Origin of the sequence: Pseudothauera lacus (genome assembly GCF_003034845.1) — a bacterium.
Lineage (GTDB): Bacteria > Pseudomonadota > Gammaproteobacteria > Burkholderiales > Rhodocyclaceae > Pseudothauera > Pseudothauera lacus.
In genome coordinates this window covers 1-54,949 of record NZ_PZKC01000008.1, presented here as the reverse complement: position 1 = coordinate 54,949, position 54,949 = coordinate 1, and the positions used below count along the sequence as shown (strand labels likewise).

General features: G+C 66.7%; 56 protein-coding genes and 2 rRNA genes (1 of these 58 cut by a window edge). 30 read left to right on the top strand and 28 right to left on the bottom strand.

What is annotated here, in order from left to right:
* Together C8261_RS10845 and C8261_RS10840 are read right to left on the bottom strand one after the other, a co-directional pair.
* A protein-coding gene (locus C8261_RS10845) for a ribulose bisphosphate carboxylase small subunit (RefSeq protein WP_107493730.1) crosses the window boundary here: on the bottom strand, positions 1 to 105 show its start. 249 nt of this gene lie to the left of the window's left edge; the window shows 105 of its 354 coding nt (coding positions 1–105); it begins with the start codon at positions 103 to 105; its stop codon lies beyond the left edge, outside the window.
* Positions 106 to 143: 38 nt separating this feature from the next.
* Entirely contained in the window at positions 144 to 1,562 is a 1,419-nt protein-coding gene (locus C8261_RS10840; protein WP_107493729.1) for a form I ribulose bisphosphate carboxylase large subunit, read from the bottom strand.
* Positions 1,563 to 1,691: 129 nt separating this feature from the next.
* Between C8261_RS10840 and C8261_RS10835 the strand changes: the two genes are divergently transcribed.
* From C8261_RS10835 to C8261_RS10825, 3 genes are all read left to right on the top strand, one after another.
* Positions 1,692 to 2,651 carry a LysR family transcriptional regulator gene (locus C8261_RS10835; RefSeq protein WP_107493728.1) on the top strand — a complete coding sequence of 320 codons (960 nt, stop codon included), beginning with the start codon at positions 1,692 to 1,694 and terminating at the stop codon, positions 2,649 to 2,651.
* An 82-nt stretch (positions 2,652 to 2,733) separates the two neighbouring features.
* Positions 2,734 to 3,189, top strand: a complete 456-nt coding sequence (locus tag C8261_RS10830; protein WP_107493727.1) for a universal stress protein — start codon at positions 2,734 to 2,736, stop codon at positions 3,187 to 3,189.
* A gap of 31 nt (positions 3,190 to 3,220) precedes the next feature.
* A complete protein-coding gene (locus C8261_RS10825) occupies positions 3,221 to 4,444 on the top strand; it encodes a pyridoxal-phosphate-dependent aminotransferase family protein (protein ID WP_219905192.1) in 1,224 nt (407 codons plus the stop codon).
* Positions 4,445 to 4,477: 33 nt separating this feature from the next.
* On the opposite strand, the gene C8261_RS10820 is transcribed toward C8261_RS10825, so the two are convergent.
* The 3 genes from C8261_RS10820 to C8261_RS10810 form a co-directional block, all read right to left on the bottom strand.
* Complete coding sequence (locus C8261_RS10820; RefSeq protein ID WP_107493726.1) at positions 4,478 to 5,044, bottom strand: glutathione peroxidase; 567 nt, start codon at positions 5,042 to 5,044, stop codon at positions 4,478 to 4,480.
* 120 nt (positions 5,045 to 5,164) lie between these two features.
* Entirely contained in the window at positions 5,165 to 6,409 is a 1,245-nt protein-coding gene (gene icd / locus C8261_RS10815) for an NADP-dependent isocitrate dehydrogenase (protein ID WP_107493725.1), read from the bottom strand.
* A gap of 181 nt (positions 6,410 to 6,590) precedes the next feature.
* A complete protein-coding gene (locus C8261_RS10810) occupies positions 6,591 to 8,822 on the bottom strand; it encodes an NADP-dependent isocitrate dehydrogenase (RefSeq protein ID WP_107493843.1) in 2,232 nt (743 codons plus the stop codon).
* A gap of 396 nt (positions 8,823 to 9,218) precedes the next feature.
* Between C8261_RS10810 and aceK the strand changes: the two genes are divergently transcribed.
* Positions 9,219 to 10,988: a bifunctional isocitrate dehydrogenase kinase/phosphatase gene (aceK, locus tag C8261_RS10805; protein WP_107493724.1), complete on the top strand. Its 1,770-nt coding sequence runs from the start codon at positions 9,219 to 9,221 to the stop codon at positions 10,986 to 10,988.
* Between the two features lie 53 nt (positions 10,989 to 11,041).
* On the opposite strand, the gene C8261_RS10800 is transcribed toward aceK, so the two are convergent.
* The 9 genes from C8261_RS10800 to C8261_RS10760 all read right to left on the bottom strand — a co-directional run bounded on the left by C8261_RS10800 (position 11,042) and on the right by C8261_RS10760 (position 18,844).
* Positions 11,042 to 11,635, bottom strand: coding sequence for a rhodanese-like domain-containing protein (locus tag C8261_RS10800; RefSeq protein WP_107493723.1), 594 nt, complete (start codon positions 11,633 to 11,635; stop codon positions 11,042 to 11,044).
* A gap of 110 nt (positions 11,636 to 11,745) precedes the next feature.
* Entirely contained in the window at positions 11,746 to 13,461 is a 1,716-nt protein-coding gene (gene soxB / locus C8261_RS10795) for a thiosulfohydrolase SoxB (protein WP_235864899.1), read from the bottom strand.
* 103 nt (positions 13,462 to 13,564) lie between these two features.
* Entirely contained in the window at positions 13,565 to 14,233 is a 669-nt protein-coding gene (soxX, locus tag C8261_RS10790; protein WP_107493721.1) for a sulfur oxidation c-type cytochrome SoxX, read from the bottom strand.
* 13 nt (positions 14,234 to 14,246) lie between these two features.
* A complete protein-coding gene (gene soxA / locus C8261_RS10785) occupies positions 14,247 to 15,047 on the bottom strand; it encodes a sulfur oxidation c-type cytochrome SoxA (protein ID WP_107493720.1) in 801 nt (266 codons plus the stop codon).
* A gap of 123 nt (positions 15,048 to 15,170) precedes the next feature.
* Positions 15,171 to 15,482 (bottom strand): thiosulfate oxidation carrier complex protein SoxZ, encoded by a 312-nt coding sequence (soxZ, locus tag C8261_RS10780; RefSeq protein ID WP_181358930.1) that lies wholly within the window; start codon positions 15,480 to 15,482, stop codon positions 15,171 to 15,173.
* Between the two features lie 30 nt (positions 15,483 to 15,512).
* The gene (soxY, locus tag C8261_RS10775; protein ID WP_107493718.1) at positions 15,513 to 15,980 is read right to left on the bottom strand and encodes a thiosulfate oxidation carrier protein SoxY; all 468 of its coding nucleotides are present in this window, start codon (positions 15,978 to 15,980) and stop codon (positions 15,513 to 15,515) included.
* A gap of 29 nt (positions 15,981 to 16,009) precedes the next feature.
* The gene (locus tag C8261_RS10770) at positions 16,010 to 17,062 is read right to left on the bottom strand and encodes a c-type cytochrome (RefSeq protein ID WP_107493717.1); all 1,053 of its coding nucleotides are present in this window, start codon (positions 17,060 to 17,062) and stop codon (positions 16,010 to 16,012) included.
* On the bottom strand, positions 17,046 to 18,383 hold the full coding sequence (gene soxC / locus C8261_RS10765; RefSeq protein WP_107493716.1) for a sulfite dehydrogenase: 1,338 nt from the start codon (positions 18,381 to 18,383) through the stop codon (positions 17,046 to 17,048). Before soxC ends, C8261_RS10770 begins: the two co-directional genes overlap by 17 nt.
* A 104-nt stretch (positions 18,384 to 18,487) precedes the next feature.
* Entirely contained in the window at positions 18,488 to 18,844 is a 357-nt protein-coding gene (locus tag C8261_RS10760; protein WP_107493715.1) for an ArsR/SmtB family transcription factor, read from the bottom strand.
* A gap of 252 nt (positions 18,845 to 19,096) precedes the next feature.
* On the opposite strand from C8261_RS10760, the gene C8261_RS10755 reads away from it, so the two are divergent.
* Both C8261_RS10755 and C8261_RS10750 read left to right on the top strand, forming a co-directional pair.
* Positions 19,097 to 19,396, top strand: coding sequence for a c-type cytochrome (locus C8261_RS10755; RefSeq protein ID WP_107493714.1), 300 nt, complete (start codon positions 19,097 to 19,099; stop codon positions 19,394 to 19,396).
* Between the two features lie 18 nt (positions 19,397 to 19,414).
* Positions 19,415 to 20,695 carry an FCSD flavin-binding domain-containing protein gene (locus tag C8261_RS10750; protein ID WP_107493713.1) on the top strand — a complete coding sequence of 427 codons (1,281 nt, stop codon included), beginning with the start codon at positions 19,415 to 19,417 and terminating at the stop codon, positions 20,693 to 20,695.
* A gap of 86 nt (positions 20,696 to 20,781) precedes the next feature.
* On the opposite strand, the gene C8261_RS10745 is transcribed toward C8261_RS10750, so the two are convergent.
* The 4 genes from C8261_RS10745 to coaBC form a co-directional block, all read right to left on the bottom strand.
* Positions 20,782 to 21,399 (bottom strand): c-type cytochrome, encoded by a 618-nt coding sequence (locus C8261_RS10745; protein ID WP_107493712.1) that lies wholly within the window; start codon positions 21,397 to 21,399, stop codon positions 20,782 to 20,784.
* Between the two features lie 111 nt (positions 21,400 to 21,510).
* A complete protein-coding gene (locus C8261_RS10740) occupies positions 21,511 to 21,942 on the bottom strand; it encodes an NUDIX domain-containing protein (protein ID WP_268987183.1) in 432 nt (143 codons plus the stop codon).
* A gap of 2 nt (positions 21,943 to 21,944) precedes the next feature.
* Complete coding sequence (gene dut, locus C8261_RS10735) at positions 21,945 to 22,394, bottom strand: dUTP diphosphatase (RefSeq protein ID WP_107493711.1); 450 nt, start codon at positions 22,392 to 22,394, stop codon at positions 21,945 to 21,947.
* Positions 22,394 to 23,605: a bifunctional phosphopantothenoylcysteine decarboxylase/phosphopantothenate--cysteine ligase CoaBC gene (gene coaBC, locus C8261_RS10730; RefSeq protein ID WP_107493710.1), complete on the bottom strand. Its 1,212-nt coding sequence runs from the start codon at positions 23,603 to 23,605 to the stop codon at positions 22,394 to 22,396. The genes dut and coaBC overlap by 1 nt, the downstream gene beginning before the upstream one ends.
* A 48-nt stretch (positions 23,606 to 23,653) precedes the next feature.
* Between coaBC and radC the strand changes: the two genes are divergently transcribed.
* The 3 genes from radC to rpmG all read left to right on the top strand — a co-directional run bounded on the left by radC (position 23,654) and on the right by rpmG (position 24,861).
* The gene (radC, locus tag C8261_RS10725; RefSeq protein WP_107493709.1) at positions 23,654 to 24,331 is read left to right on the top strand and encodes a RadC family protein; all 678 of its coding nucleotides are present in this window, start codon (positions 23,654 to 23,656) and stop codon (positions 24,329 to 24,331) included.
* A 101-nt stretch (positions 24,332 to 24,432) separates the two neighbouring features.
* On the top strand, positions 24,433 to 24,669 hold the full coding sequence (gene rpmB / locus C8261_RS10720) for a 50S ribosomal protein L28 (protein ID WP_107493708.1): 237 nt from the start codon (positions 24,433 to 24,435) through the stop codon (positions 24,667 to 24,669).
* Between the two features lie 24 nt (positions 24,670 to 24,693).
* Positions 24,694 to 24,861, top strand: a complete 168-nt coding sequence (gene rpmG / locus C8261_RS10715) for a 50S ribosomal protein L33 (RefSeq protein WP_107493707.1) — start codon at positions 24,694 to 24,696, stop codon at positions 24,859 to 24,861.
* A 221-nt stretch (positions 24,862 to 25,082) separates the two neighbouring features.
* Here rpmG and C8261_RS10710 read toward each other — a convergent pair whose 3' ends face one another.
* Positions 25,083 to 25,286 carry a cold-shock protein gene (locus C8261_RS10710; RefSeq protein WP_107493706.1) on the bottom strand — a complete coding sequence of 68 codons (204 nt, stop codon included), beginning with the start codon at positions 25,284 to 25,286 and terminating at the stop codon, positions 25,083 to 25,085.
* A 406-nt stretch (positions 25,287 to 25,692) separates the two neighbouring features.
* On the opposite strand from C8261_RS10710, the gene clpS reads away from it, so the two are divergent.
* The 5 genes from clpS to C8261_RS10685 all read left to right on the top strand — a co-directional run bounded on the left by clpS (position 25,693) and on the right by C8261_RS10685 (position 30,966).
* A complete protein-coding gene (gene clpS / locus C8261_RS10705; protein ID WP_107493841.1) occupies positions 25,693 to 26,001 on the top strand; it encodes an ATP-dependent Clp protease adapter ClpS in 309 nt (102 codons plus the stop codon).
* A complete protein-coding gene (gene clpA / locus C8261_RS10700; RefSeq protein ID WP_107493705.1) occupies positions 26,002 to 28,275 on the top strand; it encodes an ATP-dependent Clp protease ATP-binding subunit ClpA in 2,274 nt (757 codons plus the stop codon). It begins immediately after the preceding gene.
* A gap of 178 nt (positions 28,276 to 28,453) precedes the next feature.
* A complete protein-coding gene (rraA, locus tag C8261_RS10695) occupies positions 28,454 to 28,933 on the top strand; it encodes a ribonuclease E activity regulator RraA (protein WP_107493704.1) in 480 nt (159 codons plus the stop codon).
* 282 nt (positions 28,934 to 29,215) lie between these two features.
* A complete protein-coding gene (gene aceA, locus C8261_RS10690; protein WP_107493703.1) occupies positions 29,216 to 30,529 on the top strand; it encodes an isocitrate lyase in 1,314 nt (437 codons plus the stop codon).
* An 89-nt stretch (positions 30,530 to 30,618) separates the two neighbouring features.
* A complete protein-coding gene (locus C8261_RS10685) occupies positions 30,619 to 30,966 on the top strand; it encodes an HAD family hydrolase (protein ID WP_107493702.1) in 348 nt (115 codons plus the stop codon).
* A gap of 61 nt (positions 30,967 to 31,027) precedes the next feature.
* On the opposite strand, the gene C8261_RS10680 is transcribed toward C8261_RS10685, so the two are convergent.
* A complete protein-coding gene (locus tag C8261_RS10680) occupies positions 31,028 to 31,576 on the bottom strand; it encodes a Spy/CpxP family protein refolding chaperone (protein ID WP_107493840.1) in 549 nt (182 codons plus the stop codon).
* 196 nt (positions 31,577 to 31,772) lie between these two features.
* On the opposite strand from C8261_RS10680, the gene C8261_RS10675 reads away from it, so the two are divergent.
* Both C8261_RS10675 and C8261_RS10670 read left to right on the top strand, forming a co-directional pair.
* Positions 31,773 to 32,534 carry a response regulator gene (locus C8261_RS10675; protein ID WP_107493701.1) on the top strand — a complete coding sequence of 254 codons (762 nt, stop codon included), beginning with the start codon at positions 31,773 to 31,775 and terminating at the stop codon, positions 32,532 to 32,534.
* Positions 32,531 to 33,892 (top strand): ATP-binding protein, encoded by a 1,362-nt coding sequence (locus tag C8261_RS10670; protein ID WP_107493700.1) that lies wholly within the window; start codon positions 32,531 to 32,533, stop codon positions 33,890 to 33,892. Before C8261_RS10675 ends, C8261_RS10670 begins: the two co-directional genes overlap by 4 nt.
* Here C8261_RS10670 and C8261_RS10665 read toward each other — a convergent pair.
* Both C8261_RS10665 and glpK read right to left on the bottom strand, forming a co-directional pair.
* Positions 33,877 to 35,418, bottom strand: coding sequence for a glycerol-3-phosphate dehydrogenase/oxidase (locus tag C8261_RS10665; protein ID WP_107493699.1), 1,542 nt, complete (start codon positions 35,416 to 35,418; stop codon positions 33,877 to 33,879). The genes C8261_RS10670 and C8261_RS10665 overlap by 16 nt on opposite strands.
* Positions 35,415 to 36,917 (bottom strand): glycerol kinase GlpK, encoded by a 1,503-nt coding sequence (glpK, locus tag C8261_RS10660; protein ID WP_107493698.1) that lies wholly within the window; start codon positions 36,915 to 36,917, stop codon positions 35,415 to 35,417. Before glpK ends, C8261_RS10665 begins: the two co-directional genes overlap by 4 nt.
* Positions 36,918 to 37,048: 131 nt before the next feature.
* Between glpK and C8261_RS10655 the strand changes: the two genes are divergently transcribed.
* The 3 genes from C8261_RS10655 to C8261_RS10645 all read left to right on the top strand — a co-directional run bounded on the left by C8261_RS10655 (position 37,049) and on the right by C8261_RS10645 (position 39,186).
* On the top strand, positions 37,049 to 37,891 hold the full coding sequence (locus C8261_RS10655; RefSeq protein ID WP_107493697.1) for a DMT family transporter: 843 nt from the start codon (positions 37,049 to 37,051) through the stop codon (positions 37,889 to 37,891).
* A gap of 84 nt (positions 37,892 to 37,975) precedes the next feature.
* Positions 37,976 to 38,338: a SpoIIAA family protein gene (locus tag C8261_RS10650; protein WP_107493696.1), complete on the top strand. Its 363-nt coding sequence runs from the start codon at positions 37,976 to 37,978 to the stop codon at positions 38,336 to 38,338.
* The gene (locus tag C8261_RS10645) at positions 38,335 to 39,186 is read left to right on the top strand and encodes a sulfurtransferase (protein WP_107493695.1); all 852 of its coding nucleotides are present in this window, start codon (positions 38,335 to 38,337) and stop codon (positions 39,184 to 39,186) included. Before C8261_RS10650 ends, C8261_RS10645 begins: the two co-directional genes overlap by 4 nt.
* Before the next feature lie 3 nt (positions 39,187 to 39,189).
* Here the strand turns inward: C8261_RS10645 and murI are convergent, their stop codons facing one another.
* Positions 39,190 to 39,993: a glutamate racemase gene (murI, locus tag C8261_RS10640; RefSeq protein WP_107493694.1), complete on the bottom strand. Its 804-nt coding sequence runs from the start codon at positions 39,991 to 39,993 to the stop codon at positions 39,190 to 39,192.
* Between the two features lie 217 nt (positions 39,994 to 40,210).
* Entirely contained in the window at positions 40,211 to 41,317 is a 1,107-nt protein-coding gene (gene queG / locus C8261_RS10635; RefSeq protein WP_235864898.1) for a tRNA epoxyqueuosine(34) reductase QueG, read from the bottom strand.
* On the opposite strand from queG, the gene tsaE reads away from it, so the two are divergent.
* The 7 genes from tsaE to ispH are packed head-to-tail and all read left to right on the top strand — an operon-like array spanning position 41,300 to position 48,807.
* Positions 41,300 to 41,821, top strand: a complete 522-nt coding sequence (tsaE, locus tag C8261_RS10630) for a tRNA (adenosine(37)-N6)-threonylcarbamoyltransferase complex ATPase subunit type 1 TsaE (RefSeq protein WP_107493839.1) — start codon at positions 41,300 to 41,302, stop codon at positions 41,819 to 41,821. The two genes, queG and tsaE, sit on opposite strands and share 18 nt — an antisense overlap.
* Entirely contained in the window at positions 41,770 to 43,089 is a 1,320-nt protein-coding gene (locus C8261_RS10625; protein WP_107493693.1) for an N-acetylmuramoyl-L-alanine amidase, read from the top strand. The genes tsaE and C8261_RS10625 overlap by 52 nt, the downstream gene beginning before the upstream one ends.
* Positions 43,090 to 43,142: 53 nt before the next feature.
* Entirely contained in the window at positions 43,143 to 44,096 is a 954-nt protein-coding gene (locus C8261_RS10620; protein WP_107493692.1) for a bifunctional riboflavin kinase/FAD synthetase, read from the top strand.
* Positions 44,097 to 44,108: 12 nt separating this feature from the next.
* Positions 44,109 to 46,910 carry an isoleucine--tRNA ligase gene (gene ileS / locus C8261_RS10615; protein ID WP_107493691.1) on the top strand — a complete coding sequence of 934 codons (2,802 nt, stop codon included), beginning with the start codon at positions 44,109 to 44,111 and terminating at the stop codon, positions 46,908 to 46,910.
* Positions 46,903 to 47,415, top strand: coding sequence for a signal peptidase II (gene lspA / locus C8261_RS10610; protein WP_107493690.1), 513 nt, complete (start codon positions 46,903 to 46,905; stop codon positions 47,413 to 47,415). The genes ileS and lspA overlap by 8 nt, the downstream gene beginning before the upstream one ends.
* Positions 47,412 to 47,840: an FKBP-type peptidyl-prolyl cis-trans isomerase gene (locus tag C8261_RS10605; protein WP_107493689.1), complete on the top strand. Its 429-nt coding sequence runs from the start codon at positions 47,412 to 47,414 to the stop codon at positions 47,838 to 47,840. Before lspA ends, C8261_RS10605 begins: the two co-directional genes overlap by 4 nt.
* A 28-nt stretch (positions 47,841 to 47,868) precedes the next feature.
* Positions 47,869 to 48,807 carry a 4-hydroxy-3-methylbut-2-enyl diphosphate reductase gene (ispH, locus tag C8261_RS10600; RefSeq protein ID WP_107493688.1) on the top strand — a complete coding sequence of 313 codons (939 nt, stop codon included), beginning with the start codon at positions 47,869 to 47,871 and terminating at the stop codon, positions 48,805 to 48,807.
* Between the two features lie 70 nt (positions 48,808 to 48,877).
* Here the strand turns inward: ispH and C8261_RS10595 are convergent, their stop codons facing one another.
* On the bottom strand, positions 48,878 to 49,978 hold the full coding sequence (locus C8261_RS10595; protein WP_107493687.1) for an aromatic ring-hydroxylating oxygenase subunit alpha: 1,101 nt from the start codon (positions 49,976 to 49,978) through the stop codon (positions 48,878 to 48,880).
* Between the two features lie 127 nt (positions 49,979 to 50,105).
* On the opposite strand from C8261_RS10595, the gene C8261_RS10590 reads away from it, so the two are divergent.
* The 4 genes from C8261_RS10590 (at position 50,106) to folE2 (ending at position 54,001) form a co-directional block, all read left to right on the top strand.
* Positions 50,106 to 50,336, top strand: coding sequence for an exodeoxyribonuclease VII small subunit (locus C8261_RS10590; protein WP_107493686.1), 231 nt, complete (start codon positions 50,106 to 50,108; stop codon positions 50,334 to 50,336).
* A complete protein-coding gene (locus tag C8261_RS10585) occupies positions 50,336 to 51,235 on the top strand; it encodes a polyprenyl synthetase family protein (protein WP_107493685.1) in 900 nt (299 codons plus the stop codon). The genes C8261_RS10590 and C8261_RS10585 overlap by 1 nt, the downstream gene beginning before the upstream one ends.
* 26 nt (positions 51,236 to 51,261) lie before the next feature.
* On the top strand, positions 51,262 to 53,124 hold the full coding sequence (gene dxs, locus C8261_RS10580; RefSeq protein ID WP_107493684.1) for a 1-deoxy-D-xylulose-5-phosphate synthase: 1,863 nt from the start codon (positions 51,262 to 51,264) through the stop codon (positions 53,122 to 53,124).
* Between the two features lie 67 nt (positions 53,125 to 53,191).
* A complete protein-coding gene (folE2, locus tag C8261_RS10575) occupies positions 53,192 to 54,001 on the top strand; it encodes a GTP cyclohydrolase FolE2 (RefSeq protein ID WP_107493683.1) in 810 nt (269 codons plus the stop codon).
* An 84-nt stretch (positions 54,002 to 54,085) separates the two neighbouring features.
* On the opposite strand, the gene C8261_RS10570 is transcribed toward folE2, so the two are convergent.
* The 3 genes from C8261_RS10570 to C8261_RS10560 all read right to left on the bottom strand — a co-directional run.
* A complete protein-coding gene (locus tag C8261_RS10570; RefSeq protein WP_107493682.1) occupies positions 54,086 to 54,535 on the bottom strand; it encodes a MaoC family dehydratase in 450 nt (149 codons plus the stop codon).
* 147 nt (positions 54,536 to 54,682) lie between these two features.
* A 5S ribosomal RNA gene (rrf, locus tag C8261_RS10565) occupies positions 54,683 to 54,795 on the bottom strand.
* A gap of 76 nt (positions 54,796 to 54,871) precedes the next feature.
* Positions 54,872 to 54,949 (bottom strand): 23S ribosomal RNA (locus C8261_RS10560); the annotation flags it as partial.

Sequence of the window (54,949 nt, the reverse complement as noted above, 5' to 3'; positions counted from 1 at the left end):
ACTGCGCAGCGCCTCCTCGCTCATCGGCGGGAGATAGGAAAAGGTTTCGAAACGGCGGCTGGCGGGGTCGCCGAGACGGGAGGGGTAATCCTGCACTTCGCTCATGGTCGGTCTCCTGAATGTTCGCGGTATCTGGCTGGGGGTCAGCGGTGGGCGACGTCGAGCTTGTCCACCGTGTCGAACTCGAACTTGATCTCCTTCCAGGTCTCCATGGCGATCTTCAGTTCGGGGCTGGATGCGGCGGCGTGGAGCAGCACCTCCTTGCCTTCCTTCTCCAGTTGGCGGCCCTCGTTGCGGGCCTGCACGCAGGCTTCCAGCGCCACCCGGTTGGCCGCCGCACCGGCGGCGTTGCCCCAGGGGTGGCCGAGCGTGCCGCCACCAAACTGCAGCACCGAGTCATCGCCGAAAATGGACACCAGCGCCGGCATGTGCCAGACGTGGATGCCGCCCGAGGCCACCGGCAGCACGCCGGGCATCTGCCCCCAGTCCTGGTCGAAGAAGATGCCGCGCGAGCGGTCTTCCCTGGTGTAGCGGTCGCGCATCATGTCGATCCAGCCGATGGTGGCCTCGCGGTCGCCCTCCAGCTTGCCGACCACGGTGCCCGAGTGCAGGTGGTCGCCGCCCATCAGGCGCAGCATCTTGGTAAGTACGCGGAAGTTGATGCCGTGGCGCGGGTTGCGATCGATCACCGCATGCATGGCGCGATGCACGTGCAGCAGCATGCCGTTGTCGCGACACCACTTCGACAGACTGGTGTGCGCTGCCCAGCCCACGGTGAGGTAGTCGCTCATGATGATCTTGGAGCCGATCTCCTTGGCGAACTCGGCGCGCTTGTAGATCTCCTCCATGGTCGCAGCGGTGACATTGAGGTAGTGGCCCTTGTGCTCGCCGGTCTCGGCCTCGGCCTTGTCGATGGCCTCCTGGCAGAAGGCGAAGCGGTCACGCCAGCGCATGAAGGGCTGGGAATTGACGTTCTCGTCGTCCTTGGTGAAGTCCAGCCCGCCGCGCAGGCATTCATAGACCGCGCGGCCGTAGTTCTTGGCGGACAGGCCCAGCTTGGGCTTGATGGTGCAGCCGAGCATCGGCCGGCCGTACTTGTTGAGCTTGTCGCGCTCGACCTGGATGCCGTGCGGGGGCCCCGGGCAGGTGGTGACGAACCACAGCGGAAAGCGCACGTCCTCCAGGCGCAGCGCGCGCACCGCCTTGAAGCCGAAGACGTTGCCAACCAGCGAGGTGAACACGTTGACCACCGAGCCTTCCTCGAACAGGCCCATCGGGTAGGCGATGAAGGCATAGAAGGCCTCGTCGTCGCCCGGCACGTCCTCGATCGCGTAGGCGCGCCCCTTGTAGTAGTAGAGGTCGGTGAGCAGATCGGTCCACACTGTGGTCCAGGTGGCGGTGGAGGATTCCGCGGCCACCGCGGCGGCGGCCTCCTCGCGCGGCACGCCGGCCTGCGGCACGATCTTGAACACCGCCAGCACGTCCGATTCCTTCGGCGTGTAGCCCGGCTCCCAGTACATCTCGCGGTATTCCTTGACGCCCGCCTGGTAAGTCTTGGACATGTCTCACTCCTGTGGTCTGTGGTTTGCCTTGCCACCGGCACAAGGGTGCGATGGCGATGGCTTGACTTTAGGGGCGCAGAGGAATAAACAACAGTTAATTGTTCATATGAAAACCATAAACAAGAGCTTATGATTCATCACTGGACACTCCAGCAACTACGGCTGTTCGAAGCCGTTGCCCGTCTGCGCAGCTTCACCCGTGCTGCCGCCGAGCTGCATCTCACCCAGCCGGCGGTCTCCATCCAGGTCAAGCGCCTGGAAGAGAGCATTGGCCTGGCGCTGTTCGAGCAGGTCGGCAAGCGCCTCTTCCTCACCCGCGCCGGCGAGGAGGTGTTCGCCGCCGCTGGCGACGTGGTCGCCCGCCTGCGTGGGCTGGCCGGCACCGTCGCCGACATGAAGGGCAAGGTGGCCGGTCCCCTGAAGGTGGCGGCGGTGTCCTCGACCACCTATTTCATTCCCGATCTCCTCGGCCGCTTCCTGCGCGCCTGGCCGCAGGTGCAGCCGCAGCTGACGGTCATCAACCGCGCCAGCGTGCTCGACCGCCTGCGCGCCAACGAGGACGACTTCGTCATCATGGGGCGGGTGCCCAAGAACCTCGCCGTCGACGTCCACCCCTGTCTCGACAACCCGCTGGTCCCCATCGCCCACCCCGCCCACCCGCTCGCCGGCGCGCATGCCATTCCCCTCGCACGCTTCGCCGCCGAGCGCTTCCTGATGCGCGAACAGGGCTCGGGCACGCGCGCCGCCATCGAACGCCTGTTCGCCGCCGAGGGGCTGGCGGCGCAGGTCTATATCGAACTCGGCTCCAGCGAGGCGATCAAGCACGGCGTGATGGCCGGGCTGGGAGTATCGGTGATGTCGCTCGCCAACCTCACCCTCGAACGCCAGACCGCGCGCATCGCCGTGCTCGACGTCGCCGGTTTTCCGCTGCGCCGCACCTGGCACGCGGTACATCTGTCGGGCAAGCGCCTCAGCCTCACCGCCACCACCTTCCTCGACTTCCTGCTGCGCACCGGCCGGGACGCGGACGCCACAGCGGTCTTACAGGAAAACGCCGATCCCGCCGCGCCGCCACCGGTGTTAGCCTGATGCGCAGTCCGGCCTTCCGCCCGCGCGGCGGCTGGCTTACCATCCCCGCAGCATCTCCCCCTGCCCATACAAAGGAGTAGCGATGTACAAGCACATCCTGGTTTCCATCGACGACAGCCAGACCTCGCAGAAGGCCCTCGACGAGGCCATCTCACTGGCCAAGCTGCACGGTGCGCAACTGGAGATCGCCCACGCCGTCGACGAATCCCTGCTGCAGACCTTCTCATCGCACGGCGTCGCCCTTGCCGACGCCCGCAAGATGCAGAGCGCACTGCTGCAAAGCGGCCAGAGCACGTTGGGCGAGGCCGTGCGCAAGGCCGAGGAAGCCGGCCTGCAGCCCATCCCGCGCTTTCTCGCTTCCGAAGACCTGCACGCCGCCGACCAGATCGCGCGCGCAGTCACCGAGTCCGGCGCCGACCTGCTGGTGGTCGGCTCCCACGGCCGCCGCGGCTTCCAGCGCCTGCTGCTGGGCAGCGTGGCGGAGAACCTGGTGCGCAAGGTCGGCATCTCCGTGCTGATCGTGCGCAGCGCGCACTGAACCCACGACACCAACAGAAAGGGAGACACCTTTGAGCGCCGTCACCGCCCCCGAGCACAGCATCGCCGCTTTCCATCCGCCCCGCCGCATCCTCCTCGGCCCCGGCCCCTCCGACCTCCATCCGCGGGTGATGGCGGCCCTCGGCCAGACCGTGGTGGGCTACATGGATCCGGTCTTCGTGAACATGATGGAAGAGCTCAAGACGCTGCTGCGCTACGCCTTCCAGACCGGCAACGCGCTCACCTTCCCGCTTTCCGGACCGGGTTCGGTAGGCATGGAGACCTGCTTCGTGAACCTCGTCGAGCCGGGTGACAAGGTCGTGGTGTGCCGCAATGGCGTGTTTGGCGGACGCATGATCGAGAACGTCCAGCGCAGCGGTGGCACGGCCATCGTCGTGGAGGAGGAATGGGGCCACGCCATCGATCCGCAGAAGCTCGAGGACACCCTCAAGGCCCACCCCGATGCCCGCCTGGTTGCCTTTGTCCATGCGGAAACGTCCACCGGCGCGCAGTCCGACGCCGCGGCGCTGTGCGCGGTGGCCCGCCAGCACGGCTGCCTGACCATCGTCGATACCGTCACCTCGCTGGGCGGCACACCGGTGCTGGTCGACGCCTGGGGCGCCGATGCGGTGTACTCCGGCAGCCAGAAGTGCCTCTCCTGCACCCCCGGGCTGTCGCCGGTGACCTTCAGCGCCGCGGCCATCGAGCGCGTCAAGGCGCGCAGAACCAAGGTGCAGAGCTGGTTCATGGATCTCACCCTGGTGCTCGACTACTGGGGTGCCACCCAGCGCACCTATCACCACACGGCCCCCGGCAACAGCCTCTACGGCCTGCACGAGGCCCTCCGCCTGCTCGCCGAGGAAGGCCTGGAGAACACCTGGGCACGCCACCGCCGCCACCATGCGGCGCTGAAGGCCGGCCTGGAGGCGCTGGGGTTGAGCTTCGTGGTTGCCGAAGCGGCCCGCCTGCCGCAGATGAACGCCGTGCGCGTGCCCGAAGGCGTCGATGACCTCACCGTGCGGCGCACCCTGCTGCAGGAACATGCGGTGGAGATCGGCGCCGGCCTCGGCCCGCTCGCCGGCAAGGTGTGGCGCTTCGGGTTGATGGGCTGGTCCTGCCGCGAGGACAATGTGATGGCGGCGCTGGCGGCACTCGAACAGGTGCTGCCCCAGGTCGGCCACGGCGTCGAAGCCGGCGCCGCAGTGGCCGCGGCGCACCGCGCCTACGCCGCCGAGCACCTGCGCGCCGCGGCGTGAACCGGCCCGCCGCCTGGCGGCGGGTCTTTCAGCTTACCTCGCCGGCGCGCCACCAAGCGCGGCTTCGATGGCCGCGCGCACAGCCGGCGCATCCGGTTTCACCCTGCTCGGAAAGGCTGCGACCACGCGACCGTTGCGATCGACGACGTACTTGTGAAAATTCCACCGCGGCGCCTCGCTCTGCCGCGCCAGCTCGCGGAACAAGGGGTGGGCAGCGTCGCCGCGCACCGCAACCGGGGCGTACATGTCGAAGGTGACGCCGAAGTTGACGAAGCATACCTGCGCGGTTTCGGCCTCGTCCCTGGCCTCCTGACGGAAGTCATCGGAGGGGAAGCCCGCCACCTTGAGGCCGCGCTCACGGTATTCCCGATACACCGCTTCCAGCTCGCCAAACTGCCCGGTATAGCCGCAATGGCTGGCGGTATTGACGATCAGCACCGGGTGGCCGGCGTAGCGGACGGCCAGGTCGACCACCTCGTCGGCATGCAGACGGCGCAACTGGTGGTCGAAGAGGCCGCCCGCGGCCGACTGCGCCGCTGCCGCCGGGACGACCGCAAAGGACAGCGCGCAGCACAGTGCGCGTGAAAGAGGGCTCAACATCCTGCCGACCTCCTGAGGGGAATGTCGGGTTGACCGCACCCGCCGCCACGGGTTCGCCCCACCACAAGGGCGCAAGGCTCCCGCAGGAGCCTTGCGCCGCAGCGGCTTGGCACGCAGCGCTCACATACGCGCGATCATCGCGTCGCCGAAGGCCGAGCACGACACCTCGGTGGCACCCTCCATCAGGCGCGCGAAGTCGTAGGTGACCTGCTTGTCGGCAATCGCCGCTTCCATCCCCTTGATCACCAGGTCGGCGGCCTCCTTCCAGCCCAGGTGGCGCAGCATCATCTCCGCGGAGAGGATCAGCGAGCCCGGGTTCACCTTGTCCAGCCCGGCGTACTTGGGCGCGGTGCCGTGGGTGGCCTCGAAGCAGGCGTACTGGTCGGAGATGTTGGCCCCCGGCGCGATGCCGATGCCGCCGACCTGCGCGGCCAGCGCATCGGAGATGTAGTCGCCGTTGAGGTTGAGCGTGGCGATCACGTCGTACTCGGCCGGGCGCAGCAGGATCTGCTGCAGGAAGGCATCGGCGATGGCGTCCTTGACGACGATCTCGCGGCCGGTGTTCGGATTCTTGAAGCTGCACCACGGGCCGCCGTCGATCGGCTGCGCGCCGAACTCCTCCTGCGCCAGCCTGTAGCCGGTGTCGCGGAACAGGCCCTCGGTGAACTTCATGATGTTGCCCTTGTGCACCAGGGTCACCGACTTGCGGTCGTTGTCGATCGCGTAGCGGATCGCGGCACGCACGATGCGGCTGGTGCCTTCGATGGACACCGGTTTGATGCCAAGGCCGGAGGTGTCCGGGAAGCGGATCTTGCGCACCCCCATCTCGTTCTGCAGAAAGCCGATGAGCTTCTTCGCCCCCTCGGACTGCGCCTGCCATTCGATGCCGGCGTAGATGTCCTCGGTGTTCTCGCGGAAGATCACCATGTCGGTCAGTTCGGGGTTCTTCAGCGGGCTGGGCACGCCCTTGAAGTAGCGCACCGGGCGCACGCACTGATAGAGGTCGAGTTCCTGGCGCAGGGCAACGTTGAGCGAACGGATGCCGCCACCCACCGGCGTGGTCATCGGACCCTTGATGGAGACCGAGAATTCCTTCAGGGCGTCGAAGGTTTCCTTCGGCAGCCATTCGTCGGGGCCGTAGATCTGCGTGGACTTCTCGCCCGCATAGACCTCCATCCAGTGGATCTTCCTGCTGCCGCCATAGGCCTTGGCCACCGCGGCATCGATGACCTTGATCATCACCGGAGTGATGTCCACGCCGATGCCGTCGCCTTCGATGAAGGGAATGATGGGATTGTCGGGGACCGGCTGGCCGGGAATGATCTTCTGGCCGCCTGCGGGTACCGTGATCTTCGATGCGCTCATACGTGCTCCCTCCTGGTTGGCATGGGTACGACAGACCGGCGCTGCGGTTCGTACTCTGCGAACCGTGGCGCAGCGGGTGGAGGGATTATCCACCAAAACCGCAGTGCCATCAGCGCATGCTGCGGGCGAAAAAAACGCCAGGACCTGCCTGGCGTTTTCCTCGTGCGCGCTACCGGTTGCTTCAGACGGCGGCGATCACCGCATTGAAGGTGGCGCTGGGGCGCATCACCGCAGCGCACTTGGCGGCATCCGGCAGGTAGTAGCCACCGATGTCGACCGCCTTGCCCTGCACCGCCTTGAGCTCGTCGATGATCTTCTGCTCGTTGTCGGCCAGGGCCTTGGCGAGCGACGCGAACCTGGCCGCCAGTTCGGCATCCTCGCCCTGTGCGGCCAGCGCCTGGGCCCAGTACAGCGAGAGGTAGAACTGGCTGCCGCGGTTGTCGAGCTCGCCGGTGCGGCGCGAGGGCGACTTGTTCTCGTCGAGCAGGCGACCGGTGGCCTCGTCGAGGGTCTTCGCCAGCAGCTTGGCGCGGGCGTTGTTCTCCTTGATGCCGAGGTCTTCCAGCGACACCGCCAGGGCGAGGAACTCACCGAGCGAATCCCAGCGCAGGTGGTTCTCTTCCACCAGCTGCTGCACATGCTTGGGCGCGGAGCCGCCGGCACCGGTCTCGTACATGCCGCCGCCGTTCATCAGCGGGACGATGGAGAGCATCTTGGCGCTGGTGCCCAGTTCCATGATGGGGAACAGGTCGGTGAGGTAGTCGCGCAGGATGTTGCCGGTCACCGAGATGGTGTCGAGGCCGCGGGCGACGCGCTCAAGGGTGAAGCGCATGGCGCGCACCTGGCTCATGATCTGGATGTCCAGACCGCTGGTGTCGTGATCCTTGAGGTAGGTCTTGACCTTCTTGATCAGCTCGTTTTCGTGCGGGCGATAGGGGTCCAGCCAGAACACCGCCGGCATGCCGGAGTTGCGCGCGCGGGTCACCGCCAGCTTGACCCAGTCGCGGATCGGCGCATCCTTGACCTGGCACATGCGCCAGATGTCGCCCTCTTCCACGTTCTGGCTGAGCAGCACCTCGCCGGTGGCGAGGTCGGTGATGTTGGCCACGCCCGCTTCGGGGATCTCGAAGGTCTTGTCGTGGGAGCCGTACTCCTCGGCCTTCTGCGCCATCAGCCCGACGTTGGGCACGGTGCCCATGGTGCGCGGGTCGAAGTTGCCGTGCCATTTGCAGAAGTTGATCATCTCCTGGTAGATGCGGGCGAAGGTCGATTCCGGCATCACCGCCTTGGCGTCGTAGGGCTTGCCGTCGGCGCCCCACATCTTGCCGCCGCCGCGGATCATCGCCGGCATGGAAGCGTCCACGATGACGTCGTTGGGCGAGTGGAAGTTGGTGATGCCCTTGGCGGAATCCACCATCGCCAGCTCGGGGCGGTGCTCCTGGCAGGCGTGGAGGTCGCGGATGACCTCGTCGCGGATGGACTCCGGCAGGGTCTTGATCTTGTCGTAGAGGTCGACCATGCCGTTATTGACGTTGATGCCCAGCTCGTCGAAGAGCTTGCCGTGCTTCTCGAAGGCGTCCTTGTAGTAGATCTTCACGCAGTGGCCGAAGACGATCGGGTGCGAGACCTTCATCATGGTGGCCTTGACGTGCAGCGAGAACAGGATGCCGGCCTGGCGGCAGTCTTCCAGCTCCTTCTCGTAGAACTCGCACAGCGCCTTCTTGCTCATGAACATCGAGTCGATGATCTCGCCGTCCTGCAGCGCGACCTTGGGCTTGAGCACGATGGTCTTGCCGGACTTGGTGATCAGCTCCATCTTGACGTCGCGCGCGCGGTCCAGCGTCATCGACTTCTCGCCATGGTAGAAGTCGCCGTGGTGCATGTGGGAGACGTGGGTCTGCGACCACTGCTTCCATTCGCCCATCGAATGCGGGTTCTTCTTGGCGTAGTTCTTCACCGCGGCGGGGGCGCGGCGGTCGGAGTTGCCTTCGCGCAGCACCGGGTTCACCGCCGAGCCCAGGCACTTGCCATAACGCACGCGGAGCGCCTTCTCTTCGTCGCTCTTGGGGTCTTCCGGATAGTCGGGGATCTTGTAGCCCTTCTCCTGCAGCTCCTTGATGCAGGCCTTGAGCTGGGCCACCGAGGCGCTGATGTTGGGCAGCTTGATGATGTTGGTGTCCGGCTCCAGGGTCAGGCGGCCGAGCTCACTCAGCGTGTCCTGCACCCGCTGCTCCTCACTGAGAAACTCGGGGAATTCGGCCAGCACGCGCGCCGCCACCGAGATGTCGGCCGCCTCGACGTTGATGCCGGCGGCGCTGGTAAAGCTGCGGATCACCGGCAGGAAGGCTGCGGTGGCCAGCATGGGCGCTTCATCGGTGATGGTGTAGATGATGGTCGGCTGCTTCGTTGGCATCAGGTCTTCTCCCTCTTTGTCTTGGTTGACCATCCGCGCTCATGCACGCGGGCGGAGTTCGGCACGAACAGGCAGGGCAGTGCCGGAGCGTTGAAAGACACTGGATCCGCGCCCCTGCGATCGGCCAGGTGCCCCCATGCACCCTGCCGGATCATTGCGCAAGCATCGCGGGCACGGCGCGGGCGGCGCACAGCCACGGCGAACGAAATCCAAGCGACTTTTCGAACGCCTCATTATAGCGCCACGGGACCGTTTCATCGATCTTCGTAAAAAGACGTCTCACATCATGAAACAAACAAAAGATAAAAGACAGCAGACTGCCCCGCGACGCCGCTGGCGGCAAGCCGCCGGCAGTGCCAAACTATCGCCCTGCGAAAAGCGTACGGAGGGCGGCGGATGGAGGCGATTCCTGGCGAGAACCCGGTGGCGCAGGCCATAGCCCAGGCGCTCATCGACGGCTTCAACAAGCACTACCGCATCTTCCGCAACACCAGCCGGCGTGCCAAGGAGAGCTTCGAGGCCGCCGACTGGCAGGGTCAGCTCGACGCCGTGCGCGACCGCGTGCAGTACTACGACGACCGTGTCACCGAGACGGTGCAGCGCCTGCACCAGGAGTACGACGCCGACTCGCTCGACGACAGCACCTGGCAACAGGTCAAGCTTCACTACATCGGCATGCTGATCCGCCACAAGCAACCCGAGCTGGCGGAGACCTTCTTCAACTCGGTGTGCTGCAAGATCCTCCACCGCACCTACTTCAACAACGACTACATCTTCGCCCGCCCGGCGATCTCCACCGAGTACATCGAGTCCTTCCCGCCGGTGTACAGCAGCTACTACCCGCAGGACGAAGGGCTGCGCGCCACGCTGCGGCGCATCATCGAGGATTTCGACTGGCAGCGCCCCTTCGAGGACCTCGACCGCGACGTCGACTACGTCCTGCGCGCCGGCGAACGCCACCTCGGCGCCTGGCCGGCGATGGAGGTGAATTGTCAGATCCAGGTGCTGTACTCGGCCTTCTACCGCAACAAGACCGCCTACATCATCGGCAAGGCGGTCAACGGCTACCAGGAATACCCCTTCGCGCTCGCCGTGCGCCACGGCGACAGCGGCCGGCTCTACGTGGACACCGTGCTTCTCGACCCCTGGCGCATCTCGGTGCTGTTCTCGCTGTCGCGGGCCTACTTCATGGTCGATATGGAAGTGCCCTCGGGCTACGTGCACTTCCTGCGCTCCATCCTGCCCAACAAGCCGCGCAGCGAGCTGTACACCATGCTGGGACTGGGCAAGCAGGGCAAGACCATGTTCTTCCGCGACCTCGTCGCCCACCTGCGCCACTCCAACGACCAGTTCATCGTTGCCCCGGGCATCCGCGGGCTGGTGATGCTGGTGTTCACGCTGCCCTCCTACCCTTACGTGTTCAAGATCATCAAGGACGTCTTCGGCAGCTCGAAGAACATGGATCGCGCCACGGTGAAGCGCAAGTACCTGATCGTCAAGCAGGTGGACCGGGTGGGCCGGATGGCCGACACCCTGGAGTTCTCCTACGCCGCGCTGCCGCTGGCGCGCTTCCACCCCGAACTGCTGGAGGAGCTGCGTACCCTGGCACCGTCGGCGTTCGAGATCGACGGCGACGCGGTGATCATCAAGCACCTCTATATCGAGCGCCGCATGACTCCGCTCAACATCCATCTCGAACGCGCCAGCGACGAAGAGGTTGAGGAGGCCGTGCGCGAGTACGGCAACGCCATCCGCGACATGGCCATCGCCAACATCTTCCCCGGCGACATGCTGTGGAAGAACTTCGGCGTCACGCGCTATGGCCGCGTGGTGTTCTACGACTACGACGAGATCGAGTTCATGACCGACATGAACTTCCGCCGCATCCCGCCCGCCCCCTACGAGGACATGGAGATGTCCGGCGAGCCGTGGTACTCGGCGGCGCCGATGGACGTCTTCCCGGAGGAGTTCGCCACCTTTCTGCTCGGTTCCCCGCGGGTGCGCAAGGCCTTCCTGAAGCACCACCGCGACCTCCTCGAACCGGGCTTCTGGCAGCAGGCGCAGCAGCGCATCCGCGACGGCCACGTGGAGGACTTCTTCCCCTACCCGCCGGAACTGCGCTTCTGCGCCCAGTTTGCCGCCGCCGCCGACCACAGCAGCGGCTGAATGCGACGAAGCCCGGCACTTGCCGGGCTTCGTCGCGCTACCGTGGCAGAACTTCAGCGCGGGAAGTACATGCGCGCCTTGTCGAGGTCGTAGGACCACGGCAGGCCGGCGTTCTTCCAGCCATTGACGACGCGCTGCCCCTTCTGCGCGCCGTCCCGCGCGCGGTCGCCCTCGAAACCCTCGGGCACGCTGTACACCCGGGTGTAGCCAGCCTGCTGCAGGCGGTTGGCCGCGCGCGAACTGCGGTCGCCGGAGCGACAGATAAGGATGATGGTGGCGTCCTTGCCCAGCCCCTTCTCCGCCAGCCGGCGCTCGACCTCGGGTACGAAGTCCTGCAACGGTTCGAGGCGGTACATCCTGCGCTGCTCATCCCAGTCGGTCATGATCTCCTGGTGCTCGACAAAGGGCACCAGCGCATCCACGGCGGTGGCCATGCCCACGTACATCGCCTCGGCACGGGTGCGCACATCCAGGAACAGCACCTGCTCGCCGCCGCCGAGCTTCATCTCCAGCGCCTCCTGCGGGCTCAGGTAGAGCTTCAGCTCGGTGCGCTTGATCTCCGGCAGCGCACTCCAGTCGGCAGCCGCCGCCATCCCCGACACCAGCCCGGCACTCAGGGCCGCAGCCACGATCAGCTTTCTCAACATCCTCTCATCCCCCGTGCATCGCCGACTCAACATCAGCATATTTCATATGAATTGACCGAACCCAAAAAAGAGGGCGGAAATCCGCCCTCTGCGCGGCCTGACGGAAACGCTCAGACCATCCCCGGATTGCCCTCCATGCCGACCAGTTGCGGCATGTTGGGGGTGATCTGGCGCACCACTTTCTGGCTGCGCAGATAGCCCGCCACCACGTCCCACACCGCCGGACCGGAGTCGCGCGCCTCTTCGGACACCGGCGCCCAGCCGGCGACCTTGTAGGTCTTGCCGGGCTCGATGCGCCTGCCCTTCAGGGTCATGTTATCCACCCGCTTGCCCATCGCGGCGTTGGGATCGAAGCTGTACTGCAGGCCGCCCACGCGCACCATGTCGCCGCCCTGCTGGTAGTAGGGATCGGGGTTGAAGAGGTTGTCGGCGACGTCTTCCAGCACGGTCTTGATCATCTCGCCGCTCATCTCGGTGAGCGTGGTCCACGGGTAGGTGATGGCAGTCTGGTCGAGCAGGTGCTCCATGGTGATGGTGTCGCCCGGCAGGATGGTGGTGCCCCAGCGGAAGCCGGGCGAGAAGGCGATCTCGGCATCCATCTCGGCGATCAGCGCATCGACGATGAGCTGGTCCCAGGAGCCGTTGAAGTTGCCGCGGCGGTACAGCAGGCCTTCGGACAGCGCCAGCGGTTCGGCGAGCTTCTCCAGGAAGGGCGCACGCACCTTGTCGATGAAGGCGCTCATCTCGGCGTCGGCCGGCAGCAGGTTGGCGAACACCGGCACCAGCTTGTAGCGGAAATCGACCACCTTGCCGTCCCTGACGTCGAAGTCCATCACGCCGAGGAACTTGCCGTTGGAGCCGGCGTTGGTCACCAGGGTCTTGCCGCCGGGGTTCTGCACCACGGTGGGCGCCGGCATGCCGTCATGGGTATGGCCGCCGAAGATGGCGTCGATGCCGGTGACCCGGCTGGCCATCTTGAGGTCCACGTCCATGCCGTTGTGCGACAGCACCACCACCACCTGGGCACCCTCGGCACGCGCGGCATCGACCGCCTGCTGCATCTCGTCGTCGCGGATGCCGAAGCTCCAGTCCGGGGTCTGCCAGCGCGGGTTGGCGATCGGCGTGTAGGGGAAGGCCTGGCCGACGATGGCCACCGGCACCCCGTTGATGTTCCTGATCACATAGGGCTTGAACACCGGGTCTTCGAAGTCGGTGGTCTTGACGTTCTGCGCGACGATGTCGATGTGGCCGGCAAAGTCGTTTTCCTCGACCTCCTTGACGCGCTCGGCGCCGTAGGTGGACTCCCAGTGCAGGGTCATCACATCGACACCGAGCAGCTTGCAGGCATCGACCATGTCCTGGGCGTTGGTCCACAGCGCCGTGCCGGAGCCCTGCCAGGTGTCGCCGCCATCGAGCAGCAGGGCGCCGGGGCGGCTCGCCTTCATCCTCTTCACCAGGGTGGCGAGGTGGGCGAAGCCGCCGACCTTGCCGTAGGTACGCGCCGCCGCAGAAAAATCGAGGTAGCTGAAGGCATGGGCTTCGATGCTGCCCGGCGCGATGCCGAAGTGCTTGAGCAGGAGCTCGCCGACCAGATGCGGGGCCTTGCCGAGCATGCTGCCGACACCGAGATTGACGTTCGGCTCGCGGAAGTAGATCGGCAGCAACTGGGCGTGGCAGTCGGTCATGTGCAGCAGGCTGACATTGCCGAACGGCGGCAGATCATAGAGCTTCTCCGCGCCCTGGGCGGCACGGGCGAAGTCGCTGTGCAGGGTCATGCCGCCGGCCGCGGCAACGGCCAGCACCTGGAGGAATTCACGACGGTTCATCGACATCGGGATGCCCTTCTGGAAAAAATGGATGCGGTGGCACTGCGCAACGGCGCGTGGCCGGCAAACGGCAGGGCGCCGCCGCCGGCCATGCGCCGCAGGCTTACTTGTTGACCGGCGAGGCGGGGTCGAACAGGTAGGCCATCAGGTGACGGATCTGCGTCTCGGTGAGGATCTTGCCGTAGCCATTGCGCGGCATGTTGCTGCAGGCGTTGTAGGCCTTGGCGTTCCACAGTTTGCCCCAGGTGTAGCGGACGATCTCTTCGGAGTTGCCGCGCAGCCTGGCGTAACCCACCAGGCTGGGGCCAATGGTGCCGGCAGAGACCTCACCCGGATCCATGGCATGGCAGTTGTAGCAGCCGCCGCCGTTGTTGTCGGGGCTGGCGTCGGTCCACGTCAGGCCGCGGCCACTGATGGCGATCCTGGCGCCTTCCTTCCAGTCACCGCCGGTAAAGTCGCCATTGCTCGGCCACTGGATGGTGGCCATCTGCCCTTCCTCAAGGCGCCGCATGGTTTCCGCGTCGGGTTGCACGGGGCTGGAGCAGGCCTTCTGCACCTCGTCACGCACCTGACGATCGAGTGAGGCAATGCCGGTAGCCTTGAACGAGGTCAGCATCATCTCCTCGACACGGGCTTCGAGCGCCTGATCGGCAGCACCCGCCGCCGGCGTTGCAGAAGCGCCGGGGGCGTAGTGACCATGCTTGACGCAGCCGGCGAGCAGCGCGGCGAGGACAACGGTGAGCGCCAGCGGCGCGATTGCTTTCTTGCTCATGATCGTCCCTCCCTCAGCGCTTGACGCCGGGCCACTGGGCCTCGTAGCCGTTGCTCTTGGCCGCCAGGAAAACCGACAGCGCGATGGTCACATCGGAAGCGAAAACCGGCTCCGCGGTGCGTTGCTGGCGGAAGCAGTCCCACAGGCGGTGCTGGAAGGTCCAGAACTGCGAGTTCGACACCCGGTAAGCAGGCCACGACGTCCACCCTTCCGCCGCCCCCTTGTTGGTGGTGATGTTGGGCAGATGGGTGGCACGGATGCGCTTGCCGTCCTCACCGTGACAGGAGGCGCAGGAGAAGTCCATCGCGCCGGTGCGATAGAAGAAGACCTTCTCTCCCATGGCGTACATGTCCTGCATCTTCGGATGACTGACATCGACCGCAATCGGCTTGCCCTTGGAGTGGGTGACCACGTAGGCCACCAGCGAGGCCAGCTTGCCGCGCTCGCCCTGGCGGAACTTGCCGCCGATGATCTCGCCCGAGGGAATGCCCTGCAGGGTCTCCATGCAGTGCATCAGGCGCGATTCGAGGTCCTGCACCTTGCCGGTGTCGGCAAAGTAGCGCGGCAACTGCGCCGCGGCACCCTCGACGACCCCTGGCCCGAGGCCGAGGTCGCATTGCTCAAGGGTGGCGTTCTTGGGGCCGCGGGCGGTGACCCACAGTTCCTCGCCTTCCATCTCGAACAGTTCGGCCGGGTTGCCATCGGCAAGCATCTGCCGGTAGGCGTCGAAATTGAGCTCTTCGCTGGTGAACGCCAGCGGCGCGGCGAACGCAGCCGTCACGCCGATGGCTGCCGCCATCAGTTTTCGCTTCATGGTCTCTCCTCCGGGAGCGGATCTTGGGTGCAACCCCCTGCCGTCCGCACCGGCGGCCGGGGCCATGCTTGTTGTTTTCTGCCGCTGTGGCGGTGCGACGGCCCGCAGGCCGCCGCGCACGCATCAGCTGATCTGCACTTCGTCGGTACGCGACTCGCCCTTGTTGTCCACCCAGGTGACAACCATCTTGTCGCCCTTGGCGCCACCGTTGAACTTGAACGCCAAGTAGGGGTTGGTGGACACCGAGGGGCCGAACTCGGCGCTGAGCACGACCTTGTCATTGTGCTTGGCGGTCAGTTCGGTGATGAAGTGGGCGGGGATCACTTCACCGGCAGCGTTCTTGCGCTGACCGGTCTCCATCGGGTGGGACATCAGCACTCGCACTTCGGTAACGCCGTCCTTGCTGGCGGCGCGAATACGCATCGGACTTGCCATCGTTGTTTCTCCTGTATCCGTTGGGTACGCTCAGCCGCCGCAGCCGCCGAGGGTGACCTTGACTTCCTTCTTGGCGACGTAGAACTTGCCGCCAGCCTTGACCACGGCGAAAACGTCGGAAGTCTGGCCCATCTTGACGCGCGTCTGCACGTCGGCAAGGGTGCCGGCCGGAATCGTGAACGAAGCCGCCAGCATTGCCGGGTTCTTCTCGATCATGATCGCGACGTACTCGGTGTTGGCGATGTTGCTGACCACGCCCACCGGCACCACGGCGCCGTTCTCGGCGATGTCCGGGGCGGTGATCTGCACGTCGGCGCTGTCGGCCGGCTTGCCGGCACCGATGGCAGCCAGGGCGGCATCCATGGTCTTGGCGTCGAAGGCGTCCTTGTTCCAGGCCGCGAAGGCCATCTCCGGCTTGATCAGGCCGGCCGCAGCCAGCAGACCGAACACGCCCAGACCGCCACCGGCCTTGAGGGCATCCCTGCGTTGGTTATCCATCCCGTCTCTCCTTGTGTTGAAGGGTTGTGTTACTGCGCTTTTGCGCCGGACAAAATCCACCGGACGAGCTGATCGATCTCCTCGTCCGCAAGGTGGCTCTGGGGAGGCATCGGAATCGCCCCCCAGGTTCCCTGACCACCGCCCTTGACCTTGCCGACCAGCAGCGCCTGGGCGCCGGCCTGGTCGCGGTAGCGGGCAGCGATCTCGTTGTAGCCCGGGCCGATGATCTTGCTGGCAACACCGTGGCAGGCCATGCAGCCCTTCTCGGTAGCCAGCGCCAGCAGCGGATCGGCGGGCGCCTGCTCGGCCGTCGACGGCCCGGTCTGCACGCCGCGCACGCCACCCACCGGGCGGTTCTGCTCGGCGAGGTTGCCGTGCGCGTCCTGGGCGTGCTCGGGCAGCGCCGAGGCCAGCACCACTTCACGCTTGCAGTCCTTCATGCACGCCGTGGCGCGCACGTCCGGACGACCGCCGTTGCCGATGCCGCCCTTGCTCGCCGGCGCTCCCGGCCACATGCCGTGGTCGGTGGTCATGCCGTTGCGGTTGGGCATGCGTTGCTGGACCTCGCGGATGCTGTCCTGGTTGAGTTCGAAGTCGTCCGGAATGACTTCCGCGAGGTTGAGCAGGAAGGCCACCAGCGAATACACCTCGTCGGCACTGAGCGACTTGGGCGCCGTCCACGGCATCGCACGGTTGATATAGTCCCACAGTGTGGACACCGTGGGCACCTTCATCATCGTCGTGCGTTGCGGGAAGCTGTCATTGATCAGCGCGGCAACCCGCCCGCTGTCGATGTCGGCTGGCGTGGTACCGCCCACCAGCGGCGTGAACACCTCGTTGGACTCGGCAAAGTAGCCGTGACAGGAGGCGCATTGTGCCTCCCAGATGTCCATGCCGCGGATGGCATCACCGCTGCCCTTGGGCAAGCCGGCGAAGTCCGGGCGCACATCGATGTCCCAGGCCTGCACTTCAGCCGCGGTGGCGGCACGCCCGATGCCCTGGTAGCGATCGAAAGCCAGCACCGGGGCGGCGGTGCCGACGGCAAGGGCAAGCGCGATCAGCGTCTTAGAGAACCTGGACATTGCTCACCTCACCGGATTCGACCACCTTCCAGGACTGGATGGCGTTGTTGTGGTAGATCGACTTGGTACCGCGCACCGCGCGCAGTTGCCCATAGGAGGGCTGTACGTAGCCGGTGTCGTCCATCGCCCGCGACTGCAGGATGGCCGGCTTGCCGTCCCATACCCAGTCGATGTTGAAGCGCGTCAGCGCCTTCGACAGCACCGGTGTCTCCAGCCGGGCGGTGCGCCAGTTGATGCCGCCATCGGTGGATACATCGACGCGGGTGATCTTGCCGCGCCCCGACCAGGCCAGCCCGGAGACGTTGTAGAAGCCCTTGTCGAGCAGGGTCTGGCCGCCCGAGGGGGTGGTGATCACCGACTTGCACTCCTGGATGGAGGAGTACTGGCGGTGCAGGCCGTCCGGCATCAGGTCGATGTAGTGCACCGCCTCGTCCTTGGTCGCCCAGGGCATGTCGCCGACTTCGATGCGACGCAGCCACTTCACCCACGACACCCCCTGCACGCCCGGCACCACCAGGCGCAGCGGGTAGCCGTTCTCCGGGCGCAGCATCTCGCCGTTCATGCCGTAAGCCACCAGCACCTCGCCGGACTCGACCATCTCCATCGGGATGGTGCGGGTCATCGACGAGCCGTCCGCGCCTTCGGCGAGGATAAAACGGCCCTTGCGGTAATCGGCCCCGCACATGTCGAGAATGGCCTTCAGCGGCACACCGGTGAATTCCGAACAGGAGATCATGCCGTGCGAGTACTGCACCGTCGGCACCGCCACGTTGCCCCACTCCATGCCGGTGTTGGCACCGCACTCGATGAAGTGGATGCGCGACACCGAGGGCAGGCGCATGATGTCGTCCATGGTGAACACCGCATCGGTCTTCACCAGGCCGTTGATCATCAGGCGGTGCTTGTTGGGATCGATATCCACCCAACCCTGGTGATGGCGCTCGAAGTGCAGCCCCGACGGCGTGATGATGCCGAACAGGCCCTGCAGCGGCGTGAATGCCACTGACGAACCGCCCACGCGGGTCAGCCCCGGGCTTTCGCGACGGACGAGATTGCGCTCGTACATCGACGGCATGCCGTAGGGATTGGCCGCCACCGGCTTGCCCAGCATCGTGGACCACGGCTGCAGTTCGAGAATCGCCGGATCACCGGCGGACTGCGCATGCGCCACCGCGGGCGCCGCGGCTGCCGCACTGGCGGCGATGAATGCCTTGCGCAGGAAATCGCGCCTGCCCTCCTTGACCGACTGAATCTGCTCGTCGCTCAGGAAGTTTTCCGGCGCAGGCCTGACCCGGCCAAGCCGGGCATCTGTGAGTGCCATGCGTACGCTCCCCCCATTGGTGCGTTGTTGACTGCGGTTTGTGGTGTTGAACGCTTGTCTTGTTGATCTTGCGCGCCAGCCGTCTCCTCCTCCAGAGTGCTGGCTCAGGGTCCGCCGCCGAGATCCTGTTCGAGGCGCAGCAGGCTCTCCCGCCGCGGCATCGAGGTTTCGCTGCGCGAAGCGATGCTCACGCACACGGTGCGGCACAGATCGGTGAAATTGGGATCGACGATGCGGTAGAAGACCTGGCTGCCTTCACGGCGGCGGTCGACTACACGGGCGCGGTAGAGCAGGTTGAGGTGGCGCGAGGCGTTGGCCTGGGTAAGCCCGACGGCCTCCACCACTTCATTTACGGCCAGCTCGCCGTTGCACAGGCAGTGCAGGATCTTCAGGCGCGTCGGCTCGGCAAGCAGACCGAAGTACTCGGCCACGCTCTCGAAGACCTTGTTCAGCTCCTCCATCTCGCCCCCACCTGCGTTCTTATTAGTGGAAAACTTTATAACCATGAAATCATATGGTCAACAAATTGTTATTGTGCGCTGCACACGAAATGAAGGGCCTCGCTTTGACATGGATCAAATCCCCTTTCGATAGATTGTCTTCTCTCCCACGTGGGCTATACTGCGCCGGCAGCGTGTTCCGCCAGAGGACCCCGGACACAGGGGCCGGCGGTCGCGCCGATGCGGATCAAATAAATGGAGAGGAGGAAAGTCTTGAAGCTCAAATTCGCACTCGCCACCGTCTGTGCGCTCGCCGCCGGCGGCCTGGCCCACGCCCAGGATCCCAATCTGGCCCGCAACCTGGCTGCCACCTGCGCCAACTGCCATGGCACCAATGGCAAGAGCGTCGGCGGCATGGACAGCCTCGCCGGCGAACCGCGCGACAAACTGCTGCAGAAGATGCTGGACTTCAAGAGTGGCGCCAAGCCCGCCTCCATCATGCACCAGATTTCCAAGGGCTATACCGACGAGCAGCTTGAGCTGATCGCCGCGTATTTCGCCGCACAGAAATAAGCCAGGGGGAGGACGAAGATGCTTAACAGACGTGACTTTCTGAAATCCGCCGGCGCCATCGCCGCGGGCTCCACGGTACTCGGCGGACTGGCGGGCTGCGCCACCAGCGGCGGCGGCAAGGGCGGCCATGTGGTGGTCGTCGGCGGCGGCTATGGCGGCGCCACGGTGGCCAAGTACCTGCGCATGTGGAGCAAGGGCAGCGTGGCGGTGACCCTGGTCGAGCGCAACGCACAGTTCATCTCCTGCCCGATCTCCAACCTGGTGATCGCCGGGCAGAAGACCCTCGCCGACATCACCGTCAGCTACGACAACCTGAAGTCGAAGTGGGGCGTGAAGGTGATCCAGGACGAGGTGCTCGGCATCGACGCCGCCAAGCGCGAGGTGCGCCTGGCCGCCGGCGGCACCCTGAGCTACGATCGCGTGGTGGTCTCCCCGGGCATCGATTTCATGCCCGGCGCCATCGAAGGCCTCGACGGCAACGAGGAGCTCATCCCCCACGCCTGGAAGGCCGGCGCCCAGACCGTACTGCTGCGCCAGCAACTCGAGAGCATGGCCGACGGCGGCGTGTTCGCCATCCAGATCCCCAAGGCCCCCTACCGCTGCCCGCCCGGCCCCTATGAGCGCGCCTGCGTAGTGGCCAACTACTTCAAGACCCACAAACCGAAGTCGAAGGTCATCATCCTCGATGCCAACGACGACATCCAGTCGAAGAAGGGCCTTTTCCTGCGCGCCTTCCAGGGCCCCTACAAGGACATCCTCGAGTACCGCCCGAACAGCGCGATCATGGAAGTCGACGCCCGCAACCGCATCGCCAAGCTCGAGTTCGGCGACGTCAAGGCCGACGTCCTCAACGTCATCCCGCCCATGCGCGCCGGCAACATCGCCGTGCAGGCCGGCCTGCCGCTGATCAACGAGCGCTGGGTGGACGTCGACTGGCTGAGCATGGAAGCCAAGGGCATGCCCGGCGTACACGTGCTCGGCGACGCTCTCTTCCCCGCGCCGACGATGCCCAAGTCCGGCCACATGGCCAACCAGCACGCCAAGGTTGCCGCCGCCGCCATCCTCAACCTCTTCGAGGGACGCGAGCCAAGCGCCACCCCGGTGGTGATGAACACCTGCTACAGCTTTGTGGACGACAGGAACGTCATCCACGTCGCCTCGGTACACCAGTACAACGCCGAGAAGCAGACCTTCCTGCCCGTGGAAGGTGCGGGTGGGGTGTCGGCGGCCGCCAACGAGATCGAAGGCAAGTATGCGCTGGCCTGGGCCAACAACATCTGGGCCGACATGCTCGCCTGAACGCCGGCATCCAGCCAAGGCAGACGGGGCCCGCAAGGGCCCCGTTTTTCATTGCCGCGCCTGCGCCGCACGGGCGCCGCATGTGCTCAGTCGAGCGTGGCAATGTAGAGCGACACGGCCTTGATCTCCAGCTCGGTCAGGCGCGAGGCGATCGAGTGCATCACCGCGTTGTCGTTGGTGCGCTCGCGCTTGTTGAACGACTTCAACTGGCTTTCGGTGTATTGCGGAACCTGCCCGGCCAGACGCGGCAGCGCCGGCGAACCGAGGCCGCGCTCGCCATGACAGGAGGCGCAGGCGGCGACGCCGGAATACTCGTTGCCACGGTGGAAGACGTAGCGCCCAACCCCGGCAAGATCGGCATCCTGGACGGCCTGCGCGCGCGTCGGCTTCTTCTCGAAGAACACCCCGAGGGCCAGCATCTCGTCGGCGGTGAGGCCTTCCACCATGCTCACCATGGTATCGCTCTTGCGCCGCCCGGCCTGGAAGTCGGCGAGCTGCTTGGCGATGTACTGGTAGTGCTGTCCGGCCAGGCGCGGGTAGAGTGCGGTCGAGCTCTCGCCGTCGACGCCGTGACACAGGAAGCAGCGCCCCATGTTGATTTCCTCGGCACGACCGAGATCGACATCCGGCAGCTCACCGGCAGCCAGCACCACGGGCGCCGCGGCACCCAGCGCCAGCCCGGCCAGCGCGCGTCTCCAGTTCATTCCCATCTCCCCCTCCTCGCATTCATGGATATTGTCGTAGGCGCGCCGCACGCGGCGCAGCGGGGAAAGACTATCAGAATCCGTTGATACGCTGAATAGCGCCCGCAGCCTTCACGCCCAGCCCAGCTCCAGCACCCACGGCCCCGCCCCGGCAGCGAGCGCAGCAGCGACATAGGGCACCATGGCGGGCGGCAGCGCATCGCGCCGATACCAGCCCAGTGCATCGCACTTGTGCGGTTCGGCAATCCGTGCCGTCCCCGTCCACTGCGCGGCGCGCACGAAGAAATCCACCCGGTTGGTGTCGGACAGCCGATGCACCACCCCCAGCATGTGCAACTGTGCCGCCTCGACGCCGACGGCGAGTTCCTCCGCGCACTCGCGTGCCGCGGCAGCGAGGATCGACTCGCCGGCCTCGACATGCCCGCCCGGCAGGCTGTACAGCCCGTCAAAGAAGCCCGTGCCGGCGCGCCGCATCAACAGCACCTCGTCACCGCGCTCGAACACCACGTGCACCCCTACCGGGATGCCGGCATGCCCACTCACGCTCAGTGCTTGCCGGTACTGCCGAACCCGGCCCCGCCGCGCTCGCTGCGGGAGAAGTCGTCCACAATGTTGAAACCGACCTGCAGCACCGGCACCACCACCAGCTGGGCAATGCGCTCCATGGGCTGGACGGTGAAGCTCTCGCGGCCACGATTCCACATCGACACGAAGATCTGCCCCTGGTAGTCGGAATCGATCAGACCGACCAGGTTGCCGAGCACGATGCCGTGCTTGTGACCAAGGCCGGAACGCGGCAGGATCATCGCCGCCAGCCCGGGATCGGCCAGATGGATCGCCAGTCCGCTGGGTACCAGCGTGCTCTCACCCGGATGCAGCACCAGCGGCGCATCGATGCAGGCGCGCAGATCGAGCCCTGCCGCCCCCGCCGTGGCATACGCCGGCGGCTGGTTGCGCAGGCGCGCATCGACAATCTTCACGTCTATCTTGTGCATCAGGCTTGCTCCATGGAAGGGCCGCGGCGCTCCAGCAGCGCGGCCAGATGATCGACGATGCGCGCAGCCAGTTCGCCCTTGGCGGCACGGCCGAGCGCGTGGCGTCCGTTGTCGTCGTACAGCACCACCTCGTTGTCGTCGCCGCCCAGGCCATCCTGGACCAGGTTGCCGACCAGCAGCGGCAGGCGCTTGGCCGTCCGCTTGCCCGTCGCATAGGCATCAAGGTCGCGGCTCTCCGCGGCAAAGCCGACGCAGAAAGGCGCCTGTGGCAGTGCCGCGACCTCGGCAAGGATGTCGGGATTGGGGGTCAGGCTCAACTGCAGGACATCACCGGACTTCTTGATCTTGTGCTCCGCAGCCTGCGCCGGACGATAGTCGGCAACCGCGGCCACGCCAATGAAGACATCGGCGCCAGGCAGGGCATCGAACACCGCCGCACGCATCTGCAGCGCCGAATGCACCCCCACGCGCTGCACCCCCAGCGGCGCGGCGAGGGCCACCGGCCCGCTGACCAGCACCACCTCGGCACCGGCCTGGCGGCAGGCGCGTGCCAGTGCATAGCCCATCTTGCCGGAGCTGCTGTTGGTGATGCCGCGCACCGGATCGATGGCCTCGAAGGTGGGCCCGGCAGTGAGCACCACCTTGCGCCCGGCCAGCACCTTGGGACGGAAGGCCGCCACCACATGCTCGACGAGCTCCTCGGGCTCGAGCATGCGCCCGGGCCCGACCTCGCCGCAGGCCTGCTCGCCTTCCCCCGGGCCGAGCACCGTCACGCCGTCGCCGAGGAGGGTGGCGACGTTGCGCTGCGTGGCCGGGTTCGCCCACATCTGCCGGTTCATTGCCGGCGCCACCAGCAGGGCGCAGTCGCGCGCCAGGCAGAGCGTGCTGAGCAGATCGTCGGCACGCCCCTGCGCCAGCCTGGCAAGCAGGTCGGCGGTCGCCGGCGCCACGAGGATGGCGTCGACCTGACGGGAAAGGTCGATATGGGCCATGCCGTTGGCCGCCCCACCCTCCCACAGTCCGCCGTGCACCGGGCGTCCGGAGAGCGCCTGGAAGGTCACCGCGCCGACGAAACGCGCACCGGCCTCGGTCAGCACCACATCGACCTCGGCGCCGGCCTTGACCAGCAGACGGGTCAGTTCGGCGGCCTTGTATGCCGCCACGCCGCCCGAAACGCCGAGAATCAGCTTCCTGCCCTTGAGCTCTTTCATGACATTGGGTTTAATGCATCATCGTTCGTTGATCGGTCCGCCCTGCCCATGGCAATCTCCGACTGGCCTGCCGCCGAACGCCCGCGCGAGAAGCTGCTCGCCCGCGGCGCCCATACCCTCAGCGATGCCGAACTGCTCGCCCTCTTCCTGCGCGTCGGTGTGCGCGGACGCAGCGCAGTCGACCTCGGTCGCGACCTGCTGGTGCGCTTCGGCAACCTGACCCGCCTGTGCAACGCCGAAGCGGCGGAATTTGCCAGCATCCCCGGCATGGGGCTGGCGAAGTATGCCCAACTGCAGGCGGTGATGGAACTGTCGCGACGCGCGCTGGCCGAGGAAATGAGCGCCGGCGACATCTTCGACACCCCCCGCTCGGTGCGCAACTGGCTGCGCCTGCGCCTCGGCAGCCTGCCCCACGAGGTATTCACCGTCCTGCTGCTCGATGCGCGCAACCGCCTCATCGACGCCGTCGAACTGTTCCGCGGCACCCTCACCCAGACCAGCGTCTATCCGCGCGAGGTGGTCAAGCTGGCGCTCGCACACAACGCCGCAGCGGTCATCCTCGCCCACAACCACCCCTCCGGGGCCTGCGAACCCAGCCACGCCGACGAACTGCTGACCCGCAGCCTCAAGCAGGCGCTGGAGACCGTGGACGTGCGCGTACTCGATCACTTCATCGTCACCGCCCACGGCGCACCGCTGTCCTTCGCCGAACGCGGACTGCTCTGAGCCGCTGCAGGACATCGCCGAACACCACGGGGCTTGCGCGAGGGGGTGACGATGCGGTATCCTCCACCGCTTTTCGCAAACCGAATTCCCTGGAGCATCGTATGGCTCGCGTCTGCCAAGTAACGGGTAAAGCCCCGATGGTGGGAAATCACGTTTCCCACGCCAACAACAAGACCAAGCGTCGTTTCCTCCCCAACCTGCAGAACCGCCGGTTCTGGAGCGAGGCCGAGAACCGCTGGATCAGCCTGCGCGTGTCGAATGCCGGCCTGCGTACCATTGACAAGAAGGGCATCGACGAAGTCGTCGCCGAACTTCGCGCCCGCGGCGAGAAGCTCTGAGCCCCGCACTGAACGGAGACCATCATGGCTAAAGGCATTCGCGAAAAGATCAAGCTGGAATCGACTGCCGGCACCGGTCACTTCTACACCACCTCGAAGAACAAGCGCACCACCCCGCAGAAGCTCGAGTTCAAGAAGTACGACCCGGTCGCCCGCAAGCACGTCCTGTACAAGGAAATCAAGCTCAAGTAAGCCGGTCGGCAGACCGGCCCGCGCGGGCCCAGATCTCCAGAATGGCAAGAGGCCACCGCATGCGGTGGCCTCTTGTTCTTTGGCGTGGCGGAAACAGGCTCAGTTGCACTCAGCCTCTCCGACACCCCATGACCGTACTCGACAACCAGCCTGCAAAGCCACCGGCACGCTGCCGGCAACCCCTGTGTGCGGTACGGCGCTCCGCGTCGAACGCGGCTTCCTCAAGCCTTCTGGATGTTGGAAGCCTGCTTGCCCTTCGGACCCTGGGTGACTTCGAAGGAAACCTTCTCGCCTTCCTTCAGGGTCTTGAAGCCGCTCATGTTGATCGCGGAAAAGTGCGCGAAGAGATCCTCGCTGCCGTCATCCGGGGTAATGAAGCCAAAACCCTTGGAATCGTTGAACCACTTAACAGTGCCAGTTGCCATATACCATCAATCCTTCAAGTGTGCATGTAACGTACCGGAACCACCCGGCCAGCATGTCTTGCAGAGGAACCGGAACCCGCACCGAAGCAACCCGAGGTCACTCCTGAGCCCTGCCAGCAGCCACATCGCGGCGACAGCCCGACAGGGTCAGCGCACTGCTCTTTGCACGACATACGGAAGTGCTTTTACGCAACTGAGCCCACAGCGTCAAGCATTTCTTGCGGCATTTTCTTGCGCGGCGCAGCATCGCCACTCCCACGGATAAGCCGATGCCCCCTGGCATATAAATCGCTTGTAATCGCCCGAAGGCAGCGCGAAAGTACACCGCACACGCCCTCCAACGAGGCGAAAAACCCCTCTGCGCAGCGTTGTTGCACTCTGCCGACACTTGATTAGAATGGTTCGCATGGCCACACACAAGCAGGACGAATTCGTACTGGAGGCGACACGCGCACGCACCACGCCGCCGCCGCTCTACAAGGTGCTGCTGTTGAACGACGACTTTACGCCGATGGACTTCGTGGTCGACGTGTTGCAGAAATTTTTCGGCATGGACCGCGAACGTGCCACGCGGGTCATGCTCCAAGTCCACAGAGAGGGCATGGGGCTTTGCGGCGTCTTCCCGCGGGATGTCGCAGCGACCAAGATCGAGCTGGTCGTGTCTTATGCCAGGCAGCACCAGCATCCGCTGGCCTGCGTGATGGAGGAAAACTGAATGATCGCGCAAGAGCTTGAAGTCAGCCTGCACATGGCCTTTGTCGAAGCGCGCCAGAAGCGCCACGAGTTCATCACCGTGGAGCATCTGCTGCTCGCACTGCTCGACAATCCCTCCGCCGCGGAAGTGTTGCGCGCCTGCAACGCCAACATGGACGAGTTGCGCCGCGAACTCACCGAGTTCATCAACGAGCACACCCCCAAGGTCGAGGGCACTGCAGACATCGACACCCAGCCGACCCTGGGTTTCCAGCGCGTCATCCAGCGCGCCATCCTCCATGTGCAATCCTCCGGCAAGAAGGAAGTCACCGGCGCCAACGTGCTGGTGGCGATCTTCGGCGAGAAGGATTCCCATGCGGTGTATTTCCTCCAGCGCCAGAACATCTCCCGCCTCGACGTGGTGAACTTCATCTCCCACGGCATCGCCAAGACGCCCCCGCAAGGTGCGGGCGCACCAAACCAGAGCGAGGGCGAGCACAACGAAGCGGAGGCGGAAAGCCCGCAATCCGGCGGTGCACTGGAGAACTACACCCAGAACCTCAACCAGCAGGCCCTGGTGGGCAAGATCGACCCCCTCATCGGCCGCGAGAAGGAGGTCGAGCGCGTCATCCAGACCCTCTGCCGGCGGCGCAAGAACAACCCTCTGCTGGTTGGCGAGGCCGGCGTCGGCAAGACCGCCATCGCCGAAGGGCTGGCCCACCGCATCGTCGACGGCCAGGTTCCAGAAGTGCTGGAGAACGCCCAGGTGTACGCCCTCGACATGGGCGCGCTGCTGGCCGGCACCAAGTACCGCGGCGACTTCGAGCAGCGCCTGAAGGCCGTGCTCAAGCAACTCGTCGAGCAGGAAGGAGCGATCCTGTTCATCGACGAGATTCACACCCTGATCGGTGCCGGAGCGGCCTCGGGCGGCACCCTGGACGCCTCCAACCTGCTCAAGCCGGCACTGTCCTCCGGGCAGCTGAAGTGCATCGGCGCCACCACCTACACCGAGTACCGGCAGATCTTCGAGAAGGACCACGCGCTGTCGCGGCGCTTCCAGAAGGTCGACGTGGTCGAACCCTCGGTGGCCGAAACCATCGAGATCCTCAAGGGCCTCAAGAGCCGCTTCGAGGAACACCACGGCATCAAGTACTCGGCGGCCGCACTGTCGAGCGCCGCCGAGCTGTCGGCCAAGTACATCAACGACCGCCACCTCCCCGACAAGGCCATCGACGTCATCGACGAAGCCGGGGCGGCACAGCGCATCCTGCCGAAGTCACGCCAGAAGAAGACCATCGGCAAGAACGAGATCGAGGAGATCGTCGCCAAGATCGCCCGCATCCCGCCGCGCACCGTCTCCAATGACGACAAGGCGGCGCTGAAGACTCTCGACCGCGACCTCAAGAACGTGGTCTTCGGTCAGGATGCGGCCATCGATGCGCTCGCCAAGGCGATCAAGATGTCGCGTTCGGGACTCGGCAATCCGGCCAAGCCGATCGGCTCCTTCCTGTTCAGCGGCCCCACCGGCGTCGGCAAGACCGAAGTCGCCCGTCAGCTCGCCTACACCCTCGGCATCGAACTGGTGCGCTTCGACATGTCGGAGTACATGGAACGCCACGCCGTCAGCCGCCTCATCGGTGCGCCGCCGGGCTATGTCGGCTTCGACCAGGGCGGCCTGCTCACCGAGGCGATCACCAAGAAGCCGCACTGCGTGCTGCTGCTCGACGAAATCGAGAAGGCCCATCCGGACATCTACAACATCCTGCTGCAGGTCATGGACCATGGTGCCCTGACCGACAACAACGGCCGGCAGGCGGATTTCCGCAACGTCATCATCATCATGACCACCAACGCCGGCGCCGAGGCAATGCAGAAGTCGGTGATCGGTTTCTCCGCCAAGCGCGAGACCGGCGACGAGATGGCCGAGATCAAGCGCATGTTCTCGCCGGAGTTCCGCAACCGGCTGGACGCGACGATCTCCTTCCGGGCGCTGGACAGCGAGATCATCCTGCGCGTGGTGGACAAGTTCCTCATCGAACTCGAAGCGCAGCTGCACGACAAGAAGGTCGAGGCCCATTTCACCGACGACCTCAAGGCCTGGCTGGCCGAGCACGGCTTCGACCCACTGATGGGCGCGCGGCCGATGGCGCGCCTGATCCAGGACGCCATCCGCGCCGCGCTGGCAGACGAGCTGCTTTTCGGCCGCCTCGCCGGCGGCGGACGGGTGACCATCGACTTGGACGACGACGGCAAGGTCAAACTGGTCTTCGACGAGAAGGAAGTCGCCACCGTCTGATCCGCACGCTCGCCAGCACAGCCCAGCCCCCGCGCGTGGCCTCACATGCGGGGGCTGGGCTTTTTTCCTCTTTGCAAGAAAGACCGCGCGGACTGCATCCTGACAGCGGACGCAGGCAATTGCGCGAGCACTGCTGGGTTATCATCGCCGCCACCATTGAGCCACCGGAGAGATCGCCATGACCATCCAGACCGCAGACCTGTGCGACGCCAACGAAGGCCGCGTGCGCATTGTCACCCCGATGTTCCGCAGCTACGGCGGGCGCAAGGCCTTCGGCGGCGTCATCACCACGCTGAAGGTATTCGAGGACAACTCGCTGGTGCGCAGCGCCCTCGAGAGCCCGGGCGAAGGCCGTGTACTGGTGGTCGATGGCGGCGGCTCGCTGCGCTGCGCGCTGGTCGGCGACCAGCTCGCCGTGCTCGGCGTCAACAACGGCTGGGCCGGCGTCATCGTCTATGGCTGCATCCGCGACTCGAAGGCCATCGGCACTATGGACCTTGGCGTGCTGGCACTTGCCACCCATCCGCTGAAGAGCATCAAGAAGGGCGTTGGCGATCGTGACCTCGCGGTCAGCTTCGGCGGTGTCACCTTCACCCCTGGCCACTTCGTCTATGCCGACGAGGACGGGGTCATCGTCGCCGAGCAGGCCCTGATGTAACAGACTGCCGCCAGAACCGCGGGACTCACGGTGCAGCGCAGCAGGTTTTCGTTTCACAGAATCGATTTTCTTTTCGCCATGCGGGATGCGAGACACAAGGCGCTGACTTTAAACAACTAATTTTTTTCTTATATCTTATATAAGACCTATTGTTGCAGAGCCAGAATCTTCCTATACTGTGCTTCATTCGACGCCGCTCCCGGGCCGCGTCGAGACCGTGACAGGCCCGCCCCGGGGGCGGGCCGCAACACCCTCCCCACCGTCAGCCAGTAAGGAATAGACATGACTCTGACCCGCGAACAGCAAATCGCCGCCCTCGAAAAAGACTGGGCTGAAAACCCCCGCTGGAAGGGCGTCAAGCGCGGTTACACCGCCGCCGACGTGGTCCGCCTGCGCGGCAGCCTGCAGCCCGAGTACACCCTCGCCCAGCGCGGCGCCAAGGTGCTGTGGGAGAAGGTCAACGGCGGCGCCAAGAAGGGTTATGTGAACGCCTTCGGCGCCATCACCGCCGGTCAGGCCATGCAGCAGGCCAAGGCTGGTCTGGAAGCCGTGTATCTGTCCGGCTGGCAGGTCGCCGCCGACGGCAACACCTCCGAAACCATGTACCCGGACCAGTCGCTGTACGCCTACGACTCCGTGCCGACCATGGTCCGCCGCATCAACAACACCTTCAAGCGCGCTGACGAGATCCAGTGGTCGCGTGGCATCAACCCGGGCGACGAAGGCTTCATCGACTACTTCCTGCCCATCGTGGCCGACGCCGAAGCCGGTTTCGGCGGCGTGCTGAACGCCTTCGAACTGATGAAGAACATGATCGCCGCCGGTGCCGCTGGCGTTCACTTCGAAGACCAGCTGGCTGCCGCCAAGAAGTGCGGCCACATGGGTGGCAAGGTGCTGGTGCCGACCCGTGAAGCCATCGAGAAGCTGATCTCCGCGCGCTTCGCCGCCGACGTCATGGGTGTGCCGACGCTGATCCTGGCCCGTACCGATGCCGAAGCCGCCAACCTGATCACCTCCGACTACGACGCCAACGACAAGCCCTTCCTCACCGGTGAGCGTACCCAGGAAGGCTTCTACCGCGTCCGTAACGGCCTCGAGCAGTCCATCTCCCGTGGTGTTGCCTACGCCCCCTACGCCGACCTGGTGTGGTGCGAAACCGGCGTGCCCGATATCGGCTTCGCCCGCGAGTTCGCCCAGGCCGTGCTGGCCGCCTGCCCCGGCAAGCTGCTGTCCTACAACTGCTCGCCGTCCTTCAACTGGAAGAAGAACCTCAACGACTCGCAGATCGCTTCCTTCCAGGAAGAACTGTCGGCGCTGGGCTACAAGTACCAGTTCATCACCCTGGCCGGTATCCACGTCAACTGGTACAACACCTTCAAGTTCGCCCACGCCTACGCTCGCGGCGAAGGCATGAAGCACTACGTCGAGATGGTTCAGGAGCCGGAATTCGCTGCGCGCGAACAGGGTTACACCTTCGTGTCCCACCAGCAGGAAGTCGGCACCGGTTACTTCGACGAAGTCACCACCGTGATCCAGGGCGGCTCCTCCAGCGTCAAGGCGCTGACCGGCTCCACCGAAGAAGAGCAGTTCCACTAAGCTGCGTTGCCCCGTAACATCGCGGGCAGACGACGGGGCCACCCTGACGGGTGGCCCCGTTTTTCATTTTCCCGGCCGGCACCACAGCGATGACCCAGCAAGCGCTCAACAACACCCTCGCCCTCACCCTGCTGCACGGCGCCACCTTCAGCGCGACGCTGTTCGACAGCGTGCTCGCCGCCTACCGCGACGAGTTGCGCGCTGCCCTCGAACCGGATGAGGACGACGCCCTGCTCTGCCTGGTGGTGGAAGGGCGCGAGGTCGCCATCTGGCTGCTCGAGACCGATGGCAGCGAGCACGCCAATGAAGCGGCACGCCAGCGCCTGCAGCAGATGTGGGCGGAGTCCTACAGCGGCAACGTCCGCGAGCTCATCCCCGGCTTCGTCGAACTGCTCGATCAGGGCATGCTGGCAGTCGGCGGCGTCAAGTGGTCCTGAGCGTACACAACTGAAAGGGGCGCCCGCAGGCGCCCCGCTGACCACTCAGTGCCGGCGCCGCTCAGCCACGCCCGGCGCCGCGTCCGCCTTCACGCGGAGCGCCTTCCCGACCCGGCCCCATGCCGCGCGGGCCATGACCGCCGAGCGCGGCGAAGTCGGCGTCGAAGACCTTCTTCTGGGCGTCCGAGAGGGTGCCATAGAAGCGTTCCACGGCACGGCGGGTCTCGGCCATCTCGGTCTGGCGCGCTGCGCTCATCGCCTCCATGCGCTGCAGACGCTCCACCGCGGTGGCCGGGGCGCCGGCCTCGCGGCCTTCGCCCATCGTCGCTGCCATCTTCTGCGCGCGCTCGCCCATTGCCGTCTTGAAGGCATTCCAGGCGCCCTGCTGCTGTGGCGTCAGGGCCAGCGCCAGTTCCAGGCGGGCGAGCTGCAGATCGACACGCTGGGCGATGCGTTGCTGCATCTGCTCCGCGCTCGCGGCCTGCCAGCCGCCCTTGCCGCCGGGGCCGAAGCCGCCGCAATCGCCGCCGCGGGCCAGGGCAGTGCCGGCGCCCAGGGCGGTAACGGCGATCAGCGATGCGGCGATGGTGGTTTTGGTCCAGGTTTTCATGATCATGCTCCTTGTGTGTTGTCGGTCCTGCGTCCGTCACTGCGGACGACGGAGCCATTTGACCACCGCGATGTAAGCGCCATTTGTCCGCCGCCGGCGCCTTTGCACCCGCATGTCTCCAGCGCCGCCGCAGATACGCTGGGATACAAATCCCCTGCTCCCTCGCCTTAAGATGGCGGCCAAGGAGAATCGCCCCATGAGCCACCAGCAAGACCATGTGCTGATCGTCGACGACGACCGCGACATCCGCAGCCTGCTTGCCGACTACCTGGAAAAGCAGGGCCTGCGCTGCACCACCGCCGCCGACGGGCGCGAAATGAAGAGCGCCCTCGAACGTCACCGCGTCGACCTCATCGTCCTCGACGTCATGATGCCCGGCGACGACGGCCTCACCCTGTGCCGCAACCTGCGCGCCGGCGGCGGCGCCGCGGCCAACACTCCGGTGCTGATGCTGACCGCGCGCGGCGAAGACATGGACCGCATCCTCGGCCTCGAAATGGGCGCCGACGACTACCTGCCCAAGCCCTTCGTGCCACGCGAGCTGTACGCCCGCATCCGCGCCATCCTGCGCCGTACCCGCGCACTGCCGCCGAACCTGGAGGCTGCCCCGCCGGCCCATGCGCGCGAACTGCACTTTGCGCACTGGCGGCTGGATACCGTCAACCGCCACCTCATCGATGCCGCCGGTACCGTGGTGCCGCTGTCGGGGGCCGAGTACCGCATGCTCGGGGTCTTCCTCGCCCACCCCCAGCGCGTGCTCTCGCGCGATCAGCTGATGGAGCTCACCCAGGGGCGCGAAGCCGACGTCTTCGACCGCTCCATCGACCTGCTGGTCAGCCGCCTGCGCCAGCGCCTGGGCGACAACGCGCGTGAGCCGGCCATCATCAAGACCGTGCGCAACGAAGGCTATGTGCTCGCCAGCGAGGTACGTGCGCACGACGGTGAGGCGTCCCGATGAGGATGCCGTGGCCGCGCAGCCTGTTCTCGCGCCTGATGCTGATCTGGCTGATCGGCATCGCCGTGGTGCTCGCGGTCAGCCTCGCGCTGTTCGTCGGCGAACGCGACCGCGTCGAGCGCAGCGCACTCTTCGAAGGCATCGCCCAGGAGATCGCCGCGGCCGCCGACGTCCTCGACCGCCTCACCCCCGGCGAGCGCGAACGCTGGATCGACGAACTCGGCCGCCGCCGCCTGCGCCTCTCGCTGCGCCCGCTGCCCGAGCACCTGCGCCCGCTGCCCCCTGGCCATGCCTTGCGCGCCGCACTGCGCACGGCAATGCCCGAGCGCGCCAGCGAGATCTACCTCATCCACCGCGGTGACGGCCCGCACGGCGGCGGTGCCCTGGTGGTCAGCGTACGCCTGCACGACGGCAGTCCGTTGAACGTACGCCTCGCAGGCATTCCGCCAGCCGCGGATTTCGTCGCCCCGCCACCGGGGCGCCTGCTCGCCGCCCTCCTCGCCCTCCTCGGCGGCGTCACCCTGCTCACCTGGCTGGCGGTGCGCATCGCCACCCGCCCGCTGTCCCATCTCGCCGCAGCCGCCCGCACCCTCGGCGAGCACCCCGAAAGCGCACCGCCGCTCGATACCCGCGGCCCCCAGGAGGTCGCCCTGGCCGCCGCAGCCTTCAACCAGATGCAGACCCGCATCGGCGAGCACGTTGCCGAACGCACGCGCATCCTTGCCGCCATCTCGCACGACCTGCAGACCCCGATCACTCGCCTGCGCCTGCGCGCCGAACAGGTGGACGACGAACACCTGCGCAGCCGCATCCAGTCCGACCTCGATGCCATGCAGGCGCTGGTGCGCGAAGGCCTCGCCTACGCCCGCAGCATGGACGCCTCCACCCCCGCGCAGCCGGTCGATCTGCGCCACCTCGCCGAAGCCCTGCGCGACGACGCCATCGACATGGGCTGGCAGATGGAGATCAGCGGCGCCCCGGCACGCCCCTGCATCGCCCGCCCGGCGGCACTGCGGCGCGCGCTGTGGAACCTGATCGAGAACGGCGTCAAGTTCGGCGGCAGGGTGGAGGTCGAGCTGCGCGAAGACGGCGGCCATTTCGACATCTGCGTGCGCGACCACGGCCCCGGACTGGCGGAGGACGAACTGGAAAAGGTCTTCGAACCCTTCTACCGCACCGAAGCCTCGCGCAACCGCGAGACCGGCGGCACCGGCCTCGGACTGGCGATCGCGCGCAACCTGGTGCGCGCCATGGGCGGCGAGCTGAGCCTGCACAACCACCCCGACGGCGGCCTGCTCGCGCGCATCACGGTACCGGCGCGCGCCGCGGACCCCGCCCCACGTCCTCAACCCAGCCGGTAAGCTCCGGCAAGCGCGCTGAAGGCCTGTACCTGCGCCGCCGCCCAGCGCGCGTCGCGTCCCAGCTCCGCGGCCATCAGTGCGGCCACCGCCGGCGCTGCGGCCTGTGCCAGCGCGGCATCGACGAACAGCGCACGGTGCCGGCGGGCGAGCACGTCCTCGACGGTGCGCGCCAGCTCGCTGCGCACCGCATGGCGCACTTCCGCCTCGCTCAGCACCAGTCCCTCGTGCACACGGCGAGCGGCGCCGGGCAACGCATCGACCTGTGCGCGTTCGCTGCCGTAGGGGTCGGCACAGGGTCCCGCCGGCGCGCCATGGAGGCGCAGCGTGGCGGTGCATGAGGCACGCCCGGGCAGGCCGGCATGGGCACTGGCGGCATCGACGGCATCGGCCCCCATGCGCCGGTAAGTGGTCCATTTGCCACCGCTGAGGGTCACCAGTCCGCCCGGCGACACTTCGATGGCATGCTCACGCGACAGTCCGGCGGTACTGCCGCCCTGGCCGCTGCCGGCCAGCGGGCGCAGCCCGGCAAAGACACTCAGCACGTCGGCGGGCGTGGGCGGGCGGAGCAGATAGCGCGCCGCGGTGGCGAGGATGAAATCGACCTCGCCGGGCAGCGCGTGGGGTTCCAGCGGCATGTCGGTGCGCGCGCTGTCGGTGGTGCCGAGCAGCACGCGGCCCTGCCAGGGGATGGCGAACAGCACCCGCCCGTCGGTGGTCTTCGGCACCAGCAGGGCATCGTCACCGGGAAGAAACTCGCGCCCCACCACCACATGCACCCCCTGGCTGGGGCGCAGCGCGGCGGCCACGTGGGGGCGCTCGAAACGGCGCACGGCATCGGACCACACTCCGGTGGCGTTGATCACCACGCGCGCGCGCAACGCGAAGGCGGCGCCGCTCTCGGCATCGTGTGCACACACGCCGACCACCTTGCCGGCTTCAAGGAGCAGGCCATCGACGGGAGCGTAGTTGAGCGCGCAGCCGCCCAGCCCGAACAAGGTGCGCACCAGACACAGCGCCAGGCGTGCATCGTCGAAGCGTGCATCCCAGTAGGCGACCCCTCCACGCAGGCCGGACGGACGCACGGTGGGCAGCGCCGCCACGGTGCGCGCGGCGTCGAGCACGCGGCGCGGTCCAATGCCGTGCTCGCCGGCAAGGAGGTCATAGAGCCCGAGGCCGAGACCGAGCATGGGCTTCTCGTGCCAGCGGTAGACGGGCACCACGAAACGCTGCGGGTGAACCAGATGGGGGGCGTTGGCAAGCAGCAGGGCACGCTCGGCAAGGGCCTCCCGGACCAGCGGCAGATTGCCCTGGGCAAGGTAGCGCACACCGCCATGAATGAGCTTGGTGGCACGCGAACTGGTGCCCTTGGCGAAGTCGTGCGCTTCCAGCAGCACCGTGCGGTAGCCGCGCGCCGCGGCATCGACGGCGCAGCCGAGGCCGCTGGCGCCGCCGCCGATGACCACCACATCCCATTGCGTATCGGCACCCAGCTGCGCCAGCAGGGCCGCACGGCTCAGTTCGCTCACGCTTCGCCCTCGTCGGCCGCCCAGCCGCGACTGCGCTCGATGGCGCGCCGCCAGCGCGCCAGCAGGGCGTCGCGGCGGCCATCGGGCAGCGCTGGCTCGAAGCGCCGCGCCGCTTGCCAGCGCGCCGCCAGCTCGGCGGTCGAGGACCACAGGCCGACACCCAGCCCGGCCATCATCGCAGCACCCAGCGCGGTGGTTTCCAGCATCTGCGGCCGCACCACGGGCACGCCGAGCAGGTCGGCCTGGATCTGCATCAGCAGGTCGTTGGCGGCGGCACCGCCGTCGACACGCAGTTCGCGCAGCGGCGCCGCGCCATCGGCCTTCATCGCCGCCACCAGGTCCACGGTCTGCAGCGCAATGGCCTCCAGCGCCGCGCGGGCGATGTGGCCGGCCGCACTGCCACGGGTGAGGCCGAACAGCGCCCCGCGTGCATGTGAATCCCACCATGGTGCGCCCAAGCCGGTAAACGCCGGCACCATCACCACCCCGGCGCTGTCGGGCACACTGGCTGCAAGTGCCTCGACCTCGGCGGCATGGCGGATGATGCCGAGACCGTCGCGCAGCCACTGCACCACCGCGCCGCCCATGAAGATGCTGCCTTCCAGCGCATACGCCGACAGCCCGCCGCCGCGCCAGCCCACCGTGCTGAGCAGGCGGTTGTGCGAGGCGACGGCCTGCGCACCGGTGTTCATCAGCAGGAAACAACCGGTGCCATAGGTGTTCTTCGCCATCCCCGGCGCAAAGCAGGCCTGCCCGAAGGTGGCGGCCTGCTGGTCGCCGCCGATGCCGGCAATCGGCACTGCAGCGCCGAGTACTTCGGCAGCGCTCTCGCCGCACACGCCGATGCTGTCGACCAGCCGCGGCAGCAGCGCGCGGGGGATGCCGAAGAGCTCGCACAGCGCGTCGTCCCAGTTGCCGTCAGCGAGGCTGTAGAGCAGTGTGCGCGAGGCGTTGCCATGGTCGGTGACATGCAGACGGCCACCGCTGAGGTGCCACAGCAGCCAGCTGTCGACGGTGCCGAAGGCCAGTTCGCCAGCCTCGGCGCGTGCCCGCGCGCCCGGCACGTGATCGAGCAGCCAGGCCAGCTTGGTGGCGGAGAAGTAGGGATCGAGCTCCAGCCCGGTGCGCGCGCGCACCCAGTCGGCACAGCCGTCGGCGCGCAGGCGTTCGCAGTGCGCCGCGGTGCGGCGGTCCTGCCAGACGATCGCCGGGGCCAGCGCGCGCCCGCTGGCACGCTCCCACAGCACCGTGGTCTCGCGCTGGTTGGTGACGCCGATGGCGGCCACGGCCGCAGCCGGCAGCCCCGCAGCGGCGAGGGCCTCGCGCGCGCAGGCGAGCTGGGTGTCGAGGATCTCCTGCGCGTCGTGCTCGACCCAGCCGGGGCGCGGATAGTGCTGGGCGAACTCGCGCTGGGCACAGGCGCACACGCGCCCCTCGGCATCAAAGACCATCGCCCTCGAACTGGTGGTGCCCTGGTCCAGGGCCAGTACATGGCGCATGCGTGCATCCTCGCGGAGGAAGCGGGCTGCCGCCCGGATGGCGGAAGACTAACCCGAAAGCGCCGCACGCTTCCATCTCCGCGTCGGCAGGCGGGCTATCATGAGCGCCCCGCCACCCTGCCCTGCCTGCCATGCCCGCGCTGTGGATGATTGTCGCCAGCCTGCTGTTCGCCTGCATGGGCGTCTGCGTGAAGCTCGGCAGCGCGCATTTTTCCGCCGGCGAGATGGTGTTCTGGCGCGGTGCCGCCGGCGTCCTGCTGGTCGCCGTGCTCGCACGTGCGCAGGGCGTCGCCCTGCGCACGCCGCGCTGGCGCCTGCAGGTCTCGCGGGCGCTGGCCGGCTCGCTGGCGCTGATGTGCTACTTCATTGCCATCGGCGCGCTGCCGCTGGCCACCGCGGTGACGCTCAGCTACACCTCGCCGATCTTCGTCGCCGTGCTGCTCGCGGTGTTCTTCGGCGAACGCCTGCGCTGGTCGACGGCGGCGGCGGTGGGCATCGGCTTTGCCGGCATCGTGCTGCTGCTGCGCCCCACCGTGCAGGCCGAACTGTGGCTCGGGGCGCTCGCCGGCCTCGGCGCCGGGGTGGTCTCCAGCCTCGCCTACATCAACGTGCGCGAACTCGGCCGCGCCGGCGAACCGGAAGCCCGCACGGTGTTCTGGTTTGCCGCCATCACCGGCTTGCTCGGCCTGCCCTGGGTGATGGCCGCCGGCGGTTTTCACCGCATCGACGGCAGCGGCGCGCTGATCCTCGCCGGCATCGGCCTCTTCGGCACCGCCGCCCAGCTCGCCATGACGCGTGCCTACCGCTATGGACGCACCCTGCTGTCGGCCAGCCTGGCGTACACCACGGTGATCTTCTCCAGCCTCTTCGGCGTGCTGCTGTGGGGCGAGCACCTTGCCGCGGGGGCATGGCTGGCGATCGCGCTGATCATCGCCAGCTGCGTGCTGACGGGGCTGACGACACGGCCGAAATGACCGCCTGGCGCGGCACGGCGATTGAATGCGCCGACGCCGGGGGCTATAGTAGTCCGCACCACCCACCCTGCTGCGGAGGCTGCCATGATCAACATCGACCACGGCCCCAATCTCGTCGCCGTCACCGTCTTCGGCGAATTCACCCTGAGCGACTACAAGGAATTCGAGGAACTGGTCAATTTCAAGATCAAGTTCGAAGGCCCGGTGAGCCTGCTCTTCGATCTCCGCGAAATGGCCGGTTTCACCCTCGACGTGGCCTGGGAGGAGATCAAGTTCTCGCGCCAGCACGCCCACGATTTCCGCCGCATTGCGGTGGTCACCGACGACCAGTGGCTGACCTGGAGCGCCTGGCTGACGCAGATCTTCGTCGATGCCGACGTGCTCGTATTCGACGCCGAGGACGAAGCCCGCAGCTGGCTCGCGGCCGCCGAGGAAACCGCCCCGTGAGTGCCGGCTACGCCACCCTGATCAGCGCCGCCGAACTCGACCGCCACCTCGGCACCCCAGGCTGGGTGATCGTCGATTGCCGCCACGATCTCGCCAACCCGGCCTTCGGCCGTGACGCCTACGCCCGCGAGCATCTTCCCGGCGCGGTGCATCTGCACCTCGACGACGACCTCTCGGGCCCGCGCAGCGGTCGCAACGGCCGCCACCCGCTGCCCGACCCGGCCCTGCTGGCGGCGCGCCTGGGGGCCTGCGGGATTGCCAACGACAGCCAGGTGGTGGCCTACGACGACGCCGGCGGGATGTATGCGGCGCGCCTGTGGTGGCTGCTGCGCTGGCTCGGACACGAGCGCGTGGCAGTGCTCGACGGCGGTTACCAGGCCTGGTGTGCAGCCACCAAGGTGCTCGACAGCACTCCGGCACGCCCCCCTGCGGCACACTTCAGCCCCCGCGTGTGCGCCGGGCTGGCCGTGGATGCCGACTACGTCGCCGCGCATCTCGACGATGAGGCGATGGTCCTCATCGACGCCCGCAGCCCCGACCGCTTCCGCGGCGAAAACGAATCCCTCGACCCCGTCGGCGGACGCATCCCGGGCGCCTGCAACCGCTTCTTCCGCGACAACCTCGACGCCAGCGGCCGTTTCCTTCCCGCCGCACAACTGCGTACCGACTTCACCGCCCTGCTCGGCGGACGTCCGCCAGCCGCGGTCGTCAATCAGTGCGGCTCGGGCGTCACCGCCTGCCACAACCTGCTGGCAATGGAGATCGCCGGCCTCCCCGGCGCGCGGCTGTATGCCGGCTCATGGAGCGAGTGGTGCGCGGATCCGGCGCGACCGCTGGTCAGCGGCTGAGCATCACCATTCGATGCGTTCCACCACGCCCAGCGAGCGCCCCAGGAAACGTTCGCCGATGGTCTGGAAACGCAGCGGCACATCGGTGACCACATAGCGGTAGTGCGCCGCTGCGCTGCCGCTGCGCGCGAGGCCGAGGGCCTGCAGGCGCGCGGCGGCCAGTTCGGCGGTGGTGATCGCCGAGTCGACCAGGCGCACGCCGTCGCCGGCCACTTCCTTGAGCAGGGGCTTGAGCAGCGGATAGTGGGTACAGCCCAGCACCAGGCTGCCGACCTCCTCGGCCAGCACCGGGCGCAGGTACTCCTGCGCCGTGAGACGGGTCACCGGATGCTCCAGCCAGCCCTCCTCGACCAGCGGCACGAACAGCGGGCAGGCCTGCGAATACACCCGCAGCCCGGGATCGAGGCAGTGCATGCGGTGGGCGTAGGCATTGCTGTTGATCGTCGTCGGCGTGCCGATCACCCCTACCCCACGCCCCTGTGCGCCCGCCACCGCGGCCATGGCACCGGCCTCGATGACGTCGAGAACGGGAACGTCGCCGGCACGCGCCTTGACCACCTCGGCAGCCACCGCGGCCATGGTGTTGCAGGCAACGATGAGCATCTTGACGCGCTGAGCGAGGAGGTAGTCGACGATCTGCGCGGTGAAGTGCTCGATGGTGGCCACCGACTTGATGCCATAGGGCACGCGCGCGGTATCGCCGAAATAGACGATGCTCTCCAGCGGCAGGCGCTCCATCAGCGCACGCACCACGGTCAGCCCGCCGATGCCGGAATCGAAAACCCCTATCGGGCGTGAAGCGTCCATTGCGGTCGGTGTGGCGGGCGGAGGAAAGGGCGGAATTCTAACCCGCATTTCTCACACCATCCCTACTGCGGGTGCCGATGCACTCGCCGTGGCACGCCGTACTCCCTCACGCCGCCTCGACGTAGTGTCAGCTACGCCTTCGGCGTCGAGCGGTCCGTGCGGCGCACCACGGCGGCGCCTCGCCCCCCTCGCGACGTGAGGGCGTGAGAAATGCGGGTTAAGCCTTGCGGCGCGCTTCGTGTTGAGCCAGGGCCCAACCCACATGCTCGCGCACCATCTCCTCGGCATCCGCCGCGCGTGCCTGCAGCGCCGCCAGTACCGCCTCATCGCCCGGCGCATTGCCGAGCGCCACGGCAATGTTGCGCAGCCAGCGCGAATAGCCGATGCGGTAGATGGCGCTGCCTGCCATGCGCTCGGCAAAATCGGTCGCCGACCACGCGAACAACTCCACCAGTGTGGCGCTGTCGAGCGCGTGGCGGGGGGCGAAGCCGGGTTCCGCGCCGCGGCTGGCGAAGCGGTTCCACGGACATGCCAGCTGACAGTCGTCGCAGCCGTAGATGCGGTTGCCGATCGCCGCCCGCCAGCGCTCGGGGATGGCGCCGTGCAGTTCGATGGTGAGGTAGGAGATGCAGCGCCGCGCGTCCACCTGGTAGGGGGCGACGATGGCACCGGTCGGACAGACATCGATGCAGGCCGTGCAGCGCCCGCAATGCGCAGCCCGCGGCTGATCCTCGGGCAGCGGCAGATCGGTGAAGATCTCGCCAAGAAAGAACCACGAGCCCGCCTCACGATCGAGCAGCAGGGTGTGCTTGCCGCGCCAGCCCAGCGCTGCGCGCGCCCCCAGCTCGACCTCCAGCACCGGCGCCGAGTCGACGAAGACGCGGAAGCCATGGGGCAGCTCGGCACCGATGCGTTCGGCGAGGGTCTGCAAGCGGCGGCGCAGCACCTTGTGATAGTCGCGCCCCAGCGCATAGCGCGACACATAGGCGCGGCGGCCGTCGGCGAGCGCCGCCGCGGCGTCGGCTGCAGCCGGCCAGTAGTTCATCCGCGCACTGATCACCCGCAGGGTACCGGGCAGCAGATCCGCCGGGCGCGCGCGCTTCATGCCGTGGCGGGCCATATAATCCATCTCGCCGTGAAAACCGGCATCGAGCCAGGCCTGCAGCCCCGGCTCGGCATCCCTGAGGTCGACGCCGCTGACTCCCACGGCGTCGAAACCGAGTTCCCGGCCCCAGTCCCCGATGCGCCCGCGCAAGGCACGCAGGGTGACGGCATCGGGCCGTTGCGGCCGCGAGGAGAGCGTCTGATGATCGATCGTATTCACCCTGCCGATGATAACGGCAGCCCGCTGTGCATGCACTTGGCCACCGAAGCGGAGACCGCCGCGCTCGGTGCGGCGCTCGGCAACGCCCTGCATGCCGGGCTGGTGATCTACCTGCTCGGCGACCTCGGCGCCGGCAAGACCACCCTGGTGCGCGGCCTGTTGCGCGGGCTCGGCCACCGGGGCAGTGTAAAAAGTCCCACTTACACCTTGATTGAACCTTACGTAGTTTCTAGATTAAACTTATATCACTTTGATTTTTATCGCTTCAATTCGCCCGACGAATTTCTCGACGCCGGGCTGGACGAATACTTCGGCGGGCAAGGCGCCTGCATGGTGGAATGGCCTGGAAAAGCCGCCCCCCATCTGCCCCCACCCGATCTCGAAGTGGCGCTCAGCCTTGCCGGCACGGGCCGGCAGGTCGAGCTGAAGGCAGGAACGGAGGCGGGACGACGATGCCTGACCGAACTGAGCAACGCCCTGCGCGCGCCCCCGGCGCCCGCCTGAGCCGCCGCGAACTGCTGAAGTTCGCCAGCGCGTCGTTGACGCTGCTGGTCAGCCCCGTCGGCCACGCCGCGGCCACCAGCCTGGTGGCGGTACGCGTATGGCCGGCACCGGAATACACCCGCGTCACCCTCGAAGCACGCCGCGAGCTGCGCTTCAAGTACATGAGCCTCGACAACCCCCATCGCCTGGTGGTGGACCTCGAAGACGTCGAGCTCAACAGCGTGCTGCACACGCTGCCGTCGAAGATCCTCGACAGCGATCCCTACATCAGCCTCGTGCGCGCCGCGCAGAACCGCCCCGGCGTGGTCCGCGTGGTGCTGGAGCTGAAAACCGAGATCAAGCCACAGGTGTTCACCCTGCAGCCGGTAGGCGACTACGGCCACCGCCTGGTGCTCGATCTCTACCCGACGCAGCCGGTCGATCCCCTGCTGGCGCTGATCGAGCGCTCCAGCCCGATGGAGGCCGCCGCCGGCGATGCTGCACCCGACGGCACCACCGAGGCTGTGGGAGACAGCACCCCGCAGCGCCCCGCACAGCCCGAAGCCGAACGCATCTACACCGTGGTCCTCGACCCCGGCCATGGCGGCGAGGACCCCGGCGCCATCGGCCGTCGCGGCAGCTACGAGAAGAACGTCACGCTGTCGGTCGCCCGCCGCCTGAAGCGCAAGATCGATGCCGAACCCGGCATGCGCGCGGTGCTCACCCGCGACGGCGACTTCTTCGTGCCGCTCTACCAGCGCGTCGCGCGCGCGCGACGGGTGCAGGCCGACCTCTTCGTCTCCATCCACGCCGATGCCTTCGTGCGCCCGGAAGCCCGCGGCAGTTCGGTCTTCGTACTCTCCGAGCGCGGCGCCACCAGCTCCGCTGCGCGCTGGCTGGCAGAAAAGGAAAACGACGCCGACCTCATCGGCGGGGTCAACCTCGCCAAGCAGGAGGGGCACCTCGCGCGCACCCTGCTCGACCTCTCGCAGACCGCCACCATCAACGACAGCCTCAAGCTCGGCCGCGCCGTGCTCGGCGAACTGGGCGGCGTCAACACCCTGCACAAACCGCAGGTCGAACAGGCCAACTTTGCCGTGCTGCGCGCCCCCGACATCCCCTCCATCCTCGTCGAGACCGCCTTCATCAGCAACCCCGAGGAAGAGCGCCGGCTCAACGACGAGGCCTACCAGGAGCGCATGGCCGAGGCCATCCTGCGCGGCATCAAGCGCTACTTCGCCGACAACCCCGCGCCGCCGGCGCGCACCCGCGTCGCCCGCCTCGACTAAGCGCCGCGCGCACCCTCTTGGCGCTATAATTACCGCTTTTTGTCAGGCTGTTCATGCAGGTCTTACGCGGTTTTCCGCAACACGCTGCGCAGCCCTCGGTACTGACCATCGGCAACTTCGATGGCGTGCATCGCGGCCACCGGGCGCTCCTTGAGCTGCTCACCGCCAAGGCCGGCGAACTTGGGCTGCCCGCCACGGTACTCACCTTCGAACCGCATCCGCGCGAATTCTTCGCCCCGGAGAAGGCCCCCGCGCGCCTGTCCAACCTGCGCGAGAAGCTCCTCATGCTCGCCGCCGCCGGTGTGGACCGGACCTACGTGTGCCGCTTCAACGCCGCTCTGGCGAATCAGCCGGCACAGGATTTCATCGACCGCATCCTCTGCCACGGCCTCGGCGTGCGCCACCTCTTCATCGGCGACGACTTCCGCTTCGGCGCCGGCCGTCATGGCGACTTCGCCATGCTCGCGGCAGCCGGGCACAGCCGCGGCTTCGGCGTCGAGGCCATGCCCACCCTCGACCTGGCCGGCGAGCGCATCTCCAGTTCGGCGGTGCGCAGCGCCCTCGCAGCCGGTGACATGGATCACGCCGCGCGCCTGCTCGGGCGCCCATACAGCATCGCCGGACGCGTGGTACATGGGCAAAAGCTCGGCCGCACCCTCGGCTTCCCCACCGCCAACGTACAGATGAAGCACCGCAAGCCTGCGCTCAACGGTGTCTATGCCGTCACCGTCGAAGGCCTGCGGGGGACGGCGGTGGGAGGCGTGGCCAATGTCGGCAGCCGCCCGACCGTCACCGGCAGCGGCCGCCCGACGCTCGAGGTACATCTTTTCGACTGGCAGCAGGACTGCTACGGTGCGCATCTGCGCGTACACTTCCTGCACAAGCTGCGCGACCAGGCCCGCTTCGACTCGCTCGCCGCACTGAGCGCACAGATCGGCATTGACGCCGTATCCGCGCGCCGCTGGCTGAGCGCCCACCCCGATCTCTCCGCTCCCTTTGAAGGCTGAAAGAAGACCGCCATGGCCGACTACCGCAAGACCCTCAACCTGCCCGACACCCCCTTTCCGATGCGCGGCGACCTCGCCAAGCGGGAACCGGGCTGGATCGCCCAGTGGCAGCAGCGGAAGCTCTACCAGAAGATCCGCCAGGCCGCCGCCGGCCGCCCCAAGTTCATCCTTCACGACGGCCCGCCCTACGCCAACGGCAGCATCCACATCGGCCATGCGCTGAACAAGATCCTCAAGGACATCATCGTGCGTTCGCGCACCATGGCCGGCTTCGATGCCCCCTACGTGCCGGGCTGGGACTGCCACGGCCTGCCGATCGAGCACAAGGTGGAGGTCACCCACGGCAAGAACCTGCCCGCCGACCGCGTGCGCGAGCTCTGCCGCGCCTACGCCGCCGAGCAGATCGAAGGCCAGAAGACCGACTTCATCCGCCTCGGCGTGCTCGGCGACTGGGACAATCCCTACAAGACCATGGCCTTCGCCAACGAGGCCGGTGAGATCCGCGCGCTCGCCGAGATGGTCAGGGCTGGCTACGTGTTCAAGGGCCTGAAGCCGGTGAACTGGTGCTTCGACTGCGGTTCGGCGCTGGCCGAAGCCGAGGTCGAGTACGCCGACAAGCAGTCGCCGGCGATCGACGTCGCCTTCCCCTGCGCACAGCCCGAACGCATCGCCGACATCTTCGGCGTCGGTACGCTGGCCAAGCCGGTACTGGCGGTGATCTGGACCACCACGCCGTGGACCATCCCCTCCAACCAGGCCCTCAACATGCATCCGGAGATCGACTACGCACTGGTCGACGCCGGTGAGCGCTACCTGCTGCTGGCCCACGACCTGGTCGCCGCCTGTCTGGAGCGCTACGGCCTCACTGGGCGCATCGTCGCCTCGGCGAAGGGCGCGGCCTTCGACCAGGTGCTTTTCCGCCACCCCTTCTACGAGCGCAATTCGCCGGTCTATCTGGGCGACTACGTCAGCCTCGATGCCGGCACCGGCATCGTGCACAGCGCCCCGGCCTACGGCCTCGACGACTTCCAGTCCTGCCGTGCCAACGGCATGGCGATGGACGAGATCCTCACCCCGGTCACCGGCGACGGCCACTTCGCCACCGACCTGCCCTTCTTCGGCGGCATGAACATCTGGAAGGCCGCCCCGGAGATCCTCGCCAAACTGCGCGAAGTCGGCTGCCTGATGGCGGACGCGAAGATCACCCACAGCTACATGCACTGCTGGCGCCACAAGACGCCGCTGATCTACCGCGCCACTGCGCAGTGGTTCGTCGGCATGGACAAGACCGTCGCCGACGCCTCGACGCTGCGCGAGCGCGCCCTGCGCGGCGTCGAGGCCACCCGCTTCTTCCCCGCCTGGGGCCAGGCCCGCCTGCACGCGATGATCGCCAACCGCCCGGACTGGTGCATCTCGCGCCAGCGTAACTGGGGCGTGCCGATCCCCTTCTTCCTGCACAAGGAGAGCGGCGAACTGCACCCGCGCACCGTGGAGCTGATGGAAGAAGTCGCCAGGCGCGTCGAACAGGAAGGCATCGAGGCCTGGTTCAAGCTCGATGCCGCCGAGCTGCTCGGCGACGAGGCCGCCCACTACGACAAGATCGCCGACACGCTCGACGTCTGGTTCGACTCCGGCACCACCCACTGGCACGTGCTGCGCGGCTCGCATCCGGACGGCCATGCGGAGGGACCGCGCGCCGACCTCTACCTGGAAGGCTCGGACCAGCACCGCGGCTGGTTCCACTCCTCGCTGCTGACCGGCTGCGCGATCGACGGCCACCCGCCCTACAAGGCCCTGCTCACCCACGGCTTCGCGGTCGATGGCGCCGGGCGCAAGATGAGCAAGTCGCTGGGCAACGTGGTGGTACCGCAGGAGGTCACCGGCAAGCTGGGCGCCGAGATCCTGCGCCTGTGGGTGGCATCCACCGACTACTCGGGCGAGCTGTCGATCAGCAAGGAGATCCTCGACCGCGTGGTCGAGGTGTACCGCCGCATCCGCAACACCCTGCGCTTCCTGCTCGCCAACACCGCTGACTTCGACATCAACAGCGACGCCCTGCCGCTCGACCAGTGGGTGGACATCGACCGCTACGCGCTCGCCTTCACCCGCAAGCTGGCCACCCAGTGCGAGGCCGACTACGAGAAGTTCGAGTTCCATCGCGTGGTGCAGGCCCTGCAGGTGTTCTGCGCCGAAGACCTCGGCGCCTTCTACCTCGACATCCTCAAGGACCGCCTGTACACCACCCAGCCGGGTTCGGCCGCGCGCCGCTCCGCGCAGACCGCGCTGTGGCACATCACCCACACCCTGGTACGCCTGATGGCACCGGTGCTGTCCTTCACCGCAGAGGAAGCCTGGGCGGTGATGAACGGCGGCGACGAGGAGGACAGCGTGATGCTGCACACCTTCCACGCCCTCCCCGAGCAGGGCGGCGAGGCTGGCCTGATCGCGCGCTGGGAGATCATCCGCAGCGTGCGCGCCGAGGCGCTGAAGGTCATCGAGGCCCTGCGCAGCGAAGGCAAGGTGGGCGCCTCGCTGCAGGCCGTGCTCGACCTGCGCCTGCACGAGGACGCCTACAACGCACTGGCTGCGCTGGGCGACGACCTCAAGTTCGTCACCATGACCTCGCAGGTCAGCCTGGCCTTGCAGGCCGAGGATGCTCCGCAGCAGATCGTCGCCACCCCCAGCACCCACGCCAAGTGCGAGCGCTGCTGGCACTACGCGGAGGATGTCGGCAGTGACGCCGAGCACCCGACGCTGTGCGGGCGCTGCGCGGGCAATCTGTACGGTGCCGGCGAGCAGCGCCGCCATGCCTGAGCGCCGCCTGCTGCCCACCGGCGTAAGCGGCTGGCTGGCCATCGCTGCCGTGGTGGCGGTGCTCGACCAGCTCACCAAGCAGCTCGTCCTCGCCAGCCTGGAACTCGGCGAGGCCGTGCCGGTGACGCCCTTCTTCGACATCGTGCTGGTCTATAACCCGGGCGCAGCGTTCAGCTTTCTCGCCGACCAGCCGGGCTGGCAGCGCTGGTTCTTCACCGGGCTGGCGGCAGTGATCTGCACCTGGCTGACCGTGCTCCTCCGCCAGCACCGCCGCGAGCGCCTGCTGCCGGCCGCCTTCGTGCTGATCATCGGCGGCGCCGTGGGCAATGTCGTCGATCGCCTGCTGCATGGCGCGGTGGTGGACTTCCTGCACTTCTACGTCGGCCGCTTCAGCTGGCCGGCCTTCAACCTCGCCGATTCGGCAATCACCGTCGGCGTGGCACTGATGCTGTGGGGCAGCTTCCGCCATCCCGCGCCCGACCCCGCCAAGGAGAACCACGCGTGACCCAGACCGTCCAAGCCGACCAGCTCGTCACCCTGCACTACCGCATCGCGCTGCCCAACGGCCAGCCGCTGATCAGCACCTTCGAGGGCACCCCCGCCACCCTGCAACTTGGCGCGGGCGAACTGCTGCCGGCGCTCGAAGCGCTCATCACCGGCCTCCCGGTGGGCGAACACAGAAGCTTCGAACTCGCCGCCGAGCAGGCCTTCGGCCCCTACCGCGACGAACTGGTGGAACGCGTCAAGCGCGTCCACATGCCCGCCGAGGAGATCGAAGCGCTGAGCATCATGGAGTTCACCGCACCCGATGGCTCGCGCTATTCCGGCCTGGTGCGCGAGATCGACGACGAGTCGGCACTGATCGACTTCAACCACCCGCTGGCCGGCAAATCCATCCGTTTCGAGGTGGAAGTGATCGGCATCCTGTAAGCGGCAAACCCACAGAGAGCAACAAGCGATGAACGACAAGGAAGTGCTGCTCGCCACCCCGCGCGGCTTCTGCGCCGGCGTCGAGCGCGCCATCGAGATCGTCGAGCGCGCACTGGCGCTGTTCGGCGCACCGATCTACGTGCGCCACGAAGTGGTGCACAACAAGTTCGTGGTCGATGACCTGCGCGCCAAGGGCGCGGTGTTCGTCGAGGAACTCGACGAGGTGCCGGCCGGCAACACGGTGATCTTCAGCGCCCACGGCGTCTCGCTGGCGGTGCGCGCCGAGGCCGAGCGCCGCGGCCTGCGCGTCTTCGATGCCACCTGCCCGCTGGTCACCAAGGTGCACATCGAAGTCGCCCGGCACCGTGCCGGTGGACGCGAGATCGTCATGATCGGCCACAAGGGCCACCCCGAGGTGGAAGGCACCATGGGCCAGGTCGGCGACGGCATCCACCTGGTGGAATCGGCTGCAGACGTCGCCACGCTGGAGGTCGCCAACCCCGCGCAGCTTGCCTACGTCACCCAGACCACGCTGTCGATGGACGACGCCGCGGCCATCATCGCCGCTCTGCGCGAGCGCTTCCCGGCCATCGTCGGCCCGAAGAAGGACGACATCTGCTACGCCACGCAGAACCGTCAGGATGCGGTGAAGATCATGGTGCCGCAGGCCGACGTGGTCTTCGTGGTGGGCTCGAAGAACAGCTCCAACTCCAACCGCCTGCGTGAAGTGGCAGAACTGCGCGGCGTCCCCGCCTATCTCGTCGATAACGCCGACGGCATCGATCCGGCGTGGCTCGCCGGCAAGCGCCGCATCGGCGTGACCGCCGGCGCCTCAGCGCCGGAGGTGCTGGTACAGGCGGTCATCGACCGCCTCGGGGCACTGGGTGCGGGCACCGTGCGCCAGCTCGAAGGCGTACCGGAGAAGGTCACCTTCCCGTTGCCGAAGGAGCTCCTGCAGGATCATTGAGCTGATCACTGGCAGGCGTAGACAAGGAAGCCGGGCATCGCCCGGCTTCTTCATTTTGCAGCACAGTGCATCAGAGATGCGGCTCGACGATCCCGCGATAGAACTCGTGGAAGTGCTGCATGCCGTCCTCGAAGGGCGACTGGTAGGGCCCCACCTCGTTGCGCCCTTCCTTGAGCAGGGCCAGGCGCCCGCGGTCCATGCGCTCGCCGATGTCGTCGTCCTCGATGGCGGTCTCCATGTAGGCGGCCTGCTCGGCCTCGACGAACTCGCGTTCGAACTCGACGATCTCCTCGGGGTAGTAGAACTCCACCACGTTGGTCGTCTTGTTGATGTCGGTCGGGATCAGCGTACTTACCACCAGCACGTGCGGATACCATTCCACCATGATGTTGGGGTAGTAGGTGAGCCACACCGCGCCCTGCGCGGGCTTGTGTTCGCCGTAATAGTCGAGCACCGCCTTCTGCCACTTCCCGTACACCGGCGAGCCGGACTTGGCCAGCGAGGTGATGCCCACGCGCTGCACCGAATACCACTCGCCGAACTGCCAGGTGAGGTCGTCACAGGTGACGAAGTTGCCCAGCCCGGGGTGGTAGGGGACGACGTGGTAGTCCTCCAGATAGACCTCGATGAAGGTCTTCCAGTTGTAGTTGCACTCGTGGATCTCGACGTGGTCGAGCTTGTAGCCGGAGAAATCGAATTCGCCCGCCACCTGCATGCCCGCGAGATCGGCATTGGCCGAACGCGGTCCCTTGAAAAGCAAGCCGTTCCAGCGTTCCAGCGCGTCGCGCTGGAGGTTCAGGCAGGGGTTCTCGGGGAAATGCGGCGCGCCCAGCAAGGAGCCCTGCTGGTCGTAGGTCCAGCGATGGATCGGGCAGACGATGTTGTCGGCCTTGCCGGCGCCCTGCAGCATGATCGCCTGGCGGTGGCGGCAGATGTTGGAGAGCTGGTGGACGCCCTCGCCGGTGCGGAACAGGAGCTTGGAATGATCCAGCCACTCCAGCGAACGGTAGCTGCCGACTTCCGGTACCATCAGCTCATGGCCGACGTACCCGGGACCGGCATCGAAGAGGAGCTTCTTCTCTAGTTCGAAGATCTTCTCGTCGAAGTACCAGGAAACCGGCAGTTGCGAAACAGCCGGGGCCAGTCGTGCCTTGGAAGCGATGTCGGACATCACCGAACCCCCCTCTTGTTAACCAGAAAACCGGCAGAACAAACGGGCTAGTTTAAGCCAGAAGCCGTTTGACCGCCAATAGCGCGATCGGTTATTTTCCCACCTTTGTAGCCCCTCGCCTTACCCCATGGTAAAGACCGCAGCCGCCCCGAAGAATTTCGAATCCGCCGTCGCTGAACTGGAGACCATCGTCCGCGACATGGAGGCTGGTTCGCTGGCCCTTGAGCAGGCTCTGGAGCGTTACCAGCGCGGCACCGAGCTGCTGCGCTACTGCCAGCAGACCCTGAGTGCCGCGGAAGCGCGCGTGCGCGTCCTTGAGGGCGACAAGCCCGTGGCCTTCGGCGCAGAGGCGCAGTGATGGACATGGTCAGCGACTTCAAGCAGTGGATGGCAGCCATCCAGCAGCGCACCGAGAGCGCGCTGGCCGCCCGCCTGCCCGCCCCTGCTACCGCCCCCCAGCGCCTCCACGAGGCCATGCGCTACGCCGTCCTCGGCGGCGGCAAGCGCGTGCGTCCGCTGCTCGTGCATGCCACCGGCGAGCTGGTCGGCGCCTCCCCCGAGCGCCTCGACCGTGCGGCCTGTGCCGTCGAACTGATCCACGTCTACTCCCTGGTGCACGACGACATGCCGTGCATGGACGACGACGTCCTGCGGCGCGGCAAACCGACGGTTCATGTCGAATACGACCAGGCCACCGCGCTGCTGGTCGGCGACGCCCTGCAGGCGCTGGCCTTCCAGGTGCTGGCCGAAGCCCCGCTGTGCGGCAGCGCCGCCGAGCAGCTCGACATGGTCGCCCTGCTCGCCCGCGCCGCGGGCTCGCGTGGCATGGCCGGCGGCCAGGCCATCGACCTCGCCGCAGTTGGCCAGCAGCTCGACCGCAGCGAGCTGGAGTTCATGCACATCCACAAGACCGGCGCCCTCATCCGCGCCGCCGTGATGCTCGGTGCCCATGCCGGCGAGCCGCTGGCGGTTGCCGACCTGGAGCGTCTGGACCACTTCGGCAAGCTCATCGGTCTGCTCTTCCAGGTCGTCGACGACATCCTCGACAGCGAAGCCGATACCGCCACCCTGGGCAAGACCGCCGGCAAGGATGCCGAGCACGACAAGCCCACCTACGTCAGCCTGCTCGGCCTCACGGAAGCGCGGCGCTACGCCGAAGAACTTCTCGCCGCCGCGCGTGGCACGCTCGCCCCGATGGGCAGCGGCAGCGCCCACCTGCTGGCGCTGGCCGACTACATCGCGCGGCGATCGTTCTGATCAACCCCACCCGGCTGCACCCCACCATGTCTCCCTATCCGCTCCTCGAACGCATCGGCAACCCCGCCGCCCTGCGCGCCCTCGACCGCCGCGAACTCGGGGAGCTGGCCGCCGAACTGCGCGCCTTCCTCATCGAATCGGTGTCGAAGACCGGCGGCCACCTGTCCTCCAACCTCGGCACCGTCGAACTCACCGTTGCCCTGCACTACGTCTTCAACACCCCCGACGACCGTATCGTCTGGGATGTCGGCCACCAGACCTATGGCCACAAGGTCCTCACCGGGCGCCGCGAAGCCATGGCCGGGTTGCGCCACTGGGGCGGCATCTCGGGCTTTCCGCGGCGCTGCGAAAGCGAGTACGACACCTTCGGCACCGCGCATTCGTCCACCTCCATCTCCGCCGCCCTCGGCATGGCCGTCGCCGCCCGTGACCGCGGTGAGGAGCGGCGCGCCATTGCCGTCATCGGAGACGGCGCAATGAGCGCGGGGATGGCGTTCGAAGCCCTCAACAACGCCGGCGACATCGATGACGCCAACCTGCTGGTGATCCTCAACGACAACGAGATGTCGATCTCGCCGCCGGTCGGCGCCCTCACCAAGATCCTCGCCCGCCTGATGTCCGGCAGCACCATCAATGCCGCGCGCCGCGCAGGAGAAAAGGTGCTCGGCGTCGCTCCGCCGATGCTCGACTTCGCCCGCCGCGTCGAGGAGCACGTGAAAGGCCTGATCAGCCCCGGCACGCTGTTCGAGGAATTCGGCTTCCACTACTACGGCCCCATCGACGGCCACGACCTTGACGCCCTCATCCCCACCTTGCAGAACCTGCGCAAGCTCAAGGGCCCGCAGTTCCTTCACGTCATCACCCGCAAGGGGCAGGGTTACAAGCTCGCCGAAGCCGACCCCATCCTCTACCACGGGGTCAGCAAGTTCGACCACACCGCCGGCATCCAGGGCGGCAAGGGCGCCGGCAAGCTCACCTACACCCAGGTCTTTGGCGACTGGCTGTGCGACATCGCCGCCAGCGACCCGCGCATCGTCGCCATTACCCCGGCAATGCGCGAAGGCTCCGGCCTGGTGCGCTTTGCCGCCGAGTTTCCCGGACGCTACTACGATGTCGGCATCGCCGAACAGCACGCCCTGACCTTCGCCGCCGGGCTCGCCTGTGAGGGCCTCAAGCCCGTGGTGGCGATCTATTCGACCTTCCTGCAGCGCGCCTACGATCAGCTCATCCACGACATCGCCCTGCAGAACCTGCCGGTGGTGCTGGCCATCGACCGTGGCGGCCTCGTCGGCGCGGATGGTGCCACCCACCACGGCGCCTTCGATCTGTCCTTCATGCTGTGCGTGCCCAACCTCCTCGTCATGGCCCCGGCTGACGAAAACGAATGCCGGCAGATGCTGTACACCGCCGTCTGCCACGACGGCCCCGCCGCCGTGCGCTATCCGCGTGGCAGCGGTTGCGGTGCGCTCCCGCGTGCCGCCATGGAAGCCTTGCCGGTGGGTAAGGGCGAGGTGCGCCGCCACGGCCGCCGCATCGCCCTGCTTGCCTTCGGCAGCATGCTCTGTCCGGCCCTCGAAGTGGGCGAACGCATCGATGCCACGGTGGCCAACATGCGCTTCGTCAAGCCGCTCGACGAGGCCCTCGTCGCCGAACTGGCCGCCACCCACGACCTCCTCGTCACCCTTGAGGAGAACGCCGTGGTCGGCGGTGCCGGCAGCGAAGTCGCCCGTGTCCTCGACACCCTCGCGCAACGCCCCCGGCTGCTGCGCCTCGGCCTGCCCGACCACTTCATCGATCACGGCGACCAGGCGCAACTGCTCGCCGCAGTCGGCCTCGACGCCGCCGGCATCGAAGCCGCCATTGGCCGTATCTATCCCCTCAATAGTTGAGCGTTTTTGTCGGGAATGCTAGGATGCACACTCGTTCCCGACAGCCCCCTTCCGCAGAGAACAGCTTATGAAACCCGTCGAGGCGCACGCCATTCCCGATGTCCAGAACAGCGCCGACAGCCGTCAGATCGCCATCAACAAGGTCGGCATCAAGTCCATCCGCCACCCCATCCGGGTGAGCGACAAGAACGGCGGCGTCCAGCACACCGTCGCCGTATTCAACATGTATGTCGGCCTGCCCCACAATTTCAAGGGCACCCACATGTCGCGTTTCGTGGAGATCCTCAACGGCAATGAGCGCGAGATCTCCGTCGAGTCCTTCGAGCCCATGCTGCGCGAGATGGTCGCGCGCCTGGAGGCCGAGACCGGCCATGTCGAGATGACCTTCCCCTACTTCATCAACAAGACCGCGCCGGTATCCGGCGTGCAGAGCCTGATGGACTATGAGGTCACCTTCACCGGAGAGATCCGCGAAGGCGGACGCTACGAGTTCACCATGAAAGTCGTCGTGCCGGTCACCAGCCTGTGTCCGTGCTCGAAGAAGATTTCCGAGTACGGCGCCCACAACCAGCGCTCGCACGTCACCGTCACCGCCACCACCAACGCCCACCTGTGGATCGAGGAGCTGGTGCAGCTGGTGGAAAGCCAGGCCTCCTGCGAGCTCTTCGGCCTGCTCAAGCGCCCCGACGAGAAGTTCGTTACCGAACGGGCCTACGACAACCCCAAGTTCGTCGAGGACATGGTACGCGACGTTGCCGGACTGCTCGCCGCCGAGCCGCGCATCGATGCCTACGTAGTGGAGTCGGAGAACTTCGAATCCATCCACAACCACTCCGCCTACGCCCTCATCGAGCGCGACAAACGCAAGCCGTCCTGAAGGCTCCATACGCGTGAAGAGGCCGCCACCCGTACCCCGGGTGGCGGCCTCTTCACATTCACACCTGAGCTTTCCGCCTTCGCGTCAGCTGCGCGCCGGCACAAGAATCTCCGCCTCACCTTCGAGCACGACCTTGCCGGCCACCGTGCACACCGTATCGAAGATCGCCCGACGCTTGGCCGCATTCAGCTCACGCACCGTCACCCGCGCAACCACGGTATCGCCGATCTTGACCGGGGCCTTGAACTTCAGCGTCTGCGACAGATAGATGCACCCGGGGCCCGGCAGGCGGGTGCCAAACACAGTGGAAATGTAGGCCGCGGACAGCATGCCGTGAGCGATCCGTCCGCCGAACATCGTCGACGCGGCAAACTCGCCATCGACGTGCACCGGGTTGGTATCGCCGGAAACGCCCGCAAAGGCGAGGATGTCAGCTTCGCTGACCGTTCTCGCCACCGCCGCGCTCATGCCGATCTGCAGCGCCTCGAAGTCATGGCCGTAAAACTCGCTGAAGTCACGTTGCTCGGTCGTCATCTCTCGTTCTTCCTCTTGTCGATGTCTCCGCCGCGGCTCCTGCCACAGCTCTGTCGAGGATACCGCAGTCGCGTGACGCTTTGCATGCGGTAGACGCAACAAAGCCGCGAGATCGATTTGATCTTGCGGCTTTGTTAATGTGGGTTAGTCTGACGATGACCTACTTTCGCGAGGGGAACCTCACTATCATCGGCGCGGTCTCGTTTCACGGTCCTGTTCGGGATGGGAAGGGGTGGTACCGAGACGCTATGGTCGTCAGACTTTGAGCGGGTAACAAATGTGGATAGCAGTTGTGTGGGGTAGTGATTGTTTTAGAGTTGTGTTGCGCAAGGTTATAGGATCAAGCCGCACGGGCAATTAGTATCGGTTAGCTACACGTGTTGCCACGCTTCCACACCCGACCTATCAACGTTG

Bases quoted from the DNA above. Each gene is read 5' to 3' on its own strand.
- C8261_RS10770 (WP_107493717.1), bottom strand. From the start codon at position 17,062: ATGTCCAGGTTCTCTAAGACGCTGATCGCGCTTGCCCTTGCCGTCGGC.
- aceA (WP_107493703.1), top strand. From the start codon at position 29,216: ATGACTCTGACCCGCGAACAGCAAATCGCCGCCCTCGAAAAAGACTGG.
- coaBC (WP_107493710.1), bottom strand. From the start codon at position 23,605: ATGAAAGAGCTCAAGGGCAGGAAGCTGATTCTCGGCGTTTCGGGCGGC.
- icd (WP_107493725.1), bottom strand. From the start codon at position 6,409: ATGAGCGCATCGAAGATCACGGTACCCGCAGGCGGCCAGAAGATCATT.
- soxA (WP_107493720.1), bottom strand. From the start codon at position 15,047: ATGAAGCGAAAACTGATGGCGGCAGCCATCGGCGTGACGGCTGCGTTC.
- C8261_RS10585 (WP_107493685.1), top strand. From the start codon at position 50,336: ATGGACATGGTCAGCGACTTCAAGCAGTGGATGGCAGCCATCCAGCAG.
- C8261_RS10670 (WP_107493700.1), top strand. From the start codon at position 32,531: ATGAGGATGCCGTGGCCGCGCAGCCTGTTCTCGCGCCTGATGCTGATC.
- C8261_RS10625 (WP_107493693.1), top strand. From the start codon at position 41,770: ATGCCTGACCGAACTGAGCAACGCCCTGCGCGCGCCCCCGGCGCCCGC.
- soxZ (WP_181358930.1), bottom strand. From the start codon at position 15,482: ATGGCAAGTCCGATGCGTATTCGCGCCGCCAGCAAGGACGGCGTTACC.
- rpmG (WP_107493707.1), top strand. From the start codon at position 24,694: ATGGCTAAAGGCATTCGCGAAAAGATCAAGCTGGAATCGACTGCCGGC.
- ileS (WP_107493691.1), top strand. From the start codon at position 44,109: ATGGCCGACTACCGCAAGACCCTCAACCTGCCCGACACCCCCTTTCCG.
- folE2 (WP_107493683.1), top strand. From the start codon at position 53,192: ATGAAACCCGTCGAGGCGCACGCCATTCCCGATGTCCAGAACAGCGCC.
- C8261_RS10840 (WP_107493729.1), bottom strand. From the start codon at position 1,562: ATGTCCAAGACTTACCAGGCGGGCGTCAAGGAATACCGCGAGATGTAC.
- soxX (WP_107493721.1), bottom strand. From the start codon at position 14,233: ATGAGCAAGAAAGCAATCGCGCCGCTGGCGCTCACCGTTGTCCTCGCC.
- C8261_RS10830 (WP_107493727.1), top strand. From the start codon at position 2,734: ATGTACAAGCACATCCTGGTTTCCATCGACGACAGCCAGACCTCGCAG.
- glpK (WP_107493698.1), bottom strand. From the start codon at position 36,917: ATGCGCCATGTACTGGCCCTGGACCAGGGCACCACCAGTTCGAGGGCG.
- C8261_RS10620 (WP_107493692.1), top strand. From the start codon at position 43,143: ATGCAGGTCTTACGCGGTTTTCCGCAACACGCTGCGCAGCCCTCGGTA.
- C8261_RS10570 (WP_107493682.1), bottom strand. From the start codon at position 54,535: ATGACGACCGAGCAACGTGACTTCAGCGAGTTTTACGGCCATGACTTC.
- C8261_RS10680 (WP_107493840.1), bottom strand. From the start codon at position 31,576: ATGAAAACCTGGACCAAAACCACCATCGCCGCATCGCTGATCGCCGTT.
- C8261_RS10745 (WP_107493712.1), bottom strand. From the start codon at position 21,399: ATGAACTGGAGACGCGCGCTGGCCGGGCTGGCGCTGGGTGCCGCGGCG.
- C8261_RS10710 (WP_107493706.1), bottom strand. From the start codon at position 25,286: ATGGCAACTGGCACTGTTAAGTGGTTCAACGATTCCAAGGGTTTTGGC.
- aceK (WP_107493724.1), top strand. From the start codon at position 9,219: ATGGAGGCGATTCCTGGCGAGAACCCGGTGGCGCAGGCCATAGCCCAG.
- C8261_RS10760 (WP_107493715.1), bottom strand. From the start codon at position 18,844: ATGGAGGAGCTGAACAAGGTCTTCGAGAGCGTGGCCGAGTACTTCGGT.
- dxs (WP_107493684.1), top strand. From the start codon at position 51,262: ATGTCTCCCTATCCGCTCCTCGAACGCATCGGCAACCCCGCCGCCCTG.
- soxC (WP_107493716.1), bottom strand. From the start codon at position 18,383: ATGGCACTCACAGATGCCCGGCTTGGCCGGGTCAGGCCTGCGCCGGAA.
- C8261_RS10750 (WP_107493713.1), top strand. From the start codon at position 19,415: ATGCTTAACAGACGTGACTTTCTGAAATCCGCCGGCGCCATCGCCGCG.
- tsaE (WP_107493839.1), top strand. From the start codon at position 41,300: ATGATCGATCGTATTCACCCTGCCGATGATAACGGCAGCCCGCTGTGC.
- rraA (WP_107493704.1), top strand. From the start codon at position 28,454: ATGACCATCCAGACCGCAGACCTGTGCGACGCCAACGAAGGCCGCGTG.
- C8261_RS10655 (WP_107493697.1), top strand. From the start codon at position 37,049: ATGCCCGCGCTGTGGATGATTGTCGCCAGCCTGCTGTTCGCCTGCATG.
- rpmB (WP_107493708.1), top strand. From the start codon at position 24,433: ATGGCTCGCGTCTGCCAAGTAACGGGTAAAGCCCCGATGGTGGGAAAT.
- ispH (WP_107493688.1), top strand. From the start codon at position 47,869: ATGAACGACAAGGAAGTGCTGCTCGCCACCCCGCGCGGCTTCTGCGCC.
- C8261_RS10800 (WP_107493723.1), bottom strand. From the start codon at position 11,635: ATGTTGAGAAAGCTGATCGTGGCTGCGGCCCTGAGTGCCGGGCTGGTG.
- C8261_RS10820 (WP_107493726.1), bottom strand. From the start codon at position 5,044: ATGTTGAGCCCTCTTTCACGCGCACTGTGCTGCGCGCTGTCCTTTGCG.
- C8261_RS10685 (WP_107493702.1), top strand. From the start codon at position 30,619: ATGACCCAGCAAGCGCTCAACAACACCCTCGCCCTCACCCTGCTGCAC.
- C8261_RS10595 (WP_107493687.1), bottom strand. From the start codon at position 49,978: ATGTCCGACATCGCTTCCAAGGCACGACTGGCCCCGGCTGTTTCGCAA.
- dut (WP_107493711.1), bottom strand. From the start codon at position 22,394: ATGCACAAGATAGACGTGAAGATTGTCGATGCGCGCCTGCGCAACCAG.
- lspA (WP_107493690.1), top strand. From the start codon at position 46,903: ATGCCTGAGCGCCGCCTGCTGCCCACCGGCGTAAGCGGCTGGCTGGCC.
- soxY (WP_107493718.1), bottom strand. From the start codon at position 15,980: ATGGATAACCAACGCAGGGATGCCCTCAAGGCCGGTGGCGGTCTGGGC.
- clpS (WP_107493841.1), top strand. From the start codon at position 25,693: ATGGCCACACACAAGCAGGACGAATTCGTACTGGAGGCGACACGCGCA.
- soxB (WP_235864899.1), bottom strand. From the start codon at position 13,461: ATGAACCGTCGTGAATTCCTCCAGGTGCTGGCCGTTGCCGCGGCCGGC.
- C8261_RS10590 (WP_107493686.1), top strand. From the start codon at position 50,106: ATGGTAAAGACCGCAGCCGCCCCGAAGAATTTCGAATCCGCCGTCGCT.
- C8261_RS10650 (WP_107493696.1), top strand. From the start codon at position 37,976: ATGATCAACATCGACCACGGCCCCAATCTCGTCGCCGTCACCGTCTTC.
- clpA (WP_107493705.1), top strand. From the start codon at position 26,002: ATGATCGCGCAAGAGCTTGAAGTCAGCCTGCACATGGCCTTTGTCGAA.
- murI (WP_107493694.1), bottom strand. From the start codon at position 39,993: ATGGACGCTTCACGCCCGATAGGGGTTTTCGATTCCGGCATCGGCGGG.
- C8261_RS10675 (WP_107493701.1), top strand. From the start codon at position 31,773: ATGAGCCACCAGCAAGACCATGTGCTGATCGTCGACGACGACCGCGAC.
- C8261_RS10835 (WP_107493728.1), top strand. From the start codon at position 1,692: ATGATTCATCACTGGACACTCCAGCAACTACGGCTGTTCGAAGCCGTT.
- radC (WP_107493709.1), top strand. From the start codon at position 23,654: ATGGCAATCTCCGACTGGCCTGCCGCCGAACGCCCGCGCGAGAAGCTG.
- C8261_RS10810 (WP_107493843.1), bottom strand. From the start codon at position 8,822: ATGCCAACGAAGCAGCCGACCATCATCTACACCATCACCGATGAAGCG.